The following is a 56,332-nucleotide window of genomic DNA, read 5'->3' on the forward strand; positions in this document are numbered from 1 at the left end:
TCACCACGTCCCCGTAGGCGTCCAGGAGCAGCCGGATGTCCTGCGTCTTCACGCCACTGCGGCCCGTCTCGATCCGGCTGACCTTCGACTGGTGCCAACCCACGATGCGGGCCACCTCGCCGCTCGTGAGGCCGGTGCGGTCGCGCAGTGCGCGCAGTTCCTCGCCGAGCTTGCGCCGGCGCACCGCGGGACCGTGCTGCATACCCGCTCTCCTTCCACCGGCGCGGATCGCACCAGTCTGCCGTCCAAATACGCTCTTCCGTAGCAGAGTTCACCGCATTGGGCGACAGATATATGCATATCTTGGGGGAACGCAGGAAACGGCGGGACGATGGATGGCACTCTGGCGCTCAGCGCAGAACCGGGGCGGCTCCGTCCCGGTGGGAAAGGGACGTCGCCATGGCAGATCAGCTGGAAGCATCCGTCACCCTGCCGAGCGACCCGGTCTCGGTGGCCGCCGCCCGCCGCTACGCCGCGCAGGTCCTGAGCGACTGGGGACTCCCCGAGGACGCCGACACCGCCGACACCGTGCGCCTGGTCGTCTCCGAGCTCGCGACCAACTCGGTCCAGCACACCTTCGGGCAGTCGCCCACCTTCACCGTCGACCTGCGCCTGGAGCGCGAGGAGTGGCTGCGCGTCGGTGTGACCGACAGCCATCCGCGCTGGCCCCGGCGGCTCCCCGCGGCCGTCCAGCAGGACAACGGCCGGGGCATGGTCATCATCCGCTGGCTGGCGGCGGAGGCGGGCGGCCGGCTGTCGGTCAGCCCCACCGAGGACGGCGGCAAGACCGTCTGGATCTCCCTGCCGTGGCCGGCCGGCGCGCCCGCCGGCGCGGCGCCCGGCCGCTGAGCCGCAGGGGTCCGGCGGCCGTATACGAAGACGGGGGCGCGGCCCCCGAAGGGATGAACCGGGCGCCTGCCGGAAACGTGGGTTAACCCGGCGGAAAAGTACCGGCTCTAGGGTGTGGCCGCGGGCTTGCGCCAATGGCCTCCCATGCGCCGGTAAAGCACCGGTGATCGGGACGGAAAGCCTCGCTCTGCGTTGGGCAAGACATGCTTGGCATGGATATGCGCAGGTCAACAAAGTGTTGACGGCAGATACCGTCGCCACGGCGCGATGACGATCATGTCCCGGAAGCTTGGTGATACAGGTGCAGTTGACACCACACGAACAAGAGAGACTGCTGATCCACGTGGCCGCCGACGTGGCCGAGAAGCGCAGGGCGCGCGGGGTCCTGCTCAACCACCCCGAGGCCATCGCCCTGATCACCGTGCACCTCCTCGAAGGCGCCCGGGACGGCCGGACCGTCGCCGAGCTCATGAAGTCCGGCCGCGAGGTGCTCACCCGGGCGGAGGTCATGGAGGGGATCCCCGAGATGATCCACGACGTCCAGGTCGAGGCGACCTTCCCCGACGGAACCAAGCTCGTCACCGTCCACGACCCGATCATCTGAAGGGGACGAACCTCATGATCCCCGGCGAAATCGCCTACGGGGACGGTCCCGTGCGCCTCAACGAGGGCCGTCCCGTCACCCGCCTCACCGTGCTCAACGCCGCCGACCGGCCCGTCCAGGTCGGCTCCCACTACCACTTCGCCGAAGCCAACCCCGGCCTCGACTTCGACCGGCGGGCCGCCCACGGCCTGCGCCTGAACATCGCCGCCGGCACCGCCGTCCGCTTCGAGCCGGGCATCCCGGTCGCGGTGGAACTCGTACCGCTCGGCGGACTGCGCACCGTGCCCGGGCTGCGCGGGGAGACCGGAGGACCCCTCGATGGCTGAGATCTCGCGCCAGGCCTACGCCGACCTGTTCGGCCCCACCGCGGGCGACCGGATCCGGCTCGCCGACACCGACCTCTTCGTCGAGATCGAGCAGGACCTCAGCGGGGGACCCGGCAACTCCGGCGACGAGGCCGTCTTCGGCGGCGGCAAGGTCATCCGCGAGTCCATGGGGCAGGCCCGCACCACCCGTGCCGAGGGCGCCCCCGACACGGTGATCACCGGCGTGGTCGTCCTCGACCACTGGGGCATCGTCAAGGCCGACGTCGGCATCCGCGACGGCCGCATCTGCGGCATCGGCAAGGCCGGCAACCCCGACACCATGGACGGTGTGGACCCCGCCCTGGTCATCGGGCCCGAGACCGAGATCATCGCCGGCAACGGGAAGATCGTCACTGCCGGCGCCATCGACACCCACATCCACTTCATCGCGCCGACCGTCGTCGACGAGGCCCTCGCCTCCGGCATCACCACCCTCGTCGGCGGCGGCACCGGACCCGCCGAGGGCTCCAAGGCCACCACCGTCACCCCCGGCCCCTGGCACCTGGCCCGGATGTTCGCCGCGCTGGAGGCCTACCCCGTCAACATCGGCCTGCTCGGCAAGGGCAACACCATGTCCCGCGAGGGCATGTACTCCCAGCTGCGCGGCGGCGCCCTCGGCTTCAAGATCCACGAGGACTGGGGGGCCACCCCCGCCGTCATCGACGCCTGCCTGGGCGTCGCGGACGAGACCGGCACCCAGGTCGCCATCCACACCGACACCCTCAACGAGGCCGGTTTCGTGGGCGACACCCTCGCGGCCATCGCCGGACGGACCATCCACTCGTACCACACCGAGGGCGCGGGCGGCGGCCACGCCCCCGACATCATCACCGTGGTCTCCGAGCCGAACATCCTGCCCAGCTCCACCAACCCCACGCGGCCGCACACCGTCAACACCGTCGAGGAGCACCTCGACATGCTGATGGTCTGCCACCACCTCAACCCGGCCGTCCCCGAGGACCTCGCCTTCGCCGAGTCCCGGATCCGGCCCTCCACCATCGCCGCGGAGGACGTCCTCCACGACCTCGGCGCCATCTCCATCATCTCCTCCGACTCCCAGGCCATGGGCCGGGTCGGCGAGGTCGTGCTGCGCACCTGGCAGACCGCCCACGTGATGAAGAAGCGGCGCGGCTTCCTCCCCGGTGACGGCCCCGCCGACAACCACCGGGCCCGCCGCTACGTCGCCAAGTACACGATCAACCCCGCCGTGGCCCAGGGCCTCGCCCGCGAGATCGGCTCGGTCGAGGTGGGCAAGCTCGCCGACCTGGTGCTGTGGAACCCGGCCTTCTTCGGCGTCAAGCCCGAGGTCGTCGTCAAGGGCGGTCAGATCGCGTACGCGCAGATGGGCGACGCCAACGCCTCCATCCCCACCCCCCAGCCCGTCCTGCCCCGGCCCATGTACGGAGCCGTCGGACGCGCACCCGGCCTGAACTCGCTCAACTTCACCTCACAGGCCGCCCTCGACGACCACCTGCCCGAACGGCTCGGCCTCGCCAAGCAGTTCACGGCCATCGAGAGCACCCGAAGCACGCGCAAGACGGACATGCGCAACAACGACGCCATGCCGAGGGTCGAGGTCGACGCCGACACCTTCACGGTCAGCATCGACGGCGAGGTCGTGGAACCGGCCCCCGCCGCGGAGCTGCCCATGGCACAGCGCTACTTCCTCTTCTGATGGAGGGCCGCTCCCGATGAGCCTCGCCGCGCTGCTCGTCCTCGCGGACGGCCGCTTCCCCGCCGGAGGGCACGCCCACTCCGGCGGGGCGGAGGCCGCCTGCAAGGCGGGCCGGATCCACGACGCCGCCACCCTGGCACAGTTCTGCCGGGGCCGGCTGCACACCGCCGGGCTGACCGCCGCCGCCCTCGCCGCGGCGGCCGCCCTCGGCCTCGACCCGGCGGACCTCGACGCCGCCGCCGACGCCCGCACCCCCTCGCCCGCACTGCGCGCCGCCGCCCGCCGGCTCGGACGGCAGCTCCTGCGGGCCGCCCGCGCCACCTGGCCCGCCGTCGAACTCGACGCGCTGGCCGCCGCCTTCCCGCGCGGGGCGCACCAGCCCGTGGTGCTCGGCGTCACCGCCCGGGCCGCGGGGCTCGGCGCCCTGGACGCCGCGCACGTGGCGGCGTACGAGAGCGTCAGCGGGCCCGCCACGGCCACCGTGCGGCTGCTGGGACTCGACCCCTTCGAGGCGAGCGCCGTCCTGGCCGGCCTGGCTTCCGAGCTCGACGCCGTGGCCGCCCGGGCCGCCGAGGCGGCACTGCTCGCGCGCACCGAGGGAGCGGACGTGCTGCCCGCGGCCTCCTCGCCGCTGCTGGAGATCGCAGCGGAGGCCCATGCCGACTGGGCGGTACGCCTCTTCGCCTCCTGAGCGCAGGCACCCCCACCCCCCCCGGACCATCCCCAAGGAGACCTGCCGTGCACCTCGACCACGACGTGACCTATCCCCACCGGCACACCCACAGCGCCGCACCCCTGCGCGCCGACGGCAGCCGCCGCGCCCTGCGCATCGGACTGGGCGGACCCGTCGGATCCGGGAAGACCGCGACCGTCGCCGCGCTCTGCCGGGCCCTGCGCGCCGAACTGTCCATGGCCGTCGTCACCAACGACATCTACACCCGGGAGGACGCCGAGTTCCTGCTCCGCGAGGCGGTCCTGCCCCCCGAGCGGATCAGCGCGGTCGAGACCGGAGCCTGCCCGCACACCGCCATCCGCGACGACATCTCCGCCAACCTGGAGGCCGTGGAGGAACTGGAGGAGGCCCACCTGGGGACCGCCCCCCTCGACCTGATCCTCGTCGAGTCCGGCGGCGACAACCTGACCGCCACCTTCTCCCGGGGCCTGGTCGACGCCCAGATCTTCGTCATCGACGTGGCCGGGGGCGACGACATCCCGCGCAAGGGCGGCCCCGGGGTGACCACCGCCGACCTGCTCGTCGTCAACAAGACCGACCTCGCCCCCTACGTCGGCTCCGACCTGGAGCGGATGGCGCGCGACGCCGCCGAACAGCGCGGGGACCTGCCCGTCGCCTTCCAGTCGCTGCGCGGGGACGAGGGCGTGGCCCCGGTGGCCGGCTGGGTGCGCGAGCGGCTCGCCGCCTGGGCCGTACGGTGACCGCCGCACCCCTCACCGCCGCGCCCCCGGCCGTCACGCCCCCCGCCGCCCCGCCGCCGGCCGGGCTGCGGGCCACCGCCCGCGTCGCCGCGGCCGCCGACGGGCGCGGCGGCACCGCCCTGCCCGTGCTGGCCGGGGAAGGGCCGCTCGCCCTGCGCCGGGTCCGGGGCGAGGGCGCCGAGGCGGGGGTGATGCTGGTCGGCGCGATGAGCGCGCCCCTCGGCGGCGACCACCTCACGGTGGAGGCGGACGCGGGACCGGGAGCCCGGCTGGCCCTGCGCTCGGCGGCCGCCACCCTGGCCCTGCCCGGCCGGAGCGGCGAGAGCGCGCGGTACGACGTACGGCTGGCGCTGGCCGAGGAGTCGCGGGTGCGCTGGCTGCCGGAGCCGCTCGTCTCGGTGCGCGGCAGCGACCTGCGGGTCACCACCCGCGCCGAACTGGCCCCCTCCGCCCGGCTGGTGCTGCGCGAGGAACAGGTGCTGGGACGCGCCGGGGAGGCCCCCGGCCTGCTGCGCAGCCGCCTCACGGTGACCCGGGGCGGCCGCCCGCTGCTGGACCAGGAGCTGTGCTGCGGGCCCGGCGCCCCGGCCGGCTGGGACGGCCCGGCCGGGATCGCCGGGCACCGGGCGCTCGGCCAGCTCCTCGTCGTGGACCCGCGGTTCGAGCAGGACCCGCCGCGGGCCGCGGTGCTGGGGGAGTTCGCGGCGGCCACCCCGCTGGCCGGCCCGGCCGTGCTGGTGACGGCCCTGGCCCCGGACGCGCTGCGGCTGCGCGAGCTGCTGGAGGAGGCGGCCCGGACGTACGGCTGGTGAGGGCCGTACCGGCGGCGGGTGTCCGGTGGGTGACGGGCGGGCGGATCCAGGGCGAATGGGACACCGCTCAGCGGTACACCCGTTTCCGGTTATCGGGTTGGCAAAGAACTCGACCTCGGTCTGTTGCCGGGTACCTGTCAGACGAAAGGATCCCCCTGACCCAACCCGGCCGCTTCACGCGGCACATGACCAGGGGGATCAACCACGTGATACGCAACGCGACGCTGGGGAGCGCCGCCACTCTCATCACCGGCGCACTGGCCGCGGGCCTGCTGCTCGCGCCGTCCGCCTCGGCCGCCTCGGCCGGCAAGGACAACGGCGCCGCGGAGGCGGTCGGCGCCCAGATCGCCGCCGCCCGCGCCGCGCGCACCGGCATCGACTGGAAGGACTGCCCGGCCGACTGGGGCTTCGAGAAGCCCATCCAGTGCGGCTGGGTGAAGGTCCCGCTCGACTACACGAAGCCCTTCGGCAAGACCATCGACATCGCGGTCGACCGCGCGGTCAGCACGGGCACCAAGGAGGAGCGCCAGGGCGCCCTCGTCTACAACCCGGGCGGCCCGGGCGGTTCCGGCATGCGCTTCCCGCGCCGGGTCACCACCAAGAGCCCGCTGTGGGTCAACACCTCCAAGGCGTACGACTTCGTGGGCTTCGACCCCCGCGGCGTCGGCCACTCCGCGCCGATCTCCTGCATCGACCCGCAGGAGTTCGTCAAGGCCCCCAAGGCCGACCCGGTCCCCTCGGGCGAGGCCGACAAGCGCGCCCAGCGCAAGCTCGCCGCCGAGTACGCGGACGGCTGCAAGGAGCGCAGCGGCGAGATGCTGCCGCACATGACCACCACCAACACCGCGCGCGACCTGGACGTCATCCGGGCCGCCCTCGGCGAGAAGAAGCTGAACTACCTCGGCGTCTCCTACGGCACCTACCTGGGCGGGGTCTACGCGACCCTGTTCCCGGGCCACGTGCGCCGCATGATCGTCGACTCCGTGGTCAACCCGGACACGGACAACATCTGGTACCAGGCCAACCTGGAGCAGGACGTCGCCTTCCAGATGCGCTGGAACGACTGGCAGGACTGGGTCGCCAAGTACGACTCCACCTTCCACCTCGGCGACACCCGCGCCAAGGTCGAGGCCAAGTACCAGGAGCTGCGCGCCCAGGCCAAGGCCCACCCGCTCGGCGGGGTCGTCGGTCCGGCCGAGCTCATCGGCTTCTTCCAGGGCGCCCCGTACTACGACTCCTCGTGGGTCCCGGTCGCGCAGGCCTTCAGCGCCTGGGCCGCCGGCGACGAGAAGCCGCTGATCGACGCCATCGCCCCGGACATGACGGACACCAAGGGCAACGCCGCGTCCGAGAACAGCAACGCCGTCTACACCGCGGTGGAGTGCGCCGACGCCAAGTGGCCGACCAGCTGGGCCAAGTGGGACCGGGACAACAGCGAGCTGCACAAGAAGTACCCGTTCCTGACCTGGTCGAACGCCTGGATGAACCTGCCCTGCGCGACCTGGAAGTCCAAGCAGAGCACCCCGATCGAGGTCGGCGCGAAGAACATCGCCCCGGTGCTGATCGTCCAGTCCGAGCGTGACGCCGCCACCCCGTACCAGGGCGGTGTCGAGCTGCACCGCCGCCTGGCGGGCTCGCGCCTGATCACCGAGCAGAACGCCGGTTCGCACGGCGTCACCAGCCTGGTGAACCCCTGCATCAACACGCGGGTGGAGTCCTACCTGCTGACCGGCAAGGTCGACGCCAAGGACGTGAAGTGCGGCCCGCACGCCACTCCGGTGCCGCCGGCCCCGGCCGCCGCGAAGTCGCTCGCCCAGGCCCCGGCCTCGGAGCTCGCGAAGCGCGAGGAGCTCCCGGCCGTCCGCTAGGACCCCGGGAACCCCGGTGAGCGGGAGGAGGCTCAGCGCTTCGTGCGCCGGGCCTTCTTCCGCTCCTCCTCTTCCTCCGCCTTGACCTCGGCCGCGTACCGGTCGACGTATTCCTGGCCGGAGAGGTTCAGGATCGCGTACATGATCTCGTCGGTGACCGCGCGCAGCACGGCCCGCTCGCCCTCCATCCCCGCGTACCGGGAGAACTCCAGCGGGGCGCCGAAGCGGATCGTCACCCGCCGGATCTTCGGGAGGGTCTGGCCGGGCGGCTGGATCTCGAAGGTGCCGAGCATCGCGCACGGGACGACGGGCACCCCGGCCCCCAGCGCCATCGCCGCCACCCCGACCTTGCCCTTGTAGAGCCGCCCGTCGTGCGAGCGGGTCCCCTCCGGGTAGATGCCCAGCAGCTCGCCCTTCGCCAGCACCCCGAGCCCCTCGCGCAGCGCCGCCTGCCCGGCGTCCTTGCCGGAGCGGTCCACCGGGATCTGCCCGGCGCTGCGGAAGAAGGCCGCGGTCAGCCGGCCCTTGAGCCCCGGGCCGGTGAAGTACTCGGCCTTCGCCAGGAAGGTGATCCGGCGCCGCAGGATCGCGGGCATCAGGAAGTGGTCGGAGAAGGACAGGTGGTTGCCCGCGACGATCGCGGCACCCTCCGCGGGGATGTTCTCCAGCCCCTCGATCCGCGGCCGGAACAGCAGCCGCAGCAGCGGCCCGAGCAGGACGTGCTTGAGCAGGTGGTAGAACACCCGGCGCTTCCCTTCACCCGACGGTCGGACCACGGACGGATCAGCCATGCGGTGGCGAGGAGCGGGCCGTGCGGGCCCGGGCCGGTCTCAGGTGCTGCGGGAGGCGGCCAGGGCGAGGGTCAGCAGCCCCAGCACCACCCAGCCGAACCACAGCCAGCCGTTGCTGCCGAGGGCCACGGAGTACGTGGAGACGGCCACCAGGGCGGCGAGGGTCGTGACGGCCATCGCCTTAACGGATCCGTTCATGCCCCATGGTGGCGCGCCGACGGGCTCCGGCGCTACTGGCCGCGCCCTCGGAGCGAGGCGAGATAGGCGTTGTACTCCGCCAGCTCCTTGTCGCCGTCGCGGTCCGCGGCCCGGTCCGAGCGCCTCGCCGCGCGCTGCTCCGAGTGGTACCACTGGTAGACCAGCGCGATCAGCACCAGCACGGACGGGATCTCGCTGAAGGCCCAGGCGATGCCGCCGCCCCAGTGCTGGTCGTCCAGCGCGTCGATGCCCAGGGAGGCGGCGGGGTTCGCGTACGTCTTGATCATCGGCTCGCTGGCCATCATCAGGGCGATGCCGAAGAACGCGTGGAAGGGCATGCCCGCGAAGAGCTCCAGCATCCGCATCACGTAGCCGGGGCGGTGCGGCCCCGGGTCCACGCCCATGATCGGCCAGAAGAAGATCAGGCCGACGGCCAGGAAGTGGACCATCATGCCGATGTGCCCGGCCCTGCTCTGCATCAGGAAGTCGAAGAGCGGGGTGAAGTACAGGGCGTAGAGGCTGGCGATGAACATCGGGATGGTGAAGGCCGGGTGCGTGATGATCCGCATGTACCGGCTGTGGAGCAGCATCAGGAGCAGCTCGCGCGGGCCCTTGCTGCCGCGGGCCGCCGGCGGCAGGGCGCGCAGGGCCAGGGTCACCGGAGCCCCGAGGAGCAGCAGGATCGGGGTGACCATGCTGATCACCATGTGCTGGACCATGTGCACGCTGAACATGACCATGCCGTAGTCGTTCAGCTTGGTGCACATCACCAGCACCACCGTCAGCACACCGGCCGCGAAGGAGAGGGTCCGGCCCGGCGGCCAGGCGTCCCCGCGCCGGCGCAGCCGCAGCACGCCCCATCCGTACAGGGCGAGCCCGATCAGGGAGCCGAACAGGAAGAAGCCGTCGAAGGAGAACTCCAGGCCGCGCCCGAGGGTGAACGGCGGCAGGTCCATGTTCATGTCCATATCCATGTTCATGTCCATGCCGTGACCGCTGTGGTCCATCTGTTCACTCCCTTGACTGTGGCGCCCCACCACAGTAGTGCCGCCCCCGGACGCGAACGCGTCCGGGGGCGGCACCAGGGGTCAGAACGGGTGGAACATCACAGAACCGTCTGCGCCTCGTCGTACCGCGCGTCCGGGACGGTCTTGAGGGTCGAGGTGGCCTCGGCGAGCGGGACCATCACGATGTCGGTGCCGCGCAGGGCCGTCAGCATGCCGAACTCGCCCCGGTGCGCCGCCTCGACCGCGTGCCAGCCGAAGCGGGTGGCCAGGACCCGGTCGTAGGCGGTGGGCGTGCCGCCGCGCTGGACGTGGCCCAGGATGACCGGACGGGCCTCCTTGCCCAGGCGCCGCTCCAGCTCCACGGCGAGGATGTTGCCGATGCCGGCGAAGCGCTCGTGGCCGTACTGGTCGGTGCCGCCCTGCTGGTAGTCCATCGAGCCGGGACGCGGCTTGGCTCCCTCGGCGACCACGACGATGGCGAACCGCTTGCCGGCCGAGAAGCGCTCGCCGACGATGGCCGTCAGCTCCTCGATGTCGAAGGGGCGCTCCGGCACCACGATGGCGTGCGCGCCGGCCGCCATGCCCGAGTGCAGGGCGATCCAGCCGGTGTGGCGGCCCATGACCTCGACGACCATCACGCGCTGGTGGGACTCGGCGGTGGTCTTCAGCCGGTCCAGGGCCTCCGTGGCCACTCCGACGGCGGTGTCGAAGCCGAAGGTCACGTCGGTGGAGGAGATGTCGTTGTCGATCGTCTTCGGTACGCCGACGATCGGCAGGCCGCCCTGCGCGAGCAGGTTGGCGGCCTTCAGCGTGCCCTCGCCGCCGATCGGGATGATGGCGTCCAGGCCGAGGTCCGCCACGTGGCCCCGGGCCCGCTCCACGCCGTCGCGCAGGTGGGCGGGCTGGACGCGGGACGAGCCGAGGATGGTGCCGCCGCGGGCCAGGATGCCGGCCACCGAGTCCAGGTCGAGCTTGCGGTAGTCGCACTCCAGCAGGCCGCGCCAGCCGTCGTGGAAGCCGATGACCTCGTCCCCGTGGTCGACGACGGCGCGGTGCACGACGGAGCGGATGACGGCATTGAGGCCGGGGCAGTCGCCACCGGAAGTGAGCACACCAATGCGCATGGCACAGAGAACCTTTGCAACGTGGGCCGACGACCGGACCACGTCGTCCGGTTGGAACTAACCGTCACCCTACAAGCGGATTCCCACCGGACTGAACCATCGTCCACATCGAGGACCTACGAAACGGAAGATCGTACGAAAGCACGTCGGCCCGGACCCCCGAGGGGGTCCGGGCCTCATGCCGTACGGCTCGGAGCCGCCGCGCGCTACGCGGGCTGCGTGGCCGCCGCGATGCGCTCCTCGCGCAGCGCCTCGTACCAGCGGTCGTCTATGGCCGGCAGCGCGTTCACGTCGAGGGCCAGCTTCAGCAGCAGGTCCGCGATCAGCGGGTTGCGGGCCATCACGGGACCGTGCATGTACGTACCGAAGACGGTGTCGTTGTACGCGCCCTCGGTGCCGTCGCCGGTGCCGTTGCCCCGGCCCAGCCGGGTGCGGGCGAACGGCTTGGCCGTCGGGCCCAGGTGCGTGACGCCCTGGTGGTTCTCGAAGCCCGTCAGCGGGGGCAGGTTCAGCCGCGGGTCGATGTCGGCGAGCACGTCGCCGACGCACCGCTCGCCCTCGCCGCGCACGGTCACGACGTCCAGCAGGCCCAGCCCCTCCTGGCGCTGGCCCATGTCGTTGACGAACTCCTTGCCGAGGATCTGGTACCCGGCGCAGACGGAGAAGACGATCGCCCCGTTCGAGACGGCGCGCTCCAGGCCGCCGTCGCGCAGCAGGCGCTCCGCGGCCAGCCGCTGCGGCCGGTCCTCACCGCCGCCGATCAGGTAGATGTCGCCCGAGGTGGGGATCGGCTGGTCGCTGCGCACGTCCACGCGCTGCACGTCCAGGCCGCGCTGGCGCGCCCGGCGCTCCACCACGAGGGCGTTGCCCTGGTCTCCGTACGTGCTGAGCAGGTCGGGGTAGACCCACACCAGACGCAGGCTGTTGTCGCTCATGCTCTTGTCCTCTATGGGTGACTAGTTGCCGACGCGGCGGCGCACGTCCTGGAAGGCGGTGTAGTTGGCGATCAGCTCGATCTGCCCGGGCGGCGCCAGCTGCACGGCCTCGTCGAGCGTCTCGCAGACCCGGAAGTCCAGGCCGGCGACCTCCAGGCGGACGGCCAGGTCCAGCTTGCGGTCGCCGATCACGAAGATCGGGTGGCCGGCGAGCCGCGGGTAGTCCACGTCCCACAGCCACGAGGTGTCGGTGCCGTCCGCGCCGCGGGCGTTCACGGACAGGATCACCGGCGCCGGCGGGCCGTCGATCAGCGAAAACGTTTCGAGCCAGCCGGCCGGGTTCTTCGCGAGCAGCAGACGCAGCTCGCGGCCCTGGAAGCTGACCACGTCGTAGCGGCCGGCGACCGCCTGGACCTGGTACATGCGCTCCAGCGCGACCTGCGGGGGCACGCCGAACACGGCGGCCACGGCGGCCGAGGTGGCGGCGTTCGCCTTGTTGGCTCGGCCCGGCAGCTGGAGGTGGATCGGCCAGGCGCTGCCGTGCGGGTCCAGCACGTGGTCGCCGGAGAGCACCCAGGTCGGGGTCGGGCGGCGGAAACCGCACTCGCCGCAGAACCAGTCGTCGCCCGGGCGCTGCATGACGCCGCCGCAGGAGGGGCACGACCAGGCGTCGTCCTTCCACTCCTGGCCGGCCGCGACCCACACGACGGTCTGCGACGAGGACGCCGACCAGACGATCAGGGGGTCGTCGCAGTTCGCGACGATGACCGCCTTGGAGCCCTGGAGCCCCTCGCGCCACTTCTCGGCGAGCATGCGGGTCTCCGCCGCGCGGTCCAGCTGGTCGCGGGAGAGGTTCAGCAGGGCGATCACCTTCGGGGTGACGTCCCGGGCCACCCCGGCCAGGTACTTCTCGTCCACCTCGATGACGCCGTACTTGGCGTCCGAGCCGCCGGCCAGGGCGGAGGTGATGCCCGCCGGCATGTTCGCGCCCAGCGCGTTCGAGACGACCGGACCGCTGGCCCGCAGGGCCTCCGCGATCAGGCGGGTCGTCGTGGTCTTGCCGTTCGTCGCGGAGACGAGGACGACATCGAGATGCTGCGCCAGCGCGCCGAGGAGATCGGGGTCCAGCCTGAGTGCGACCTTGCCACCGATCACCGATCCGCTTCCGCGTCCCGCGGCCCGCGACACCGCCGCCGCGGCCTTGCCCGCCGTCACGGCCAGCTTGGCCCGCGGCGAAAGCGGCTCCGTGTTGCCTGCCATCGTCCTTTGTCCTCCTAGCGTCGGTCGCCCCAGCCTATCCAGTACCGGCCGGAGCCTTGACCGCGGCGCCCCCGGTCAGCCGCGGATCTCCTCATATATTCGTCCGTCGTACCCTTACGGCCATGCGACAGCGCCCCATCCCCGGTACCACCGGACTCGTCCGCACCATGAGCCTGCTGGGTGATCCGGTGCTCCACTCCGCCTGCGCCGAGGTCACCGACTTCGGCCCCGAACTCGACCGCCTCATCGAGGACATGTTCGCCACGATGTACGCCGCCCAGGGCGTCGGACTCGCCGCCAACCAGATCGGGACCGGGCAGCGCGTCTTCGTCTACGACTGCCCGGACGACGACGACGTCCGCCATGTGGGACACGTCGTCAACCCCCGCCTGGTCGAGGCGGACGGGGACGAGTTCGTCGGCCCCGAGGGCTGTCTGTCGCTGCCCGGCCTGGAGGCGGGCACCGCCCGCTTCGACCGCGCGGTCGTCGAGGGGGTCGCCTCCGACGGGACGCCGGTGCGGATCGAGGGCACCGGGTTCTTCGCCCGCTGCCTCCAGCACGAGTGCGACCACCTCGACGGCACCGTCTACGCGGACCGGGTGACCGGTCTGCGCGCCCGCCTGCTGCGCCGGGCCATCCGCAAGACGTCCTGGGGGCGGGCGGCCGGGCAGAAGTAGCCCGGCCGGCCGCCGGCGCGCCCGGCCCGGTCAGAAGCCCGGGCCGTCCTCGCGGTTGCCGGCGGTGGCCAGGCGGCCCCAGAGCAGGTCGGTGAGCCCCGCCACCAGGTCGGCCCGGGTGCACGGGCGTTCGCCGAGCCACCAGTCGCCGGCGGCGTGCATCATGCCGACGATGCCGTGCCCCCAGATCCGCGCGAGCTGTTCGCCGCCCGGGCCGAGGTCGACGCGCTCGCCCACCACCTTCGCCAGCTCCTCGCCGAGCCGGCGCAGCAGCGGGGCGGAGTGCAGGCCGACGTCGAAGCCGCGCTCGGAGCTCTGCGAGTCCTCGGCGGGGTGCATCAGGAACCGGTACACCTGGGGGCGGGCCTCGATGGCGGCGAGGTAGGTGTCGAGGGTGGCCTCCACCCGGCTGCGCCGCTCGGCCGGGGCGTCGAGCGCGGCCCGCAGCGAGTCGAGCAGGGCGTCGGTGTGCCGGACGGCCAGGGCCTGGTAGAGCCCCGCCTTGTCGCCGAAGTGCCGGTAGAGGATGGGCTTGGTGATGCCCGCCTCCGCCGCGATGGCGTTCATGGAGGCCTTGGGGCCGTCCCTGAGGACGACGCGGTCCGCCGCCTCGAGCAGCTCGCGCCGGCGGCGCTCGCCGGCTCCCGGCTCCCCGGCTCCGGCCTCCTGGGTGGTCTGCATGACGTGTTTCTCTCCCCGCCCTTGCGATGTGCGTGACGCCCACGCAACGTAACACCCCGCACACCCTGGCGATCGAACCGGCGGCGCTTGACAGTGCTTACCGGCCGGTAACAGACTGTGGCCATCGTTCAGGTTACCGGCAGTAACCCGCGGGGCGGGACTGCCGGGCGGGGCCGTGAGGCCGTGTGCATCAGCTGGAGGGGACATGGCGGAGTTCACCATGGAGCTCAACGACGACCAGAAGCAGGTCCGCGACTGGATCCACGGCTTCGCCGCCGACGTGATCCGCCCCGCGGCGGCGGAGTGGGACGAGCGCGAGGAAACCCCCTGGCCCGTCATCCAGGAGGCCGCCAAGGTCGGCATCTACTCGCTGGACTTCTACGCCCAGCAGTTCTTCGACCCGACCGGCCTGGGCGTGCCGATGGCCATGGAGGAGCTCTTCTGGGGCGACGCCGGCATCGCCCTGTCGATCGTGGGGACCGGGCTCGCGGCCATCGGCGTCCTCGCCAACGGCACCGAGGAGCAGATCGGCACCTGGATCCCGCAGATGTACGGCACCCCCGACGACGTGAAGGTCGCCGCCTTCTGCTCCTCGGAGCCGGACGCCGGATCCGACGTCGGCGCGATGCGCACCCGGGCCGTCTACGACCAGGCCGCGGACGAGTGGGTGCTCAACGGCACCAAGACCTGGGCCACCAACGGCGGCATCGCCAACGTCCACATCGTCGTCGCCGTGGTCGACCCCGAACTCGGCACCAAGGGCCACGCCTCCTTCATCGTCCCGCCGGGCACCCCGGGCCTCTCGCAGGGCCAGAAGTTCAAGAAGCACGGCATCCGCGCCTCCCACACGGCCGAGGTGGTCCTGGAGGACGTGCGCGTCCCCGGCTCCTGCCTGCTCGGCGGCAAGGAGAAGCTCGACGAGCGGCTCGCGCGGGCCCGCGAGAAGGCGAAGGCGGGCGGCGAGCGGGTGAAGAACGCCGCCATGGCCACCTTCGAGGCCTCGCGGCCCGCGGTCGGCGCGATGGCCGTCGGCACGGCCCGCGCCGCGTACGAGGTCGCCCTCGACTACGCGAAGACCCGCACCCAGTTCGGCCGGCCCATCATCGACAACCAAGGCGTGGCCTTCCAGCTCGCGGACATGCGCACGCAGATCGACGCGGCCCGGCTGCTGGTGTGGCGGGCCTCGTGGATGGCGATCGCGGGGAAGCCCTTCACCGCGGCGGAGGGCTCCATGTCGAAGCTCTACGCGAGCGAGGTGGCCAAGAAGGTCACCGCCCAGGCGGTGCAGATACTCGGCGGCAACGGCTTCACCCGGGAGTACCCGGTGGAGCGGATGCACCGCGACGCGGCCATCTACACGATCTTCGAAGGGACGAGCGAGATCCAGCGCCTGGTGATCGCCCGCACCCTCTCCGGGATGCCGATCCGCTAGCCGCGGGAGGGGTGGGGGCCGGGGGTGCGGGAACCGCGTCCGGCCCCTCCGGAGGGACCGGACGAGAGGCCTGCGGCCCGTGTGATCCTGGCCACTCCCGGGGCTCCGGGGGCGGATGCGTTGCGGTGATCGTCCTGTTTTGCCGGGGGCGCGCGCCGCGGGATTGCGGGGCGGCGGGCTCCGTGTGCGCCGAGAAGATCCCGACGGCCGGCATGAGCGCATGGTGAGCGGGCATACACACCCTGAACTCGACCTCGAAAACGGGTTCCGTCCGGGGGCGGCGATCGGCAATACTCGCCGCCACCGTGGATCGCGGAATCGACCGGGTGACCACCGGCCCTCCCGCCCCACACTGCGAGGAGGTGCGCCATGTGCTCCCACCAGCCCCCCTGCCCGCCCGCCGACAGCGCCGACCGTGACGCTGCCCGCACCGTGGCCTTCCATCCCGAACAGGGCTGGAGCCTGCTCTGCAACGGCGTGGTGGTCTTCGACGACACCGGGGAACTGCTCCCCGAAGGCCGGACGGTGGAACCCCGTCGCCCGGCCCTGGTCTGAGCGAGGAGGCAGCATGCGCCAGCAGCTGATCCGCAAGCCCGTCCCCAAGCCCGCCCCCCGAGACCTGGACCTGCGCACACCGTCGGGCAGACCCCTCCCGTACTGACGGGAGCCCTCGCCTTACGACGTCCACCGGCCGCCCCTCAGCCGGTGGACGCCGCCGCACCGCCCCGGAACGCGGTCTCGTACGCCGCGTCACCGATCGCCGCCCTGGCCTGCCGCTCGCCCTGGTCCCGCAGGGCCGTCAGGGAGGGCGAGCCCATCTGCGGCCGCCCCACCGTGCGCCACCAGGCGTGTCCGGTGCCCAGCAGCCGCGCGGCCAGTTCCCCGTCGCCCAGGGCCGCCACCGCCGCCGCGAGCATGTCGAGGCCGATCGCGATGCCGAAGCGGTCGTTCAGCAGCCGCTTGCCCGAGAGCATCGCCCGCACGTGCCGGGCGGCCTCGCCGTGCTGGCCGAGCCCGAGCGCCGCGAAGGCCAGCACGTAGTCCGCGTACGCCCGCAGCCAGCGCTCGCCGAGCTCCACGCACGCCTCGCGCAGCCCCCGGGCCTCCTCGGCGGCCTCCTCGAAGCGCCCCAGGTCGCACAGGGCGTACGAGCTCACCAGCTGGCACAGCAGCCGCCCCGCCCCGCGCCCGCTCCCGCCGTGGCCCGTGCGCGCCCGGGGTCCCGCCAGCGCGAGCGCCCGAGCCGGGTCGCCCGGCATCAGGAGGGAGGCCGAGCGCAGGTAGGCGGCGCGCTGGCGCCCCTCCGGATCGCCGAGCCCGTCCGCGGCCCGCACGCACGCGAGGCCCGTCAGCCGGGCCGCCCCCAGGTCGCCCTGGAGCAGCATCGTCAGCCCGAGCGCCCACAGCGCCTGGGCGTGCGCGGCCCCCGTCGGCGGGACCTGGGCCAGGGCCCGCTCCAGGAAGCCCCGGCCCTCCTGGAGGTGGCCGCAGGAGAACCAGAAGAACCACAGGGCCCCGGCCATCTCCAGGGCCGCTTCCGGGTCCGTCCCCAGGAGGTGCTCCAGTGCGGTGCGCAGCTGTGCGTGCTCGGAGCTCATCCTGCGGTACCAGTCCACCTGCCCCGGCCCCATCCACCCCTGCTCGGCGGCCCGGGCGAGGGCGGCGTACCAGTGGGCGTGGCGGTCGGCGACGGCCCCCACCTCGTCCAGCTCCTCCAGCCAGTCGTGGCCGAACTCGCGGATGGTGTCCAGCATCCGGTAGCGGGCCCCCGCCCCCCGCTCCCGGGACCGGCGCACGACGGACTTCGCGACCAGCCCCTCCAGCAGCCGTTCCACCCGTGCCGCGGGCAGCGGTCCGCCGGCGCACACCGTCCGGGCGGCGGCCGCGTCGAAGTCCCCGGCGAACACTGACAGCCGGGCCCACAGCAGCCGTTCCAGCGGCTCGCACAGTTCGTGGCTCCAGCCGATCGCGGTCCGCAGGGTCCGGTGCCGGGCCGGCAGGGCGGCGCCGGTGATGTCCGAGAGCACCTCGAAGCGCGCGCCCAGCAGCTGGGCCATGCGCTCCAGCGTCCACAGCCGCAGCCGGGCCCCGGCCAGCTCCAGCGCGAGCGGGATGCCGTCCAGGCGGCGGCAGACCTCGGCCGCGAGGGCCGCACGGGCGGGGTCGGCGAGGGCGGCGGCGGCCTGCGGCGCGGCGGCCAGGGCGCGGGCCCGGAAGAGGGCGAGTGCGTCGCTGTCGGGGCCCTCGCAGGGCAGCGGGCGGACCTCCAGGACGGTCTCGCCGGGGGAGCCCAGCCGCTCGCGGGAGGTGACCAGCACCGTCAGTCCGGGTGCGGACTGCAGGAGTTCGCCCACCAGGTGCCGGACCGGGGTGACCAGGTGCTCGCAGGTGTCGAGGACGATGAGCAGCGTCTTGTCGGCCATCCACGTGCACAGCTCCTCGTCGAGGGACTGCGCGGCGTGGGGCGCGGCGCCGATGGCCAGGCCGAGGGCGTGGGCGAGGGTGGTGGCCAGGAGCCCGGGGTCGCGCAGCGGGGAGAGCTCCACCCACCAGACCCCGTCGGGCCGGGACCGGCCGGGGCGGGCGGCGGCCCGCAGGGCGAGCCGGGACTTGCCGACTCCGCCGACCCCGGTCAGGGTGATCAGTCTTCGCTGGTCCAGCAGGCCGTCGAGGCGGTCGAGTTCGGCCTCGCGGCCGAAGAAGCTCGCCGTTTCCGGCGGTAGGTTTCCCGGCACGGCGCCAGATTCTGACGTATGACCGCCGTCGGCGGCACCTGCCTGACCGTGGTTGACCGAGTACTCACCGAACACGGACGTATTGTGCGCGATCTTCTTCCCGGGCCGTGCCGTTCGGCCCGGATCGCTCCTGCGGGCCGGCCCGCGGCCGTCAGCCGGGGAGGGTGATCCGGCGCTCCTCGGAGAAGGCCCCCCAGTTGCCGTCGGGCAGGCGGGCGCGCAGTTTCAGGGTCCAGACGGTCCCGGCCGCCTCGGTGGTGGTGAGCCGGTAGGAGGCCCGGCCCTTCGGTACGGCGCCGGCACCGAACTGGATGACCGTGACGGGCCGGTCGTTGACGTAGAGCTGGTACTCGGCCGTCTCCCGGCCGGTGTCCGGGGCGCTCCAGCCCAGGTCGACGGCGGCGGGGGAGGCGGTCGCCGTGAACCCGCCGGGCGCGGTGCCGGGCCCCTGGGCGGGGTCGTCGGGGGTGGTCACGGCCACCGCCGGCCCGTCGGGGGAGCTGTTGTCGGAGCCGTCGCGGGCCCGGACGGTGAAGGAGTAGGCGGTGCCCGGCTGGAGACCGGTGAGGGTGGTGGAGGCCTCGGCGGCGCCGGCCGTGTGGATCCGGATCCCGCCCTGGTAGACGTCGTACGCCGTCACGCCCGTGTCGTCGGTCGCCGGGCTCCACTCCAGGCGGACCGCCCGGGGGCCCTCGGCGCGGCCGGCGGTGGTGGGCGGCGCGGTCGGCGGCAGGTGGTCCTCGGCCCGGGCCGCGGGGGTGGTGACCTGCGCGGCGGCGCTCGGGGAGGAGCGGTTCCCGGCGGCGTCCCTGGCCCGGACCGTGAACGCGTAGGCGGTCTGCGGGGCGAGGCCGGTGACGTCCACCATGGTCTTCTCGGCGGGGAGTTCCCGGACGAGCCGGCCGCTCTGGAAGACCTGGTAGCCGGTGACCCCGTCGGCGGGCGGGGCCGCCTCCCACATCACGTGGACCGAAGTGGCACTGCCCGCCCGGGCGGTGAGGCCGCCGGGGGCGGGCGGGGGACGGGTGTCCCCGCCGGCGCCGCAGGCCGTCAGCGCGGCGGTCAGGCAGAGGGCGAGGCCGGCGCGGGCCGCCCCGGCGCGGCGCGGGGCCGTGATGGGTCGCACGGGGTGCCTTCCTCGTACGGGCTCTCGTAAAGGTCTAGACATATATGGCACGGGTGGGGGCGGCCGGACAAGCCCCCGGTGGCCGGGAATCGGCGTCCGTATGACCGGGTTCGTCGCATTCCGATCTCGTCTGGCATGGAGGAGACCGTCCGGGAACCCACCGGCATCCGCTCCCGGCGCGGGGTCGCCGAGGCCGCCGCCGCCCGGACCGCCTCCCCCGCCGACCACCTCGACCGCCACCCCCACCAGCTCTCCGGCGGCCTCGCCCAGCGGGCCGCCACCGCCCTCGCCCTCGTCGGGGACGCCCCCTGCTGCACGATCCGGTGCTGCTCGGCCGCTGGTGCGACCGCACGGCGGACCGGAGCGACATCGCGCGCGGCCGGCCGACTGTTGCGCCTTCATGAATCATCCCCTCCCTCCATGGACTCCTCGGGCGGTGCGATCTAGCGTCTGGCGGCGGCGCGATGTCAGACGCAATGTCAACAGCACTCCACGAGAAGGAGGTCGCCCGGATGTTCCGAAGAGCGCTGAACTGCGCCGCGGTCCCGGCCGTCGCCGCCCTGACGGTACTCGCGGGACTCGCCTCGCCGGCCCGCGCCGAGGAGATCCCGCAGGCCCCCGGCCACCGCCTGGTCCGCCACTACGAGGGCGCCCCGGCGACCGCCGCGCCGCTGCCGGACGGGGCCCCGCCGCAGCACCCCTTCCTCGCACCCAACGGCCGCAGCGGCATGCACGCGGACGCGGGCGGAAGCGCCACCTCCCCCTGGTCCGGACCGCTGGGCCGCGACCCGCAGGTCACCAGCGAGAGGATCGCCGCACTCGGCGGGGAGTGCGCCACCGCCACCTTCGACGCGGGCGGCCGCCTCGTCACCGTCTGCGGCACCTTCTCCGGCTTCAAGGTCAAGCTCCTGGAGCCCCGCACCCTCGCCACGCTCGCGGAACACCAGCTCCCGCAGCGCTCCTCGACGGTCGAGGCGATCACCTCGCTCGACTTCTCGAAGATCTTCAAGGACACCTCGGGCGGTGCCTACTTCTACCTCGACGACGAGGACCGCGCGGTGCTGGCCGACTCCCGCCAGCACGTCCTGCGCCTGGCCCACTCCCAGAACCCCGACGGCAGCTGGAAGTTCACCGTCGAGGACGACTGGGACCTCACCGGCCAGGTGCCGCACGACTGCGTCGGCTGGACCAACCTGTGGCCCACCGGCACCTGCGACCCCGTCACCTCGGTCATGCCCGACTGGAACGGCCTCATCTGGTGGGTCACCCGCCAGGGCCGCGTCGGCACGGTGGACCCGCAGACCTCGCGGATCCGCTCCGTCCGGCTGACCGGCGAGGAGGTCCAGAACTCCTTCTCGGTCGCCGAGGACGGCGTCTCCATCGTCTCCGACCACGCCCTCTACAGCTTCCGCGCCACCGCCGACGGCACCCCCGAGGTCCAGTGGCGCCAGACGTACGACCGCGGGACCGGGACCAAGCCCGGCTCCGTGAACCAGGGTTCGGGCACCACCCCGGACCTCTTCGGCGACGGCTACGTCGCCATCACCGACAACGCCGACGACCGGATGAACGTCCTCGTCTACCGGCGGGGCACCGACGTCCCCGCCGACCGGCGGCTGGTCTGCAAGGTGCCCGTCTTCGGCTCCGGCGCCTCGACCACCGACAACTCCCTGATCACCTGGGGCAACAGCATCGTCGTCGAGAACAACTACGGCTACGAGAACGTCACCTCGCTGCTGCTGGGCAAGTCGGTCGTCGGCGGAGTCAGCCGCATCGACGTCCGCGCGGACGGCAGCGGCTGCGACACGGTCTGGGAGAGCGCGATCCGCTCGCCCTCCGTCGTCCCCAAGCTCTCCACCGGCAACGGGCTGCTCTACTTCTACGAGAAGGAGCCCAACGCCTGGGGCGTCGACGCCTGGTACCTCACCGCCGTGGACTTCCGCACCGGTGAGCGCCGCTGGCGGCAGCTGACGGGCACCGGCCCGCTGTACGACAACAACTGGGCGCCGATCACCCTCGGGCCCGACGGAACGGCGTACGTCGGCGTGTTCAACGGCATCGTCGCGGTCCGCGACGGCGGCTGAACCGGCCGCCGGCGGAGGTCCCCGCCCGCGGGACGGGCGGGGACCTCCGCCGGGGAGCTACACGGCGGACTCCAGCTGACGCTCCCGCTCCTTCGGCTCCCGCGGCCCGGGCGCGGCCGGGGGCGCCGACCGGACCAGGTCGAGGCTGGCCTCCAGGTCGTCCAGGGCGAGACGCGCCGCGGTGATCCGCTCGCGGACCTCGTCGGCGGCGTCCCTGTCCCTCGTCGCCCGCTCCCGGGCCCGGGCGTCGGCCTCCTCCATCTCCCGGGCCTCGTCGAGGGAGTTCAGCACCACCCCGATCAGGACGTTGACCAGGACGAACGAGGCGAGGAGCGCGTAAGAGGCGTAGTAGAGGATGCTGAACCGGGAGATCTCCAGGCCCGCCCGGACGGCGTCCGTCAGCCCATCCAGGGTGGTGAGCAGGAACAGGGTGAGCGCCGCCCGGCCGATCGAGCCGTAGTGCTGCGGGTCGGAGCGCGCGAAGCAGACCCAGCCGACCATCGCGTACACGTACACCACCAGCGCGCCGACGAACAGGAAGCTCGCCGTGCCCGGCAGGCTGCGCCCCACCGCGAGCAGCAGGATGCGCAGATGGGGCAGGAAACGGGCGGTGCGCAGCACGCGGGCCAGGCGCAGCAGCCGCAGCACGGTGGTGTTCGAGCGCAGGAACGGCAGGAAGGCCGAGGCCACGATCAGCAGGTCGAAGATGTTCCACGGGTCCCGGAAGAATGCTTTCGGCCGGTCCGCGTAGGAGCCCAGGCGCAGTACCATCTCCAGGGTGAACAGGACCAGGCAGCCGTCCTCCGCCAGCTGCAGGATCCGGCCCTGGGACGCGGCCAGGCCGCTGTACGTCTCCGCCCCCATCAGGCCCGCGTTGATCAGGATCACAACGAAGACGCCCATGCCGAACGAGGGGGCCTCGGTGATCCGCCGGCAGTGGGCCGCAAGTCTCCCGCGGCCGGACCGGGCCCGCACGGTGTCCGTGTCCGTCATGTGTCTCCTCGTACTCGTAGGGCTCGTCGCGAGTGCCGGCGCACGCACCGGTCCGTACGTCTAACGCCCCGCCGCCGAACGGGTTTCAGCGGACCCCGCGGGTGCGCGACCCCGCCCCGGGGCGTAAGCCCGCGGGCCGATGCCCCCGCCGAGTGCGGTGATTACTGTCGCGGCATGAACACAACAGCGCTACGAGCGCCTTTCGGCACGGACGAGGGAGGGCGGGTGCGCACCGCGCTCCTCGACACGGGCGCGGCCCTCCTCTACCTCCTCGCCGCCGGCCTGCTCCTCGCCGCCGGCCCCCAGAACACCGGTCCGGTGGCGGCGGCCGTGCTGCTGCTCGCGCTGAGCCTGCTGGCCGGGATGCTCCGGCGCCGGCCGTCGGCGGCACTGGCCCTGACCCTCGTCGCCGCCACGCTGGCCGCCTTCGGGTCGATGGGGCCGCACGGCCCCATCCGGCTGCTCGGCTACCTCCCGGTGGACCTCGTCCTCGGCCTCGTCGTGGCCGTGCGCCCCCGCCGGCAGGCGATCGCCGCCGGTGCCGCCGTCGCGGTGGTGGAGGTCCTGGCCGTCGGCCTGCTCGCGCCCGGTGCCGTCCTCGTCGCGGCGCTGCTGATCTCGGTCCTGGCCCTGGGCACCTGCTGCATGGCCGGGCTGCTGGTGCGTCAGCGGCGCGTCCACGCCGTGGAGCTGCGCGCCCAGGCCGTGTCCGAGGCGGTGACCGCCGAACGGCTGCGCATCGCACGGGAGCTGCACGACATGGTGGCCCACAGCATCGGGGTCGTCGCCATCCAGGCGGGGGTGGGGAGGCGGGTCATCGCCGCCCGGCCCGAGGAGGCGCGCAGCGCGCTGGAGGCCATCGAGAACACCAGCCGGGAGACCCTCGCCGGGCTGCGCCGGACCCTGGTCGCCCTGCGCCGGGCCGAACCCGGCGGGGACGGCCGCGCCGCCCCGACGGGGCCCGCGCCGGGACTCGCCGACCTCGACGCGCTGGCCGCTTCGCTCGCGGGTTCGGGCGTCGGCGTGGAGGTCCGCTGGACCGGCGAGCCGCGTCCGCTGCCCGCGGACATCGACCTGTCCGTCTACCGGATCGTGCAGGAGGCCCTCACCAACGTCGTCCGGCATGCCGGCGGCTCCGCCCGGGCCCGGGTGACCGTGGAGTTCCGGGAGGAGGAGCTGCGGGTGGAGGTGGCCGACGACGGCAGGGGCGCGGCGGTGCGCCCCGGGAAGCCGGGCTTCGGCATCACGGGCATGTACGAGCGGGTCGGGCTGCTCGGGGGCCGCTTAAGCGCCGGACCGCGCCCCGAGGGCGGCTTCCGGGTGGCGGCGGAGATCCCGCTGCCCGCCGGTGAGCCGGCGGTGCGGCGATGAGCGGGGGGCCGGTCCGGGTGATGCTCGTCGACGACCAGCCGCTGGTGCGGTCGGGGCTGCGGGTGCTCATCGGTGAGACCGCCGACCTGGAGGTGGTGGCCGAGGCCGGCACGGGCGCGGAGGCCGTCGAGCGGGCCGCCGCGCACGGACCCGACGTGGTGGTGATGGACATCCGGATGCCCGGCATGGACGGCATCGAGGCCACCCGCCGGATCACCGGCGGACCGGCCGCGCCCCGGGTGCTGGTGCTGACCACCTTCGACGAGGACGAACACGTCTACGGGGCGCTGCGCGCGGGCGCGAGCGGCTTCGCGGTCAAGGACATGGCCCTGGAGGACATCCTCGCGGCGATCCGCGTGGTCGCCGCCGGGGACGCGCTGATCGCCCCGGGCGTCACCCGCCGCCTGATCGCGGACTTCGTCCGCGGCCCCGGCCCCGGCCCGGGCGCGGAGCGCGCGCCTGGGCGGGCCCCGCGCCCGGGGGCGGGCATCACCGACCGGGAGCGCGAGGTCCTCACGCTGGTCGGCCGGGGCCGCTCGAACCAGGAGATCGCCGAGGAGCTGTTCATCTCCGTGGCCACCGCCAAGGCCCACGTGGCGCGGCTGTTCGGCAAGCTGGGCGCCCGCGACCGCGTCCAGCTGGTGATCACGGCGTACGAGATGGGCCTGGTCTCCCCGGCCGGCTGAGCGGGCCCTCGCCGCAGGCGGCGGGCTCAGGGCGTGGAGCCGCCGGCGCGGCCGGCCTCCCGGGCCGCCCGCTCCACCCGGCCGACGGAGTCGAGGTCCAGCGGCCCGATCGTCCGGACGGGCCCCGCGGACGCGAAGACGGCCGGGCCGGGTCCCGAGGGACCCGGCCCGGCCGTCCTGGCGTGCGGGGAGGCGGTCAGGAGCGCTTCTGCGCGTCCTTCTCCGCCTTCTCCGCCCGCTTCTCCTTGATGCGCACGGCCTCCTTGCGGACCTCGGCCTGGGTGGCGCGCTCCTTCTGCAGCCACTCCGGGTTGTCCTGCTTCAGGGCCTCGATCTGCTCGGTGGTGAGCGCCTCGGTGACCCCGCCGCGCGCGAGGCCGGCGATGGAGACGCCCAGCTTCGAGGCGACCACCGGGCGCGGGTGCGGTCCGTTGCGCCGCAGCTCCACCAGCCAGGCGGGCGGCTCGGCCTGGAGTGCGTTCAGCTCGGTGCGCGAGACCACGCCCTCCTGGAACTCTGCGGGGGTGGCCTCGAGGTACACACCCAGCTTCTTCGCCGCGGTCGCGGGCTTCATCGTCTGGGTGCTCTGGTGCGACGTCATGCTCCAAGGGTATCGAGCATGTGCGCGGGCTCCGACCACGCCCGGTAACCTTGCGGGGTGACAGGCTCGGATGCATCCCCTTCGTTCCGGCTCGCCTACGTCCCGGGGGTCACACCCACCAAGTGGGTGCGGATCTGGAACGAGCGGCTGCCCGACATCCCGCTGACCCTGGTCGGCGTGACCGCCGGCGAGGCGTTCGCCGCGCTGCGCGGCGGTGACGCCGACGCCGGGTTCGTCCGGCTGCCCGTGGACGGTACGGACCTCAGCGCGATCCCGCTCTACACCGAGACCACCGTGGTCGTGGTCCCCAAGGACCACGTGGTGGCCGCCGTGGACGAGGTGTCCACCGAGGACCTGGCCGACGAGATCGTCCTGCACCCCCTGGACGACGTCCTGGGCTGGGAGACCCCGCCCGGCAAGCCCGCCTTCGAACGGCCCGCCACCACGGCGGACGCGATCGAGCTGGTGGCGGCCGGCATCGGCGTGCTCGTCGTCCCGCAGTCCCTCGCACGCCTGCACCACCGCAAGGACCTCACCTACCGGACGGTGACGGACGCCCCCGCCTCCCGGGTCGCGCTGTCCTGGCCGGAGGAGAAGACCACCGACATGGTCGAGGACTTCATCGGGATCGTCCGGGGCCGGACGGTGAACAGCTCGCGCGGCCGTCAGGCCACGTCCCCGCAGCCCAAGCAGGAGCGCAAGGCCGCCCCGGCGAAGAAGACGGGCGGCAAGCCCCGGACGGCCGGGAAGCCGGCGGCGAAGTCCGGCGGCAAGAACGCCCGCGGCGGTGCGGCCGCCCCCAAGCGCGGCAAGCCGCGGCGCCGCCCGTAGCCCCCGCCCCGCGCGGCCGGACACGCCGGTCCGGGTACGCCGGGCCGGGTACGCCCGTCCGGTCGCGGCCGGCCCGCACCCGGGTCGTCCGTCCGCCCGCGTCGTGAGTCCGCTCGGACCGGCCCGTCCCGCGGCCGGCCCGCACCCGGGTCGTGCGTCCACCCGGGTCGTGCGTCCGCTCGGGTCGTGCGTCCGCTCGGGTCGTGCGTCCGCTCGGACCGGCCCGTCCCGGGGCCGGCCCGCACCCGTCGTGCGTCCACCCGGGTCGTGCGTCCGCTCGGGTCGTGCGTCCGCCCGGGGCGTGAGTCCGCTCGGACCGGCCCGTCCCGGGGCCGGCGCGCACCCGGGTCGTCCGTCCTCTCGGGTGCTCCGTCCGCTCAGGACGGTCCGTCCGGCTTCGGCGATCGGTCCGGCCCGTCCGCCCGGGTCGGCCCGTCCGGCTCCGGCGGCCGGTCGGGTTCCCGGGGGGATGCCGGCTCGCGGAGGGTGACCAGCCGGTAGGCGGGGGCGCGCTTCGGCCGGCGCTCGCCGCCGCGCAGCCCCCGCGCCTGCCGGACGGCCGCGTCCACGAGCGCGGCCACCAGCGGGTTCGCCCGGCGCAGCCGCAGCAGCTGGTCGGAGCGCAGGCCGACGATCGCGGCGGCCGTTCCGGCGGGCGCGCCCCGGGCCACGGACTGCAGGAACAGCCGCAGGCCCAGCGCGCCGATCGGCCCCCGCGCCGGACCCCGGTGCGCCGCCGCCAGGGCCGTCGCCGCCGCGAGCGCGGCCTCGAAGGCGGGGTCCTGGGCCCGCCACCCGGCCAGCAGCGCCTCCGGGATCCCGGCCGCCGCGGCGCAGCCCGCCCGGCCCAGCCCCATCGCGGCAGCGTGCACGGCGCGGGCGCGGCGGTCGTCGTTCTCCGCCTGCAGATCGGGGTGCGGGTCGAGCGCGGCGGCCAGGGCCCGGTCGACCTCCTCGGCGGCGGTGAGGCCCGCCACCAGCTCCCGGGCCCACTCCCGGCGGCGCTCCGGCTCGTCCTGTGCCCGCTCGTCCACTGTCCGTGCGCCTCCCGCCCGGGTCCTGCGGGACTCCTGGTCCCATTGTGCGGCCGCCGCGGATCCCGTGCGGAGACGTCCCGGCAGGCGGCCGGTCCTCGCGTTGCGCGGCCGGGAGCGGGCGGGCAGGGTCGGTGGGGCGACTCCCCCGCAGGAAGGTCGGACCATGCCCATCGCCACCGTCAACCCCACCACAGGCCAGACCCTGCGCACCTTCGACGCGCTCGACTCCGACGGCATCGAGCGCTGCCTGGACGAGGCCGCGCGCACGGCCGCCTCCTACCGGCGGACCACCTTCGCCGAACGCTCCGCGCTGCTGAACCGCGCGGCCGGCCTCCTGGAGGCCGAGGCAGAGGACGTCGCCCGCACCATGACCATCGAGATGGGCAAGCCGCTGGCCGCCGCCCGAGCCGAGGCGGCCAAGTGCGTCAAGGCGATGCGCTGGTACGCCGCCCACGCCGAGGGCCTCCTCGCCGACGAGCACCCCGCCGACTCCGACGTCCGCGACGCGGGGGCCTCGGCCGTCCGGGTGCGCTACCGGCCCCTCGGGGTGGTGCTCGCCGTCATGCCGTGGAACTTCCCGCTCTGGCAGGTCGTGCGGTTCGCGGCGCCCGCCCTCATGGCCGGGAACGTGGGCCTGCTGAAGCACTCCTCCAACGTTCCCCAGACGGCCCTCTACCTGGGCGGCCTCTTCGAGCGGGCCGGCTTCCCGCAGGGCTGTTTCCAGACCCTGCTGATCGGCTCGGGCCCCGTCGAGGGCATCCTGCGCGACCCCCGGGTGGCCGCCGCCACGCTGACCGGCAGCGAACCGGCCGGGCGGGCGGTGGCCTCGGTCGCCGGGGACGAGGTCAAGAAGACCGTCCTGGAGCTCGGCGGCAGCGACCCGTACATCGTGATGCCCTCCGCCGACATCGCCCGCGCCGCGAAGACGGCCGTGACCGCGCGGGTGCAGAACAACGGCCAGTCCTGCATCGCCGCCAAGCGGTTCATCGTGCACACCGACGTCTACGAGGAGTTCGCCCGGCTCTTCACCGAGGGCATGGCGGGGCTGACCGTCGGCGACCCGATGCAGGAGTCCACGGACGTCGGCCCGCTGGCCACCGAGGGCGGCCGCGCGGACGTCGAGGAGCTGGTCGACGACGCCGTCCGGCACGGGGCCACGGTCCTGTGCGGGGGCCGGCGCCCGCCCGGGCACCCGGACGGCTGGTTCTACGAGCCCACCGTGCTGGCCGACGTCACCCCGGCGATGCGGATCGACCTGGAGGAGACCTTCGGACCCGTCGCCACGCTCTACCGGGTGGGCAGCCTCGACGAGGCCGTGGAGCGGGCCAACCACACGCCGTTCGGACTGAGTTCGAACGTCTGGACCCGGGACGACGCCGACCTGGAGCGGTTCGTCCACGAGCTGGAGGCCGGCGGCATCTTCGTCAACGGCATGACGGCCTCGCACCCCGCGCTGCCCTTCGGCGGCGTCAAGCGGTCCGGCTACGGGCGGGAGCTGTCCGGGCACGGCATCCGGGAGTTCTGCAACATCACCACCGTGTGGCAGGCGGCGGATCCGGCCTGAGCGTCACGCCTCCATGAGGCCCTGGACGTGGTCGGTGATCATGTCCAGGATCTCCGCGGCCGCCTTCTCGTCGCCGAGGACCAGCAGGGCGAGGGTCAGCCCGTCCGTCATCGCGGCCAGGTAGCTGGCGAGCACGCCGACCGGGACCCGGGGCCGCAGTCCGGTGTCGCGGCCGAGCTGCCGGATCAGTTCCTCGTACGTGTCGCGGTACAGGGCGTACTGGCGCCGCGCCAGGTGCTCGAACCCCGGCTGGCGCAGGGCGTACTGGGTGAGCTCGTACGTCAGCATGTGCTCGCCGGGCTGGGCGCACACGTGGTCCCAGTACGCCTGGAAGCCCGCCCGGACCGTCTCGCGCAGGGTGGGCTTCGGGCGGATCGCCTCCCTGACCACCGTGATGTAGTGGGCGGTGATCGTCTCGATGACGGCTTCGAGCAGGGCCTGCTTGGAGTCGAAGCAGTAGTGGAAGACGCTGAGCGACACCCCGGCCTCGGCGGCGATCGACCGGGTCGTGGTGCGGGCGACGCCGTCGCGGGTCATGGCGCGGATCGCGGCCTCGGTCAGCTGTGTCCGCCGCTCCGCCGAAGGCATCCGGGCCATGGGACCGGGAACCCCTCTCGTGTGACGAGGCCGGAGCGGGGGCCGGCCGGTCCGGCCGGTCCCCGCCGCCTCAGCTGCTGAAGACGCCGACCTCGTGCAGGGAGTAGCCCCACTGGGTGGCGCGCTGGACCCCCTGGACGCGGAGGTAGCGTGCCGTCACGCCGTCGAACCGGGCCGTGTCCAGGCCGCCGTCGCTGTCGGTCGTGGACCAGACCGTCTGCCAGTCCGAGCCGTCCGTGGACGCCTCGATCCGGTACGCCTTCCCGTACGCGCGCTCCCAGTCCAGGGTGACGCGCCCGATGCGGTGCGCGGAGCCGAGGTCGATGCGCAGCCACTGGTTGTCGTTCCACTCGCTGGCCCAGCGGGTGCCGGAGTCGCCGTCCACGGCCCGGGCGGGGGAGTAGTCGACGAAGGGGTTCCACCACTCCGAGGTGGACGCCGAGGCGGACGCGCCGGTGGCGAGGTTGACGCTGCCCTGGTGCTTCTCGGACGCGCCCCAGGTGGTGAGGTAGGACTCGGCGCCCTTGAACAGGTCGTCGACCACGTCCTGGCCGCCGACCAGCCGGATGTCCTCGATCCAGTCGGGCACCAGCCCGTAGTGGGCGGCGCCGTCGGTGTTGAGGTCCCAGGTGCGCTGCCCGGCGGTCTGCCGGTCGATGACCGAGCCGCCGTCGGTGCTGCGGAAGGGGTACTTCACCGGGTTCGGGGTGTTTGCACCCCGGGGGCCGGGCCAGCCGCCGACGCCGTTCATGTCGGTGCCGTAGCCGTAGCCGACGTGGTACTTCTCGCGGAGCGCGTCCGTGCGCTTGGCCTCCGCGCTGAACGCCTCGGAGCCGCTCATGTACTGGGCGGCGAAACCGCCGAGCTTGTAGAGGCGCTCGGTCCAGCCGAGGTCCATCCAGCTGTGCGAGGAGATCACGCCCGGGTACGACTCCGATTCCAGGATGTCGAAGGCGCGGCCCGCGGCCTTGACGCTCATGTGGTCGACCTCGAGCATCATCTTGCGCTTCATCATGCCGCGCACCGCGTACTCGCCGAGTTCGGTGAGGCCGCGGGTGTTGCACTGGGCGCCGGCGGCGTACGAGGGCACCGCCACGCCCGCCGGGAGCTCCTTCTGCGCCGCGGGCGCGGGGGCCAGGCCGATCGGGTTGTCCTTCTGCGGGCCGGTGCACTGCTCGGTCTTCCAGAAGGTTCCGGTCGACAGGAACTGGCCGACGTTGATCGCGGTGCCCAGGGCGCCCTCGTCGAACCGCACGCCGCACAGGGCGTTGTCGAACTTGTGGCACAGGAACATGCTGCGCACGCCCAGCTTGTACAGCTCGTCCAGGCCCCGGTCGATGTCCTCCTTGGAGCACTGCGCGACGTCGAGGATCTGCTTGCAGCCGAAGGGCTCGGAGGTCTCCACGCCCATGACGACGGCCAGCTTGCCCTGCTTGATCACCTCGCGGGCCTGGTCCGAGCTGGTGACGATGCGGAACCAGCCCTTTCCGGGGCCGCCGTACATCTTGTCGATGAACGCCTGCATGTCGTAGGTCTTCTGCGCCTCGAGGCGGATGGCGGTCATCTCGTCGCAGCCGCGGTCCTTGAAGAAGTAGACCGAGCAGATCACCCCGTTGGTGACGAGGTCGTTGACGAGGACCCGCTGGCCGCCGCGCCAGGCCCGCTCGACCCAGGCGTAGTAGTTCTGCTGGTGCGTCAGCGAGTCGTGGGCGGGCCAGTCCTTGAAGGTGGGCCAGCCGTTGGGGTCGTGCTTGCCGTCCCCGCCCTTGGTGATGAAGTCGAAGACGGCGAGGGTGCCGTCGGGGTAGTGCTCGGGGCAGTCCTTGAGGGCGTCGGCGACGCCCATCTCGGAGAAGGGCTTGCCGCAGATCAGCCGGCCGCCGAAGCCCTCGTTGGACATCAGGTGGTCGTGGGCGTCGACGAAGCCGCGGACCTTGCCCTGGGCGTCGGTGCCCTTGAAGGGCTCACCGGTCACGTTGATGTCGGAGTCCGGCTGAGGCCGGGCGGTGGGGTTCCACCAGCCGGGATCGGAGGCGGAGTCGGCGAGGGAGGCGGGCGCGGGCCCGAGCACCATCGCGAACGCGGCGATCAGGAGCGAGAGGAGCGCGAAGGGACGCCGGCGCCGGCGGCGCGGGCGTGGGGGAGGGTGAGGGGTCAAGGTGATCACTCATGCCTTCGGTCGGCGGAGAGCGCGGTCGAATCAAGGCATGAGTTGTCATGCCCCGCACAACAGAAGGCATGAGAATCGCTACTGGCGCGTAAGGAGTCAAGGGTCCGGGACGCTTGACCTGATGGAGCGTCGGATGGTCAGTTGATCGGTTCGTCGGCGTACTTGCCGCCGACGCAGGTCCACTGGCCGACCACCGAGTCGTACTCCACCGTGCCCCCGCCGGCCGTGCACTGGTCCCCGCTGACCCGGGGGACGGTGGCCGCCTGTGCGACCGGGCCCATGATGCCGAGCGCGGCCACCAGCGCGGCGGTGGCGAGACCGAAGAGACGTGTACGCATGGGAAGCTCCTCCTGGGACGAGCCGTGGGTCACGACCAGCATCCCGCGTCCGGCTCCGGGCCGCACGCCCTGCCGGGTCTCAGGGCGCGTGCGCTCCGATACGGCGGCAGACTGGTGTCATGACGAACGCACCTGCGGTCGTCGTGGGGCGACCGGAAGCTTTTGGCCTGCGGAAAGTCACGGTTGACGGCAAAACCATCGGCAAGGCGTGCTCCGCGGGGGACCTGCAGAGGATCCTGCGTCATGCGGGGCTGGCGTTCGAGAGTGAGATCCAGTGGATGGGCGGGGACTCTACCGTCTGGCCGGGCTGCGGGTGGAAACGGAGGGCCACCGCCCTGTTGATGGCGGGAGGCCTCCTCGCCACCGTCTTCCAGCTCGTCCGGATCGGCAGCGTGGACACCTTCGGCGCCCTGGACTACCTCGGACGGATCACCGGTTTCGTCTTCCTCGCGGCGGCCGTCGTCGTGGCAGCCGCCGTGCTGGCCACGTTCGACTACTGGCGCAAGCGGACGAAAAGCTACTCCGGAATAGTCGTCTTCATCGGAGTCCTGTTCTCCTTCGCCGTCAATGCGCTGCTGCTCTGCATGCACATCAACGCCTGGGTCTTCACTCCGTACCTGCCGTTCCGGGTGGTGTTGCTCGTCTGGGCCGGGTGGGCCCTGTGGGTGCTCTTCCGGGAGCGGGCGTGGAAGGGGATCCGCAACCCCAAACGGGTCGTCGTCGGTGCCATCGTGCCCGTGTTCCTGGCGGCCGCCAACATGGCGTACACGCAGGTCTACCTTCCCTCCGTCACCTATTCGCTGGTGGACACGTCAGCCGAACTCGGGGAGGCGACCTGGGACAGCAGCCGGAAGGTCATGGCCTTGACGGTCCACCTCCGTGTGAAGAACAACGGTCAGGTGCCCGTCTATATTCTCGGCAGTATCTACTGGATCAACGGAATGGCCCTGCCCAACACGCCACCCCGGCAGGATCACGGAACGTACAAGTTGATTGACAACGGTGAGTTCATCAAGCCGCCGGGAATGTCCCTGAATCCGGGTGAGGAGCACTCCGAGGACGAATACGTCGAGATCCCGCAGCCCGAGCGGTTCAAGTCGGTGATGGCCTCGACGGAGCTGTACCTGGTCAGGAAGGACAGGGCCATCATCAGCCCGACGTACGAGAACTCCGGATTGGGGCGCGGGAAACTCAGGAAGGAGGGGAAGGATCAGGACCCCCCGGGGCCGTTGGTGGACTACACCCGTTACCAGGCCGACCTCTCGAACAGCAACGAACTCCTCGACGAAGTCCGTGGACGGCCCCGGGTGACCCTGTGGTGGGTGCGTCAGAACAGATTCCCGTTCATGGCGGTGTCCGTGACGCAACACGGAGAGAACAAGCCCTTCTCCGTCAATTTCCTCTACGCGAACGACAAGGCCATCGAGCGCTACGGGCTCCAGAGAATACGTGGATCGATGACGCAGAAGCCCTACACGGAGCTCGTGCAGGAAGCCACGGGAAAGCACCCCGCGATGAGCGACGTGCCGGCGGCGCCGACTGATTCGGGCCGCCTGGGATGACGCGACGCGGCGGGGGCGTGGCCGGAATGCGGCCGGTCTTCACGCGTCCGCTCCTAGAGTCGGCGCATGAGCGAATCGAACGACAGCGGGGGTTCCGGAGTGCGGTCTCGGCGCGGGGTGTTGAAGGCGGCCGTCGTGGGGGCGGGGGCGGTGGCCGGCGTCGGGGGTGGCGGGGGCGTCGGGCAGGCCGACGAGCGGCGGTGCGCGGCGCCCGTGTTCGTCCTCGTGCACGGGGCCGGCAGCAACTCCTACGCCTGGTCCCACGTCCTCGCCGAGCTGGGTCTGCGCGGGCACAAGGCGGTCGCCGTCGACCTGCCCGGGCACGGGCGCGGGGCGCACTACCCCGCCTCCTACCAGACGCCGCAGGACCTGGAGGCGCTGCGCACCGAGCCCTCGCCCCTCGGGAAGGTGACCCTGGACGACTTCGCCGCGCACGTCGTGGACGTCGTGCGGCGCGCCTCCCGCCTCGGGTCGGTGGTCCTGGTCGGCCAGAGCATGGGCGGGGCGACCCTCAACGCGGTCGCCAACCGGGTCCCCGAGCTGATCTCCCACCTGGTGTACGCCTCCGCGTTCTGCGCGACCCGGCACACCTCCGTCACGGACCTGATGTCCACCCCCGAGGCCTCCACCAGCGCCCTGTTCCGGCTGGAGCCCGTCAAGACCCCGCCCGAGCTGGGGGTCAACCGGATGAACTGGCGTTCCGGCGACCCCGCCTTCTTCGCGGCGGCCAAGGACGCGCTCGCCGCCGACCGGCCCGACGACGCCGTACGGGCGCTGATCGCCACCCTGGAGCCGGACGAGTCGACGGCGATCGGGAACGCCGACTCACGGGGGCTCCCGGAGACGTGGGGGCGGGTGCCGCGCACGTTCCTGCGGTTCACCCGGGACCACTCGATCCCGCTCGCGCTCCAGGACCTGATGATCCGTGAGGCGGACGGGACCACCCCGCGCAACCGCTTCCGAGTCCGCTCCCTGGCCGCGCCGCACGCCGGACCGCAGGACGCGGCGGTGTGGGCGGACGAGCTGGAGCTGGCGGCCGGCGCCTGCCGCTGACCCGGCCCCGGCGCGGGCGCGCGGGGCGCGGCCGGTCCGCCTATCGTCGAGGTATGAGCGAGACCGTGGTCGTGTACGAGTACGACCGGCCGGGCGCAGAGGGAGACGTCCTGCGCGTGCACGCGGCGCCCGCCGCCCCGGGCCGCAGCTCCGTACGCGGCCCCCGGACGCTCTGCGGCCGGGACACCTTCGCCATGGAGACGGCCCCCCGGCAGCCGTCCGGGGACCCCGGCGCGCCCTGGTACCCGCAGGAGTACGCGGACCGGGTCTGTCCCGCGTGCGCGGACGCCGCCGGGTAGGGCGGGCGCGGGGCGGGCCGAAGGGTCAGCGGCCGGGGGCCATGTCGTACGTGACCCACATGGTGCGGGTGGCCACCTGGTCGTACTTGGACCGGGCCCGGTGGTTGTCGTCGGCGGTGATCCACCGGACGACGCTCCAGCCGCGCTCCGCCGCGAGCTCGCGCAGGGCGCCGAGCAGCAGGTCGGCCGCCCCGCGGCCGCGGTGTTCGGGGGCGACGAACAGGTCGTCCAGGAAGCAGCCGGTCGTCGCGGACAGCGGGCGGGCGAAGGGGCGGTAGTGGGCGAGGCCGACCAGCCGGCCCCCGGTGTCCTCGGCCACCAGGGCGCCGACCTCGTGCGCGGGGTCGTCGATCCAGGCCCAGACGGTCCCCGCGGCCTCCTCGGTCTGCTCCACCCCGTAGAAGTCGGCGTAGCCGCGGTACAGGGCGCGCCACTGGGCGAAGTCCCCGGGCTGGGCGGCGCGGACCAAGATGTCGGACATGTCTGGGATCTCCTGGGATCGGGACTCGGGGAACCGATCATGCCGGAGCGCCCCGCGGCCCGGGATGCGCCGCCGTGTCCAAAGCCGGGCCGCCGTCCTGACGCCGTGGACAGGGGCGGGTGCGGCGGAGCCCGGTCCGGCGGGTCGCCGGACCGGGCCCCTGGAGGGTGCCGCGCGGTCGGTCAGCTCACCCGGAGGGTGACGTCGTCGACCACGAAGGAGGTCTGGAGGGACTGGTCCTCCACCCCCTGGAACTGCAGGGTGACGGTCTGCCCGGTGAACTGGGAGACGTCGTAGCTCTTGAGCACGTAGCCGGATCCCGCGTCCGCGTTGGACAGGGTCTCCAGGGTCCGGCCGCCCACCGAGACGGTGAACGTGTCGTAGACGGTGTTCTCGGTCTCGTCGGTGTCGATGTGGAGGTAGAAGGCGAGGCGGGCCGAGGAGCAGCCGGCCGGGAGGGTCAGCGACTGCGAGGCGCTGTCGGTGCGCGGGGAGCCCCAGCCGTTGAGCCACGCCATGTAGGCGCCGCCGTGCGGGGTCTCGCCGGCCTGGTCGGTGATGACGCCGGAGGTGCTGCTCCAGGGGGCGGCGCCGTTCTCGAAGCCGCCGTTGGCCACGACCTCGGCCGGGGTGCAGCTGCCGCCGCCCCCGCCGATGGTCAGCGTGTAGGTGGTGCTGTGGGTGGTGGAGCCGGTGCCGGTCACGGTCAGGGTCGCCGTGCCGGGGGCGGTGCCGGCGGCCACCTGGACGGTGAGGGTGGAGGACTGGCCGGACTGCACGGAGGACGGGCTGAGGGTGGCGGTGACCCCGGCCGGGGCGCCCGAGACCGTCAGGGTGACGTTCTGCGGGCTGCCGCTGACGGTGGCGGTGTTCACCGTCGAGGTGACGCTGCCGCCCGGCGAGGCGGTACCCGCGGCGGGGGAGGTGGAGAGGGAGAAGTCGGAGGCCGGGGCGGTACCGCCGACGGCCTGCTTCCAGATGGCGTAGGCGACCCCGTCGGCGCTGCGGTCCAGGACCGTGGCGTTGATGTTGCTCGGGGTGTCGCAGGAGCTGTGGTAGCAGGAGTCGTACGCGGCGTTCGCGGTGCCGCCCCACTTCGCGGCCTGCGCGGAGGTCTTGCGGGCGCTGGCGCCGGCCGCGTACCCGGAGGTGGGGATGCCGGCCTGCTGGAAGGAGTAGTCGTCACTGCGGCCCTGGCCCTCGGTGTTCTCCTCGGGGGCGAGGTTCAGCGAGGTCCAGTACGCCTTGAGGGGGGCGGCCGTGGTGGAGTCGACGTTGTTGATGAAGTAGCCGCCGTTGGGCGAGCCGACCATGTCGAAGTTGTAGTAGCCCTTGATGGCGGCGCGCTGGGCGCTGCTCAGCCGGCCCACGTAGAACTTCGAGCCGTTGAGGCCCTGCTCCTCGTCGGTCCACCAGGCGAAGCGCACGTGCTTGGTCATGGTGGGGTTCTTCTGGGCCAGGACCAGCGCGTTCTCCAGCAGGGTGGCCGAGCCGGAGCCGTTGTCGTTGATGCCCGGGCCGGCGGAGACGCCGTCGAGGTGGGCGCCGAACATCACGGTCTGGTCGTCGGGGCCGCCCGGCCAGTCGGCGATCAGGTTGTTCGACGGGTAGGTGCAGGAGGTGCAGCTCTGCTCGGCGACGGTGTAGCCGGCGGCCTGGAGCTTGCCCTTGATGTAGGCGAGGGACTGGGTGTGGCCGCCGCTGCCGGCGCGGCGGTTGCCGCCGTTCTGCGTGGCGATGGTGCCCAGCTGGTTCAGGTGGGCCTGGACGTTGGCCGCGCTGATGTCCGGCGGGGTGGCGGGGTCGGGCTGGCCGCCGCCGACGGTCAGGGCGTAGTCGGCGGTGTGCGCGAGGGAGGCGCCCTGGCCCTTGACGGTGACCGTGGCCGGCCCGGGGGCCGTGGTGGAGCTCGCGGACAGGGTCAGGGTGGAGGACTGGCCGGACTGCACGGTGGCCGGGTTGAAGGAGGCGGTGACCCCGGCGGGCAGGCCGCTCGCGGTGAGGGTGACCTGCTGGGCCTGGCCGGTGGTGGTGCTGGTGGCCACGGTGGTGGTCACCGAGGCGCCCTGCTGCACGCTGCCCGACGCGGGGCTGAGGGTGAGCGAGAAGTCGCCCTGGCCGCTGGGGGTGCAGGTCGGGTCGCCGGACTGGGCGGGCACGCTGATGGCGTCCCAGGCGGCCTTGGTCCTGGTGAACAGGTCGCAGGAGGCGTCGAGGGTCTTGGCGGAACTCAGCGTCGCCGTCCGGTACTTCTTGTAGGACATGCTGCTGGTCTTGAGCAGCATGCCGCCGTAGAAGATCTTGCCGGCGTTCTGCACGCCCACGCCGGTGACCGTGGACTGGTTGCAGGTGCTGCTGCTCGGCTTGCCGCCGCCGGGGTTGCTGCCCTCGGCCAGCAGGTAGAACCAGTGGTTCAGGGGGCCCGCGGCCGCGTGCACCTCGGTGCCCGGTATCGCGGAGCTGTAGCAGGACGGGTCGTTGTTGACCGCCGAGGGGTTGTACATGTTCCGGATCGGGCCCCGGCCCTGGAGGTTGATCATCTCGCCGACCGTGTAGTCGGGGGTGTCGTAGGGGGCGGGCTCGTTGGCGTACGCCTCGGTCAGCGCGCCGAAGATGTCGCCGGTGCCCTCGCCGAGCCCGGCCTCCTGGCCGCTGGTGCCGCCCGGGGTGTTGGTGTCGATGGCGTGCCCGTACTCGTGGCCCACCACGTCGATGCCGGCGATCCACTCGTTGGCGCTGTTGTGGCCGATGGTGACGGAGCTGCCGTCCCAGTACGCGTTGAGGTCGCCCAGGCCGACCTTGCCCGGGAAGCTGCGGCCGTTGCCGTCGACGCCGTTGCGGCCGAGCCACTGGCGCAGCATGTCCCACTGCTTCTGCGCCGCGAACACGAGGTCCGTGCACCCGGTCTCCTTGGAGGTCGGGTTGCCGGTGCCCCAGGAGTCCGAGGACTTCGAGAAGACGGAGCCGCTGCTGTAGTCCGCGCAGCTCAGGCCCGGGCGGTTCGGGTCGCGCAGGGAGTAGGTGCCGCCGGAGGCGGTGGTGTCGATCGTCAGCGGGTTGGGACCGTTCCACTTGCTGCTGCCGCTGCCCGCGACGACCTCGTCCCAGCGGTCGACGACCCTGCCGGTACGGGCGTCCACGAAGACGTGCAGCCGGCTGGGCGCCGACTTCGTCGACCCGGTCAGGACCGTCTCCCAGGCCAGCACCGGCTTGTCGTCCTTGAGCCGGACGACCAGCCGGCTGCTCTCCACCCGGTCCACCCGGGCCAGTTCGGCCCGGGACGAGGACTCGGCCGCCTTGGCGGTGACGGTCGGGGTGGTCGCGACGTCGATCACGGTCGAGGAGGCCGACTGGAGGGCGCGGACCTTGCCCTCCCCGTCCGCGAGGACGACCGCGTCGCCGCCGACGACCGGCAGGCCGCGGTAGCTGCGCTCGTACGCGACGGAGAACAGGTCCTGCACCCAGGGGGTGACCTGGCGGCGGTCGTACTGCTGCTGCGGCTGGTTGACCAGGCTGTCGAGGCCGCTGCGGACGGCCGCGTCCGCGGCGGCCACGGCCCGGTCGGCCCGCGAGGGCCGGGGCGGTACGGGATCCGGCTGCTGCGCGGCCGACGCGGTGCCGGCCAGCGCTCCGGCGAGGCTCGCGGTCAGCGCGAAGGCCGCCACGGACGCCGTCCATCTGGTGGGCTGCACGAGTCCACTCCGATCGTGTGTGTGGGGGGTGTCTGGCTTGCGCCGTCGCCGAGTATGAGCGTGGACATGGCGAGATTGGGACATCCCTGCGGGCATAAGGCCCGGGTTATGGTGCGGCGCGGTGACGCTTCGTAAGCTGCCGGGATGCAGCTGGAGTTGAGGCACCTGCAAGCCGTCTGCCGGATAGCGGAAGCAGGAAGTCTGGGCGCGGCCGCGCGCCGGCTCGGAGTCTCCCAGCCGGCGCTCTCCGCCCAGTTGCGCAGGATCGAGCGCGTCACGGGCGGCGAGCTCTTCGTCCGCGGCCGCAGCGGGGTGGAGCCCACCCCGCTGGGCCACTTCGTCCTCGCCAAGGCCCGCCGGGTGCTCGGCGAGATGGACGCCCTGGGGGCCGAGGCCCGCGCCCTGTCGGCGGACGCGCCCCTGCGGCTCGGCTGCATCCTGCTCGTCCTCCTGGACGGCCTGCTCGCCCGCACCGACCTGGCCCTGTCCGGGCGGGAGGTGGCGGTGGACCTGGAGACCTCGGTGACGGCCCTCGTGCGGATGCTCGGCGCCGGCCGGTACGACGCCATCGTCTACGGCGAGGTCAACGACTACGAGGTCCCGCTGCCCGGCGGGGTCCAGGCCCGCACCGTCGTGCCCCGGGAGCCGTTCTGCATCCGGATGTCCGCGCGCCACCCCCTGGCCGGCCGCGCCCGGCTCGACCTGGCCGACCTGGCCGGCGAGCAGTGGATGACCCTCGTCCAGGACGACGACGGCGGCCCCGAGGCCCTGATCGAGGCCTGCGCCAGGGCGGGGTTCACCCCCTCGCTGCGCTACCGGATCACCGACCGCAAGATGCAGCACGACCTGATCGCGGCGGGCCGGGCGGTCTCGCTGAGCCAGCCCACCGCCCCCGCCGTACCGGGCACGGTCATGCGGCCCCTGGCCGGCACCCCGGTCACCGGCCGGATCCGGCTGGCCTGGAACCGGTCGTCGGTCTCCGCGCACCAGGCGGAGCTGCTCCACCGGGCGGCCGTGGAGGCGTACCTGGCGAACGTGGACAACAACGCCTTCCACCGGACATGGTGGGACGCCCACCCGGAAGCCCACCCGACCCTCGGCTGACCCCCCTGGCCGCCCGGCCCCCGCGCCCCCGCCGCGCGCTCACGCGCTGTGCGCCCCTGGTCGCGGGCGGTTTCCCCGCCACCCCCGCAGAGGATGCCGGGCGCGGTCGGGTTAGCATATGAGCGCCGCCTAGCTCGAAAGATAACTCTGTGACTGTCAACGAGGACTCGTTCAGCAACTGGAAGACCCGCGAGGAGATCGCGGAGTCGATGATCCCGATCATCGGGAAGCTGCACCGCGAGCGGGATGTAACGATCCTGCTGCACAGCCGCTCCCTGGTGAACAAGTCGGTGGTCAGCATCCTCAAGACCCACCGGTTCGCCCGGCAGATCGACGGCGAGGAGCTCTCGGTCACCGAGACCATGCCGTTCCTGCAGGCCCTCGCCGCGCTCGATCTCGGTCCGTCGCAGATCGACATCGGCATGCTCGCCGCGAACTACAACAGCGACGACCGCGGCCTGTCCGTGGCCGACTTCACCGCCGAGGCCGTCGCCGGCGCCACCGGCGAGAACAAGCTGGAGGGCTCCTCCGGCCGCGACGTCGTCCTCTACGGCTTCGGCCGCATCGGCCGCCTCGTCGCCCGCCTGCTCATCGAGAAGGCCGGCTCCGGCAACGGCCTGCGCCTGCGCGCCATCGTCGTCCGCGGTGGCGGCGAGGCCGACCTGGTCAAGCGCGCCTCGCTGCTGCGCCGCGACTCGATCCACGGCCAGTTCCAGGGCACGATCACGGTCGACGAGGCGAACAGCACGATCATCGCCAACGGCAACGCGATCCGCGTGATCTACGCGAACGACCCCTCCGAGGTCGACTACACGGCGTACGGCATCAAGGACGCCATCCTCATCGACAACACCGGCAAGTGGCGCGACCGCGAGGGCCTCTCCAAGCACCTGCGCCCCGGTATCGACAAGGTCGTCCTGACCGCCCCGGGCAAGGGCGACGTCCCGAACATCGTGCACGGCGTCAACCACGACACGATCAAGCCGGACGAGCAGATCCTCTCCTGCGCCTCCTGCACCACCAACGCGATCGTCCCGCCGCTCAAGGCCATGGACGACGAGTACGGCGTGCTGCGCGGCCACGTGGAGACCGTCCACTCGTTCACCAACGACCAGAACCTCCTGGACAACTACCACAAGGCCGACCGCCGCGGCCGCTCCGCGCCGCTGAACATGGTCATCACCGAGACCGGCGCCGCCTCCGCCGTCGCGAAGGCGCTGCCCGACCTCAAGGCGCCGATCACCGGCAGCTCGATCCGCGTCCCCGTCCCGGACGTCTCGATCGCCATCCTCAGCCTGCGCCTGGGCCGCGAGACCACCCGCGACGAGGTCCTCGAGTACCTCCGCGGCGTCTCCCTGCACTCGCCGCTGAAGCGCCAGATCGACTTCACCACCGCCCCCGACGCGGTCTCCATGGACTTCGTCGGCTCGCGCCACGCCTCGATCGTGGACGCCGGCGCCACCAAGGTCGACGGCGACAACGCGATTCTGTACCTCTGGTACGACAACGAGTTCGGCTACTCCTGCCAGGTCATCCGTGTGGTCCAGCACGTGTCCGGCGTCGAGTACCCGACCTACCCGGTCCCGGTCGCCTGACCGTCCCCCGGGAGAGCGAGCGCTCCGGTGCCCCGTCGACTTCGGTCGGCGGGGCACCGCTCCGTTTCCGGGCCCGGAGGCCGGGGCCACCCGACCGGTTCGGCTCCGTGCGTGAAGTCCGGCGTGCTGGGGAAAGGCTGATTTCCGACTGACATCCCGCTCACTTCCGCCCCCGTCCACCCCCGGTGGACGGGGGCGTTTTCGTACCCGGACCGGCCATGGGCGGAAGGAATCGGGCCGCCGTGGCCTGATGACGCGCAACGGTGTCCCGAAGGTGCGGGGTTTCCGGCGTGTTCCAGCCGCACCCCCCACCGCTTCGGCAGTGCGGCCGGATCTCGGCTCTAGCGGCCCTTCGCGCCCCTGGGTGATCCTGAGGACCGGGTCGGCCGCACCAGTGGCCGGATGTGATCGATATCCGGCCGGACCGAAACCCGAGGAAATCCGGCATTCCCTTCCGCCGCCCGCGCCGTCGCGCAGGCCTGCGGAATTCCGCCCCGTGCACCTTTCGGCTTTCGCTTCCAACCGAGGGAGACACCCATGTCCGACACCACGCGCACCCCCGCATTCGGCTTCGAGGACCTCGACCTGGACCTCGGCGACCTGACCGTCACCGCCATGCGCGACACGATCGCGCTCCCCGAGGGCGGCGCCTCGTCGGGTTCCTGCTCCTGCCAGGCCTCCTCGTCCTGCAACAAGCCGCCGGTCATGGACTCGCCGTTCACCGGCTGACGACCCGCACCGCAGGCACCCGGAGCATCGGCCTTCCACCAGAGGAGTCATCCATGACGTCCGACAACCACACCCCCGCATTCGGCTTCGAGGACCTCGACCTGGACCTCGGCGACCTGACCGTCACCGCCATGCGCGACACGGTCGCGCTCCCCGAGGGCGGCGCGTCCTGGGGATCGTGCTCGTGCCAGGGCTCGTCGTCCTGTGCACAGCCGACCCACCCGACCCCCGTGTAACCACGGCCGCCCACGACGCAGACCCGCTTCCCGCCGCGCCCCGAGCGCGGCGGGAAGCCCGCGCCACCACCCACAGGACGGGGACCAGCATGCAGCAGCCGCACGGCACGCCGGCCGAGGCCGGAGCCGACGCCCACCGGGTGTGGTCCGCGCCGTACGCGCTGGTCCGCGCCACCGTGCTGACCCATCCCGCCCAGACGGCCGAAGCAGCCGGCTTCCGCGCCCTGCTCGAGCGGCTCCACCGGATCGACCGGCAGCTGATGCGGACCGCCGCACCGCTCTGCGACGACCTGTACGCCAGCCGAGGCGGCCACCCCGACACGCTCCACCGCGACGTGGTCCTCCCACTGCGCCGCGCCCTGCACAACGGACGCGAACCCCGCCCCGCCCTGCTGGAGCGCCTCGGCGACCTCCCGGAGCGCCTTCCCCGGCTCGCCTCCTGGCTCGACCTGCGCACCCGTCGCACCGCCCTCCTCGCCCTCCTCGCACCCGCCGCCGAACGGGCCCTGGCCGCCGAACGCGGCGCCCTGGCCGCCCTGTGCCGAGAGCCGGCCCTCGCCAAGGCCGTCGCCCTCACCAGCGCCGACCTGCTGCGGGCCGTGCAGCGGGCGGGCACCGGCGCCCAGGACCGCAGGGCCCGCAAGGAGGAGCCCGCCGTCCTGCGCTACGCCCTGCGGGCCAGCACCAAGACCAGCCCGCTCTCCTGGTTCACCGCGGTCGGCTGGGGCCCCCTGCCCCAGGCCCCCGGCCGCACCGTCCCCGCCTGGGGCCGGGAGCCCCTGTTCGAGGGCCCCCTGCGCGCGGTCGTACAGCCCAGCCGCACCCTGACCACCGCCCTCACCCTCGCCCTCCTCGACGCCCCGCACCGCAGGGCCGCCCTGCCCCACCGCATCACCAGCACCGCCCGGAGCGCCGGCGGGCGGGCGGCCTACTCCCGCGACCGGACCTCCTTCGCCGGGGGCCGCTACCTCGTGGCCGGCGAGGACGAGGCCGAGCTGCCCGCCAACGGCCCGCTGGGCCTGGTCACCGACCGGGCCGGGCAGCCCGTACCGCTGGAGGAGCTGACCGGGCTGCTGGCCGCCGCCCTGACGGGCGGGGGCGGCGACGGCCGGGCCGCCGCGGCCCGCTTCCTCGGCCGGCTCACGGAGGCCGGCCTGCTGGTGCCCGTCGACCCGGTCCCGCCCCAGGACCCCGACCCGTTGGGCCGCCTCGCCCGGTGGCTGCGCTCCCTCGACGGCGCCACCCCCGGCGAGCGGGCCGAGGACGCCGCCCAGGCCCACCGGCTCGCCGAGCTCGCCCGGACGACCGCCTCCTTCGCCGACACCCCCGCCTCGGACCGGCCCGCCCTGCTGGCCGGCCTGTCCCGCCGCTGGAGCGAGGCGCTGGCCGCCGCCGGACGCCCCGTCCCGAGCGTCTCCGCACCCCTCGACGCGCTCTCCGAGGACGTCGTCGCCCCCCGGCCCCTCGCCCTCGACGGCTTCCTCGACGCCGGCGACCACGAGACGCTCGGCGAGGTCACCGCGCTGGCGGAGCTCTTCGACCTCGGCCACCTCGTGCGCCGGGTCGTCCGCGACCGCTTCGTCGCCCGCTACGGTCCCGGCGGCCGCTGCCCGCACCCGTGGGAGTTCGGCGCCGACATCGCCGATGCCTGGGAGACCGCCGGACGCCTCGCCGCCCTCGACCCCGCCGAACCCCTCCCCGCGGGGACGGACGCACTCGCGCGCCTGCGCTCCGAGGCCGTGGCCGCCGTCCGGGACGCCCTGGACGCGCAGCCCGCGGGAGCCGAGGAGGCCGTCCTGCCCCCGGAGCTCCTCAAGGGCCTCGGCGACCGGCTGCCCGACTGGGCCCTCGCCCGCCCCCTCAGCTACGCCTACTTCCTCCAGTGCGACCCCCGCACCGGCCGGCTGTGCGTCAACCACGTCTACGGCGGCTGGGGCCGCTTCACCAGCCGGTTCCTGGACAGCCTGGACCCGGACGCCACCGCCGCGGTGTCCCGGCAGATCCGGCGCGCCCTGGGCCCCGGCGCCCGCGCCGCACAGATCCGCCCCGTCGGCGGGTTCAACGCCAACCTCCACCCCCTCCTCGTCCCGGACGAGATCGGCCCCGACCGCCGCTGGGCCTCCCTCGGCGAGGCCGACCTGGAACTCGTCCACGACGAGGCCGACGACCAGGTCCGCATCCGGCTGCGGAGCACCGGCGAACTCCTCGACGTGCTCTACCCCGGCTTCCTCTCGCCCGTCCTGCTGCCGCGCCGCCTCGGCGCCCACCTCGCCGACCAGCCCCACGGCGTGGTCGACCTCCGCCCGCTCGTCCCCCGCGGCGCCCTCCCCGCGCCGGGCGGCGGCCGGGTCACCCACACGCCCAGGCTGCGCCACCGCGACGTGGTGCTCCGCCGCCGCCGCTGGCTGCTGCCGCCCGACGTGCTGGAGCGGCTGCGCACCGACCTCGCCGCCGGCGGCGAGGTCCCGGCGGAGGCCGCCGCCCGCTGGCGAGCCGCCCTGGACCTCCCCGAACAGGTCTTCCTGCACCCGGCCGCCGCCGCCCCCACCGGGCGGTCCGCCGAGGACTTCCTGACCCGCCTCGCCCGCCCCAAACCGCACCTCCTTGACCTGGGCAACGCCCTGCACCTGCGCTGCCTGCCCAAATGGCTCTCCCGCCACGGCGGCGGCGCCGTCCTGGAGGAGGCCCTGCCCGCCCCCGGCGGCCAGGACGCCGCGGCCCGCGCGGTCGAACTCGTCCTGGAGGTCTACCGGACCGGACGGCGGTGACGAGGCGATGAAACGACCCCGGACGACGAAGGAAGGGAGTACGGAGCGGATGCGTCCCGACGACCACGCCCTCGACATGGTGGCCCGCTACCACCACCCCGACAAGGCCCCCCTGCTGCGCGGGGCGCTGCTGCCCCTGGCCGAGGAGGCCGCCGCCGGCGGACTGGCCGCCCACGTGGAACGGCACTGGCTGCACGGCCCCCACCTGCGGCTGCGGCTGCAGGGCCCGGCCCGGCAGGTGGAGGAGGCGGCGGGATCCGCCGCGGCCGCACTCCGCGACTGGCTGCGCGAGCACCCCTCGCACGGCGACCTCACCGAGGCACAGCTGCTGGAGCGGGCCGCCGAGGCCGGGCGCGCCGAACTCGTGCCCCCGCCGTACGGGCCCATCGAGCCCGACAACACCGTCCGGATCGAGTCCGTCGACCGCTCCTCCGTGCGCGGCCTGCTCGGAGCGGACGGCACCGCACTGCGCGAGGACCTGCTGCGGGCCGGCCTCGGCGCGCTGCGGGCCGGCGCCGGCTTCCTCGGCGAACACGGCGACGGTGCGCAGGCCCGGATCCGGCTCGCGGTGACCGCCCTCGCCGCGCACGCGGCCGCCCACCCCGGCGGCCTCGCCGGAGGCCACTGGTCGTACGTCTCCCACCTGGAGGACTTCCTCGTCCACGAGGACCCGGACGGCCGGCTGCGGGAGCGCTTCGAACGCCACGGCGAACGTGCGGACGGGGCGGTGACCGCCCTCGTCGGGCGAATCGCCGACGGCGGGGCACTGGGCTGGGAGCGGGCCTGGGCGGAGTTCTCCGCAGGAGCCCGGCGGCTGGCGCGCGCCCGCTTCGACGCGGGCGCCGACCTGCACGGAGCCGCCCCCGCCTACAGGGCGCGGGCCCTGGCCACCGGCGACCCCGGCACGGTGCAGCGCTACGACCACGACCGCCGCACCCGGTACAGCGAGTTCCACCGGCTGCTCAGCCGCGCCGACCCGCAGGGGGCGATGTTCCACGACCCCGAGTACCTGGTTTACCGGGCCTGCACCAACGCCCTGTACCGGCTCCTCGCCATCTGCGACGTCCGCCCGCTGGAGCGCTACCTGGCGGCGCACCTGGTCGTCCGCACCGTGCCGGGCCTGACCGGCAGCGACTGGCGCGCGGAGATCGGCGCGGCCGTCGACGCGGTGGAGGGACGGTCATGACCGCCCTCGCGCGCCAGGCGGCCGTCCGCAGGCTCCGCCCCGGGGTGGCCGTGACCCCCCTGCGGGCCGGCCTGCACCTGCGGGGCCGCGGCGGCAGCGTCACCCTGGAGGGCAGCGCGGCGCTCCCCGCCCTCTGGAAGCTGCTGGAGCAGCCGCTGCGCGGCGGCGGACTGGAAGCCCTGCTCGACGGCATGGAGCCCGGGTCGGCGGTGCGCGGGGCGGTGGACGTCCTCCTCGGCCGGCTGGAGGAGCACGGCCTGCTCGTGACGGAGGACCGGCCCCCGCACCCGGAGCCTGCGGACCCGGACCGGGAACCCGTCGCCCGGTGGCTCGGGGAGAGCTCCGGACGCCCCGCCGCAGCGGCGGCCGCGCTCGCCGCCGCCCGCGCCGAGGTGCTGGCCGGGGACCCCGGCGCGCCCCTGGCCCGCGCCGCCGGCCGGGCCCTGGCGCGGGGCGGACTGCCCGTCGCGTACTCCGCGGACCCGGACCTCCCTGCGGGCCGGGTCCTGCTCCGCCTCCACGGCGCCGGACCGGACCGGGCGGTCGCGGCCGGACGCTCCGGCGGGGGCGGCTACGCCACCGCACCCGGGAGTCCGGCCCAGGCCCGGTCCGACGCACGGGCCCTGGAGGACCGCCTCGGCCCGGCCGGGGACGACGGCCCCGCCGCGCTCCTCCCACTGCTGGCCGGCACGGCGGCGCACCGGCTGCTGTGCGCGGCCGCCGGGCTGCCGGACCCGGCGGCCGAGGGCGGGGACGAGCGCCTGCTGACCGGTCTGCCCGCCGTGCTCCTCGCCGACGCCCGCCCGCTGCGCGCCGACTACCGCACCTGGCTCGGCCCCGACCGGCTCGACGCGGACCGGCACACCGGCCTCGTCCCCGCGCGGACCCTCGACGAGGCGCTGCGCCGGCTGGACGCCCTCGGCGACGGGCGCTGCGGAGTCCTGCCCGGGCCGGAGCCGGCCGGTCTGAGCCAGCTGCCCGTGCCGCTCGCCTCCTGCGCCCTCCCGGGCGGGCTGCTCACCGGGGGTGCGCCCCGGCTGGACCTGGCCCGCCTGGAGCTGTTCTGCCGGGCCGCCGAACTGCTGCTGGGCGACGGGGGGCCCACCGTCGGGGCGAACCCCGGGCACGCCCGGGGGCGGGCCCTGCGCGCGGCGGCCGCCCGCCTCGCCGCGGGGCCGGCCGTCCCGGAGGGGGAGTGGTCGGGGCATCCGCAGGCCCGCCACTGGTGGACGACGCTGACCGGCCGCCTCGGCGTGGCGGCCCGCCCGGAGGTCCGGCGCGCCGCCCCGGGCGGGGAGGCGTACCACGCGGTCGTCCGCCGGGCCGGAACTCCCGGATCCGCGCCGCTCGGTGAGGCCGTGGAGGCGACCCCGGGCGATGCGGCGGCCTTCGCCGCGCTGGCCGCCGTCTGCGCGGCCTCCGCCGGCCCGGCCGGGACGGACGCCCTGCGCGTCCCGCCCTCGGGCGGGGCCGTCGCCCCCCTGGCCACCGCCGGAGCGCGGATCGCCGCCTGGGAGGACCCCGGCTGGACCAACGGCTGGATGGCGGACGTGGCCCGGCGCGAGGAGCGGCTCCAGAGCGCGCTGCACCGGCTGACCGGCGCCGCCCTCACGGCCGACGCCCCCGCGTCCGCCTCCGCCCCCGCGTCCGCCTCCGCCCCCGCGCTCGCCACCCGTCTGCGGGCCTTCGGCTTCACCGTGCTGCACGCCGCCCCCGAGGAGGCCCGATGAACGCGCCCGGCCCCCTGGGCTCCCTGCCCGTACCGGTGCTCGACCCCGAGGCCGCACTGGCCACCACGGCCGGCGGGGCGGTGGTCCTGATGACCCGGTGGACCCTGGGGCTCGCCGAGGAACTGAGCCGGCACGCCCTCTCCCACCCCGTCGCCCTGGTCCCCGTACGCTTCGACGGCCCGCTGGCCGTGGTCGGGCCGCTGCTGGCACCGGGCGCGGCGGCCTGCCTGTGCTGCACCGAACGGCAGCGGCTGGCCACGGCGGGCGGCCGGGTGCCGTGGCAGAGCCCGGCGCTCGAACTGGCCGGCGTCCCCTCCCCGGCCCTGGCCGCCTCGCTCGGCGCCCTGGTGCGGGACCTGCTGGACGCAGGGGCCGCGGACGGGACCGAGGACGCGGGGGCGGCCGTCGTCCACGTCGTCCACCAGGGGCGCGGCACCTGGTCCACCCACCGCCCGCGCCCCTTCGGCGGCTGCGCCGTCTGCCGCCCCCTGCCCGCCGACTCCGCCACCGCGCCGGCCCCGCTGCCCTCCGCCCCCCGCCCGCTGCCCGACCCGTACGTCCTGCGCCTGCCCAACCCCCGCACCGCCGGCCCCGAGCGCCTGCGGCGGGCGCTGTACGACGAGCGGTTCGGGCCGGTGCGCAGCCTCTACCGCTCCGAGGACTCCGCCTTCTCCCTGACCAGCGCACTCGTCACCGACGGCCGGCCCGTCGACGACGGCGGGTACGGCCGCGCCCGCGACTTCGCCGACAGCGAGCGCATCGCCCTCTTCGAGGCCGTCGAGCGGTACGCGGGCATGCGGCCCACCGGCCGGCGCACCGACCTGCGCGCCCCCTTCGCCGCCCTCGGCCCCGACCGCGCCCTGGACCCCGAGCGGCTCGGCCTGCCCGACCCCGCCCACCACGGGCACCCGGCCTCGCCCACCGTCCCCTACACACCGGACCTGGAACTGGACTGGGTGCGCGGCTGGTCGCTGACCCGGCGGCGCCCGGTCCTCGTCCCCGAACACGCCGCCTACTGGGACGTGCCCGGCGCCGGGCGGCCGCGCGTGGTCTACGAGTCCTCCAACGGCTGCGGACTGGGCAACAGCCCCGAAGAGGCGGCGCTCTACGGCCTGTTCGAGATCGCGGAACGCGACGCCTTCCTGATGGCCTGGTACGCCGCCACCCCGCTGCGCCGCGTCGAAGCACCCCCGGACGACCCGGACACCGCCCTGCTCGCGGACCGCGCCGCCGTGGCCGGCTACCGGCTCCGGCTGCTCGACGCGACCAACGACTTCGGGATCCCGGCGGTCGTGGCCGTCTGCCGCTACGAGGGCTCCCACCCCGACGCGCCCCGGATGTTCCTCGCGGCGGGCGCCCACCACGATCCGCGCGCCGCGATCCGCTCCGCCGTGGCGGAGGTGGTCACCAACGTGCTGGAGTCGCCCGGGCGCTCGTTCGCCGAGGACGGTCCGCGCGACCCGGAGCGGCTGCGGCCGATGCTGGACCGGCCGGAGCTGGTGGTGGGCCTGGACGACCACGTGGGGCTCAACTCCCTTCCCGAGGCGGGCCCGCGCCTGGAGTTCCTCTTCGCCGACACCCCGTGCCTCCCGGCCGCGCGGGTCTGGCCCGGGGCGCCGGAACCCGTCGCGGACCTCGGCGACCTGCTCGCCGCCACCGTCGGCCGGCTGGAGCGCGCCGGCCTGGAGGTCGTCACCGTCGACCAGAGCGAGCCGGGACTGCGCGACCGGCTCGGCCTGCACTGCGTGAAGGTGATCGTCCCCGGTTCGCTGCCCATGACGTTCGGGCACGTCAACCGCCGTACCCGCGGCCTGCCCCGGCTGCTGGAGGTGCCCCACCTGCTGGGCCGCGCCCCCCGGCCGCTGCGCCACGAGGACCTCGCGCTCCACCCCCACCCCTTCCCGTGACCCGCCGCCCCTCCTCTCCCCTCTAGGACCGCAGATGACCACGACCGACCTCTGGCACAGCCACCACGTCTTCCTGCACTCCGGAACCGAGGACACCGACGCCTTCCTGCTCCACGGGGCGGCCCCGCTCCTCGACGGCCTGGTGGCGGCCGGGGAGGCCGACCGCTGGTTCTTCATCCGGTACGCGGAGGACGGCCCCCAGGTGCGCGTCCGGGTGCGCGGACTGAGCGGGCCCGCCGCCGGGCGGCTCCCGGGCGAACTGGCCCGTGCGGCGCGGAAGGTGCCCTCCGTGCCCGGCCCCTGGCCCTCCCGCCACGGCGAGGTCCGCGCCGTCCCGTACGTGCCCGAGACCGGCCGGTACGGCGGCCCGCGGGCGCTTCCCGTCGCCGAGGAGGTCTTCGCGGACTCCTCGCGGGCGGTACTCGGGGCCCTGCGGGAGCTCGCCGCCGGAGGCGGGGCGTCGGCGCGCCTGGCGCTCGCGGCGGACCTGGTCCACACGACGGTGCACGCGCTCGGCATGGACCGGCTCACCGCGGCCCGATGGCTGCGCGGGCACGCGGCGGGCTGGCGCTGGGTCACCGAGGTGCCGCTGCTGCCCGGCGCCTCCGTGCACGCCCGCGTCAACTCCGTCTACGCCGCCCAGCGTTCCGGCCTGGAGCGGCGGGCGCACGCCCTGCGGGAGCGGCTCGCGCAGGGCACCGCGGCGCCCTGGCTGGCGGCGTGGGAGCAGCGGGTCCGCGAGGCCGACGGCCTGCTCCGCGCGGGGCAGGGGCGGGAGGCGGCGCCGGACGCCACGGCATGGATCTGGGGCTCGCAGCTCCACATGCTGCTCAACCGGCTCGGGGTGACCCCCGACGAGGAGCGGGCGGTGTGCCGGCTGGCCGCCCGCACCCTGCTGGAGACCGGAGCACCGGCGGACTACTTCGCGCCCGGCCACACCGCCCCCGACGTCCAGTACCTGGAGCGCAGCAAGTTCCAGATCGGCCGGGGCGAGGACACGGCCCTGCGCACCCTGCCGCCCGGGACGCCCCGGGACGTCCCGGCCGCGCCCGAGGTCCCGCTGCCCGCCGGCCCGCTGCCCGAGCTGCCGCTGGGCGCCGCCCTCGCCGCACGGGCCTCTGCGCGCGGGGCGCTCGGCGGGCCGCTGGACGCCGCCGGCCTGGGCGCGCTGCTGTGGCACGCGATGGCCGGCCGTGACGGACACGGGCGGCCGCTGCCCGAGGGCTCGGCCGAGACCCCGGCCCGCCGCGCCTACCCGAGCGCGGGCGCCCTGTACACGGCCCGGGTGCGGCTGCTGGTGCTCGACGTCGAGGGCGTCCCGGCGGGCACCTACGACTGCGTGCCCGAGCGCCGGACGCTTCGGCCCGTCGGCCCGGCCCCGGCCACCGAGGAGATCGCCGCGCTGTCGACCTACCTGTCGCGGCCCCCGACCGACCCGCACTGGATCGGCATCGACGGCGCGCCGGTGGTCCTCGCCCTGTACGCGGACCTGGGCCTGCTGCGCCGCCGCTACGGCCTGCGCGCCCTGCGCCTGGCCCTGCTGGAGACGGGCCACCTGGCGCAGACCCTGCTGCTCACCGGCACGGCCCTGGGCCTGGCGGGGACTCCGCTGGGCGGCTTCCAGGACGACCTGGCCCACGAACTGCTCGGCCTGGACGACCTGGAGCAGCCCCTGCAGTACCTGCTGCCGCTCGGGCGCCGCCGCGCCGGGTGACGGGTTGGTGCGAAGGAACGGACCGGCCGGGGCTTTCCGGGGGAATCTCAGGGTTTCGGCCAGTAGGTCTCCCCGGTCCCGCCCCGATAGCTTCGCCACGACCGGAACGCGGTGGAGGGGGTCGTGATGGGAGCGGTGGCGTCCGTACTGGCGGCGGCGGTGCTGTGGGGGACGGTGGGGCCCGCCCAGATCTGGGCGGACACGGGGGTGCACCCCGTGGCCCTCGGGGCCTGCCGGATGCTGCTGGGCGGTCTGGTGCTCAGCCTGCTGACGGTGCGTCCGGCCGGGCTGCGCACGCTGCGCCGGCCCGGGGTGGGGCGGTGGCTCGGGGTGGGCGTGCTGGTCACGGCGGCCTTCCAGGTGTGCTTCCTCCAGGCCGTCGAGCGCGGCGGGGCGGCCCTCGCGACGGCCGTCACCTTCGGGACGGTGCCCGTGGCCGGCGGCCTGTGCGCCCGGGTGCTCTCCGGTGAGCGGCCGACCCCCCGCGGGCTGTGGGGGAGCGGCTGCGCCGTGGCCGGGGTCGGGCTGATGCTGCTGCCCGGCAGCGGGGGCGCCGCGGACCTGCCGGGGGTGCTCTTCGGCGTGGTGGCGGGGGCGAGTTTCGGCGTGTACATCGCCGCCACGAAGGAACTGGGGGCGCGCGGCGCGGACCTCGGCGCCGCGGCCCCCGTGAGCGTGCTGTGCGCGGGGCTGCTGGTCTCCCCGTACCTGCTGGTGGCGCCGGAGGGCCTGGCCACCGCCCGCTCGGCGGCCCTGATCGGCTGGCTCGGACTGGGCACCACCGCCCTGGGCTACCTGCTGTTCACCCGGGGCGTCGGGCGGCTCGCCGCCGCCACGACCGGGACGCTGAGCCTGACCGAGCCGCTGGTCGCCACGGTGCTCGGGGTGGCGGTGCTGGGCGAGCGGCCGGGGCCGTCCGCGGCCGCCGGCGCGGCGCTGCTGCTGCTCGGGCTGGTGCTCGTCTCCCTGCCGCAGGGCCGCCGGCCGCGGCCCGGGCCCGGCACGCGCACCGTGCCGGAGCCGGAGCCCGAGCCCGAGCCGGAGCCGGAGCCGGAGCCGGAGCCCCGGACCGTCTAGCGGTCCTGATAGGTGCGCATGTTCGCGTGCACGCGGTCCGAGAAGAACATCGGACCCACGGCGTCGGCCCACGCCATGCCCTCCGGGGTCAGCGCCAGCGCCCCGTCCCGCTCCCGCAGCCAGCGCCGCTCCAGCAGGGCGTCCAGCTGCGGGCCGAAGTCGTCCTCGAAGCGGGTGGCGAACAGCCGCTCGTACGCCGCGGGGCGCAGGCCCGTGGACTCCAGCAGGTGCTGGAGCACGTACATCCGGCGGCGCTCGCCCTCGTCCATCCGGAACGCCCACTGCGCCCGGCGGAACCGCTCGGTCGGGGTGGCGATGTAGTCGTCGATGATGCGCCGCACCTCCGGTACCGCCACCGCGTAGTCGGTGGTGTAGTGCAGTCCGGTGGTGAACGAGCGGGCGCCGACGCCCAGTCCGACCATGCCGGCCTGCTGGTTGTACTCGCTGATGCTGCTGCCGTCGGCGTCGTCCACGGCGGCCGTGCCGATCCGCCGGAAGACCCGCATCGAGGTCTGCTCGTAGCCGGAGGAGAGGAGGCGGTCGCGGCCGTAGCGGTAGAGCCGCAGCCGCTGGTCGTCCCACGCGTCGGGGGTCTTGGCGTGCCGGGTGCTCAGCCCCGTGAGCGGGCGGACGTACAGCGGGTACAGGTAGACCTCCTCGGGCTCCCAGGCGAGGGCGGCGTCCAGGGAGACCTTGAAGGTGCGTTCGGTCTGGCCGTCTATGCCGTAGATGAGGTCGATGTTGAGGGCGGGGAAGTCCGCCGCCTTGAGGCGGGCGAGCGAGGCCTCGACCTCCTCGCGCTTCTGCGGGCGCACCGCCGCCCGCGCCTCCTCGTCGATGAAGCTCTGCACCCCGATGCTCACCCGGGTCGCCCCGCGCTCGGAGAGGACGGCGATCCGGTCGGCCGTGGCGGTGGCGGGCGAGGTCTCCACCGACCAGGAGGCCGCCTTCAGGTCGGCGCCCATGACCTTCTCGCCGATGTCGCACAGGCGGGTGAGCTCGTCCGCCGTCAGGTAGGTCGGGGTGCCGCCGCCGAAGGCGGCGAGGGTGAAGCGGACGGGCTCGCCCTTGGCCTCCAGCGCCTCCCGGGTGACGCGGGCCTGCCGCTCCAGGGTGTCGAGGAAGGCGCCGGTGACCTCCTCGGGGGCACCGGTGCGGGTGAAGAGGTTGCAGAACCCGCAGCGCATCTCGCAGAAGGGGACGTGCACGTAGAGGGAGAGGGCGTCGAGGCGCTCCCGGGCCCACAGCTCGTCGAGCAACGGACCGTCCTCCAGCAGGCGGTACGCCTTCTGGTGCGGGTAGGCGTACACGTACTGCTCGTACGGGGTGCCCGGCCCGCCGGAGGCGGCGGGAACCGCGGGGACGGTGGGCATGGGCAGCGGAACAGGTCTGGTCATGACAGGAATTGACTTTCTTTCAAGAACCGGCCACATCACTGTTCGTGACAGTTCGTCACCCTAGGGTCGGCCCGGGCTCATTTCTGTAGTGCAATTCCCATAAAATGGGTTTCAGTATGTAGAGCTTCATATGTACTTTTTGGTGGAGCGGTGCATTCCGTGCCTGGCTGCGGTTCCGTTCCCGGTATGAAGAGACTTCTCATCGCCGCCGGCGGCGGGGGCGACCCGATCACGGCGGCCCTGCTCCACGCCGCCCTGTACGGCGCGGACGCCCCGGCCCTCGTCCTGACCTACGCCTGGGAGCGCCTGGTCGTCGACCCCGTACCGGGCCCCCGCCGCGCCACCGACTTCACCGGTACCGAACCGGTCGCGCCCGGCGTCGCCCTGGTCACCCCGGCCACCGCCCCGGTCGCCCCGGCCGGCTCCCTGCTCCCGCGGCTGGCCCGCGACCTGCGGCCGCGCCTGGGCCTGCTCGACCCGTACGGGGGCACGCGCGGCCTGGCCCGCCAGATCGAGGCCGCCGCCCGCTGGTGCCGGGCCGACCGGATCGACCTCGTGGACGTGGGCGGCGACATCGTCGCCCGCGGGGACGAGCCCACCCTGCGCAGCCCGCTCGGCGACGCCCTCGCCGCCGCCGCCTGCGCCGCCACGGGCCTGCCCACCACGGTCCACGTCGCCGGCCCCGGCCTCGACAACGAGGTGCCCCTGCCCGACCTGCTGCCCCGGCTCGGCGAGCCCGCCTTCGCCCTCGACGCCGCGCACACGGAGACCGTCTCCGGCGTCTTCGACTGGCACCCCTCCGAGGCCGGCGCCCTGCTGGTCGCGGCCGCCCGCGGGGTGCGCGGGGTCTGCGGCACCCGGGACGCGCCCCGGCCCGTCCTCCTCGACGACGCGGCCCGCCAGGTCCACCGGCTCACCCTGGACCGCGTCCTCGCGCTCAGCCCGCTCGCCCGGGCCCTCGCCGGCTGCGCCTCCCTGGAGGAGGCCGAGGACGCCTCCCGCGCGGTGTGCGGCTTTTCGGAGATCGCCCGCGAACGCCACCGCGCCGCCCACCCGGAGCGGCCCCCCGGGCCCCGGCCCGCCCCGCACCGCCCGGCCCCGGACGCCGCCTCCCTCACGGACCGCTTCGCCGCCTGGGAGCGGGACGCCCTCGCGCAGGGGATCGCGTACGCCACCACCCGCCGGATCACCGAGGACCTGGACCTGACCGGCCCGCAGGCCCGGATCCTGCTGGCCGGACTGCGCACGGCCGGTCCGGTGCGCCACGTCCCCCCGCTGTGGCGGCTGGCCGCGCCCTGACCGGTTCGTGGTGCCGAGGGGCGGGAGGAGGGTGATGCTGGGGGGATGGGTGGTGTGCCCGGACGGTGGCTCCCGGCGGCCTACGAGGCCTCCGGGGTGCGGGCGGTGCGGGTGGCTCTGGTCAGTGCCGCCGGGTTCTACCTGTTCCTCTACGGCTTCGGCTCGTCCGTGGCCGCCACGTACGCGCTGTTCTCCGCGGTGGCCCTCGCCGGGCTCTCGCGCATCCCCGGCACGGGGCCGCAGCGGGCCGCCACGGTGCTGCGGCTGGTCCCGGTGTGCTGGCTGCTGGTCGTGGTGGGCACCTTCCTGTCGGTGCGCACCTGGAGCGCGGTCGCCGGGATGCTCGTCATCGGCTTCGCGCTGACCTTCGCCGCCGTGGGCGGACCGCGGCCGGCCGGCGCCGGGCCCGGGCTGCAACTGCTGTACATCCTCCCGTCCTTCCCGCCCTACGATCCGGACTCGCTCGGGCTGCGGCTGATCGGCACCACCGCCGGGCTCGCGCTGCTCGTCCTCGCCGAGCGGTACCTCTTCCCCGAGCCGGCGGCCCCGTCCTACCGGGAGCTGGCGGCCCGCGCCGCCGACACCGCCGCGCTGTGCGCGCGGGAGCTGGCCGGCCCGCAGCACGCGCTCTCCAGCGCCGCGGCCCGGCGGGCCCGCG

50 protein-coding genes and 1 pseudogene (2 of these 51 cut by a window edge) are annotated in these 56,332 nt (G+C 74.0%); 32 read left to right on the forward strand and 19 right to left on the reverse strand.

Translation table 11 applies throughout. The features are described from left to right. Nucleotides 1-202, reverse strand: the 5' portion of a protein-coding gene (locus tag AB0469_RS28095) for a helix-turn-helix transcriptional regulator (RefSeq protein ID WP_366454242.1). 683 nt of this gene lie to the left of the window's left edge; only the first 202 of its 885 coding nucleotides appear in the window; it begins with the start codon at nt 200-202; its stop codon lies beyond the left edge, outside the window. Between the two features lie 197 nt (nt 203-399). On the opposite strand from AB0469_RS28095, the gene AB0469_RS28100 reads away from it, so the two are divergent. The 8 genes from AB0469_RS28100 (at nt 400) to AB0469_RS28135 (ending at nt 7,607) form a co-directional block, all read left to right on the forward strand. Then, nucleotides 400-849 (forward strand): ATP-binding protein, encoded by a 450-nt coding sequence (locus AB0469_RS28100; RefSeq protein WP_366454243.1) that lies wholly within the window; start codon nt 400-402, stop codon nt 847-849. 301 nt (nt 850-1,150) lie between these two features. Further along, a complete protein-coding gene (locus AB0469_RS28105) occupies nt 1,151-1,453 on the forward strand; it encodes an urease subunit gamma (RefSeq protein WP_042809357.1) in 303 nt (100 codons plus the stop codon). 14 nt (nt 1,454-1,467) lie between these two features. Next, on the forward strand, nt 1,468-1,779 hold the full coding sequence (locus AB0469_RS28110) for an urease subunit beta (protein ID WP_042809350.1): 312 nt from the start codon (nt 1,468-1,470) through the stop codon (nt 1,777-1,779). Then, complete coding sequence (locus AB0469_RS28115; protein WP_366454245.1) at nt 1,772-3,493, forward strand: urease subunit alpha; 1,722 nt, start codon at nt 1,772-1,774, stop codon at nt 3,491-3,493. Before AB0469_RS28110 ends, AB0469_RS28115 begins: the two co-directional genes overlap by 8 nt. 16 nt (nt 3,494-3,509) lie before the next feature. After that, on the forward strand, nt 3,510-4,184 hold the full coding sequence (locus tag AB0469_RS28120) for an urease accessory UreF family protein (protein WP_366454246.1): 675 nt from the start codon (nt 3,510-3,512) through the stop codon (nt 4,182-4,184). Nucleotides 4,185-4,231: 47 nt separating this feature from the next. Continuing rightward, the gene (ureG, locus tag AB0469_RS28125; protein ID WP_366454247.1) at nt 4,232-4,927 is read left to right on the forward strand and encodes an urease accessory protein UreG; all 696 of its coding nucleotides are present in this window, start codon (nt 4,232-4,234) and stop codon (nt 4,925-4,927) included. Nucleotides 4,928-4,992: 65 nt separating this feature from the next. Next, nucleotides 4,993-5,739 (forward strand): urease accessory protein UreD, encoded by a 747-nt coding sequence (locus AB0469_RS28130; RefSeq protein WP_366454298.1) that lies wholly within the window; start codon nt 4,993-4,995, stop codon nt 5,737-5,739. A gap of 185 nt (nt 5,740-5,924) precedes the next feature. After that, nucleotides 5,925-7,607, forward strand: coding sequence for an alpha/beta hydrolase (locus AB0469_RS28135; protein WP_366454248.1), 1,683 nt, complete (start codon nt 5,925-5,927; stop codon nt 7,605-7,607). A gap of 32 nt (nt 7,608-7,639) precedes the next feature. Here AB0469_RS28135 and AB0469_RS28140 read toward each other — a convergent pair whose 3' ends face one another. From AB0469_RS28140 to AB0469_RS28165, 6 genes are all read right to left on the reverse strand, one after another. Further along, nucleotides 7,640-8,350, reverse strand: coding sequence for a lysophospholipid acyltransferase family protein (locus tag AB0469_RS28140; RefSeq protein WP_366454249.1), 711 nt, complete (start codon nt 8,348-8,350; stop codon nt 7,640-7,642). Nucleotides 8,351-8,437: 87 nt separating this feature from the next. After that, nucleotides 8,438-8,596, reverse strand: a complete 159-nt coding sequence (locus AB0469_RS28145) for a hypothetical protein (protein ID WP_042814717.1) — start codon at nt 8,594-8,596, stop codon at nt 8,438-8,440. Nucleotides 8,597-8,628: 32 nt separating this feature from the next. Next, entirely contained in the window at nt 8,629-9,603 is a 975-nt protein-coding gene (locus tag AB0469_RS28150; protein ID WP_366454250.1) for a cytochrome c oxidase assembly protein, read from the reverse strand. A 98-nt stretch (nt 9,604-9,701) separates the two neighbouring features. Further along, nucleotides 9,702-10,727: a 6-phosphofructokinase gene (locus tag AB0469_RS28155; protein WP_042809885.1), complete on the reverse strand. Its 1,026-nt coding sequence runs from the start codon at nt 10,725-10,727 to the stop codon at nt 9,702-9,704. Between the two features lie 206 nt (nt 10,728-10,933). Continuing rightward, the gene (locus AB0469_RS28160; protein WP_042809884.1) at nt 10,934-11,662 is read right to left on the reverse strand and encodes a type 1 glutamine amidotransferase; all 729 of its coding nucleotides are present in this window, start codon (nt 11,660-11,662) and stop codon (nt 10,934-10,936) included. Nucleotides 11,663-11,683: 21 nt separating this feature from the next. Next, entirely contained in the window at nt 11,684-12,922 is a 1,239-nt protein-coding gene (locus tag AB0469_RS28165; RefSeq protein WP_366454251.1) for a MurT ligase domain-containing protein, read from the reverse strand. Between the two features lie 122 nt (nt 12,923-13,044). On the opposite strand from AB0469_RS28165, the gene def reads away from it, so the two are divergent. After that, nucleotides 13,045-13,599 (forward strand): peptide deformylase, encoded by a 555-nt coding sequence (gene def / locus AB0469_RS28170; protein WP_366454252.1) that lies wholly within the window; start codon nt 13,045-13,047, stop codon nt 13,597-13,599. 30 nt (nt 13,600-13,629) lie between these two features. Here the strand turns inward: def and AB0469_RS28175 are convergent, their stop codons facing one another. After that, complete coding sequence (locus AB0469_RS28175; RefSeq protein WP_366454253.1) at nt 13,630-14,280, reverse strand: TetR family transcriptional regulator; 651 nt, start codon at nt 14,278-14,280, stop codon at nt 13,630-13,632. A gap of 205 nt (nt 14,281-14,485) precedes the next feature. Here AB0469_RS28175 and AB0469_RS28180 point away from each other — a divergent pair, with 205 nt between their 5' ends. Continuing rightward, the gene (locus AB0469_RS28180) at nt 14,486-15,712 is read left to right on the forward strand and encodes an acyl-CoA dehydrogenase family protein (RefSeq protein ID WP_366454254.1); all 1,227 of its coding nucleotides are present in this window, start codon (nt 14,486-14,488) and stop codon (nt 15,710-15,712) included. Between the two features lie 369 nt (nt 15,713-16,081). After that, on the forward strand, nt 16,082-16,267 hold the full coding sequence (locus tag AB0469_RS28185) for a DUF5999 family protein (protein ID WP_042809879.1): 186 nt from the start codon (nt 16,082-16,084) through the stop codon (nt 16,265-16,267). A gap of 143 nt (nt 16,268-16,410) precedes the next feature. Here AB0469_RS28185 and AB0469_RS28190 read toward each other — a convergent pair whose 3' ends face one another. Both AB0469_RS28190 and AB0469_RS28195 read right to left on the reverse strand, forming a co-directional pair. Further along, on the reverse strand, nt 16,411-18,447 hold the full coding sequence (locus tag AB0469_RS28190; protein ID WP_366454255.1) for an NB-ARC domain-containing protein: 2,037 nt from the start codon (nt 18,445-18,447) through the stop codon (nt 16,411-16,413). A gap of 151 nt (nt 18,448-18,598) precedes the next feature. After that, entirely contained in the window at nt 18,599-19,573 is a 975-nt protein-coding gene (locus AB0469_RS28195; protein ID WP_366454256.1) for a fibronectin type III domain-containing protein, read from the reverse strand. Between the two features lie 129 nt (nt 19,574-19,702). On the opposite strand from AB0469_RS28195, the pseudogene AB0469_RS28200 reads away from it, so the two are divergent. Further along, nucleotides 19,703-19,882, forward strand: a pseudogene (locus tag AB0469_RS28200) (ABC transporter ATP-binding protein); the annotation flags it as partial. Nucleotides 19,883-20,085: 203 nt separating this feature from the next. After that, complete coding sequence (locus tag AB0469_RS28205; RefSeq protein WP_366454299.1) at nt 20,086-21,657, forward strand: hypothetical protein; 1,572 nt, start codon at nt 20,086-20,088, stop codon at nt 21,655-21,657. A 57-nt stretch (nt 21,658-21,714) separates the two neighbouring features. Here the strand turns inward: AB0469_RS28205 and AB0469_RS28210 are convergent, their stop codons facing one another. Beyond that, nucleotides 21,715-22,650, reverse strand: a complete 936-nt coding sequence (locus AB0469_RS28210) for an ion transporter (protein ID WP_366454257.1) — start codon at nt 22,648-22,650, stop codon at nt 21,715-21,717. A gap of 174 nt (nt 22,651-22,824) precedes the next feature. On the opposite strand from AB0469_RS28210, the gene AB0469_RS28215 reads away from it, so the two are divergent. Together AB0469_RS28215 and AB0469_RS28220 are read left to right on the forward strand one after the other, a co-directional pair. Further along, nucleotides 22,825-24,021, forward strand: a complete 1,197-nt coding sequence (locus tag AB0469_RS28215; protein ID WP_366454258.1) for a sensor histidine kinase — start codon at nt 22,825-22,827, stop codon at nt 24,019-24,021. Then, nucleotides 24,018-24,707: a response regulator transcription factor gene (locus tag AB0469_RS28220; RefSeq protein ID WP_366454259.1), complete on the forward strand. Its 690-nt coding sequence runs from the start codon at nt 24,018-24,020 to the stop codon at nt 24,705-24,707. Before AB0469_RS28215 ends, AB0469_RS28220 begins: the two co-directional genes overlap by 4 nt. A 196-nt stretch (nt 24,708-24,903) precedes the next feature. On the opposite strand, the gene AB0469_RS28225 is transcribed toward AB0469_RS28220, so the two are convergent. Then, nucleotides 24,904-25,308, reverse strand: coding sequence for a DUF5997 family protein (locus AB0469_RS28225; protein ID WP_366454260.1), 405 nt, complete (start codon nt 25,306-25,308; stop codon nt 24,904-24,906). Nucleotides 25,309-25,365: 57 nt separating this feature from the next. Here AB0469_RS28225 and AB0469_RS28230 point away from each other — a divergent pair, with 57 nt between their 5' ends. Continuing rightward, nucleotides 25,366-26,139: a LysR substrate-binding domain-containing protein gene (locus AB0469_RS28230; protein ID WP_366454261.1), complete on the forward strand. Its 774-nt coding sequence runs from the start codon at nt 25,366-25,368 to the stop codon at nt 26,137-26,139. 377 nt (nt 26,140-26,516) lie between these two features. Here the strand turns inward: AB0469_RS28230 and AB0469_RS28235 are convergent, their stop codons facing one another. Continuing rightward, entirely contained in the window at nt 26,517-27,173 is a 657-nt protein-coding gene (locus AB0469_RS28235) for a hypothetical protein (protein ID WP_366454262.1), read from the reverse strand. 166 nt (nt 27,174-27,339) lie between these two features. Between AB0469_RS28235 and AB0469_RS28240 the strand changes: the two genes are divergently transcribed. Continuing rightward, a complete protein-coding gene (locus AB0469_RS28240) occupies nt 27,340-28,740 on the forward strand; it encodes an NADP-dependent succinic semialdehyde dehydrogenase (RefSeq protein ID WP_366454263.1) in 1,401 nt (466 codons plus the stop codon). A gap of 3 nt (nt 28,741-28,743) precedes the next feature. Here the strand turns inward: AB0469_RS28240 and AB0469_RS28245 are convergent, their stop codons facing one another. The 3 genes from AB0469_RS28245 to AB0469_RS28255 all read right to left on the reverse strand — a co-directional run bounded on the left by AB0469_RS28245 (nt 28,744) and on the right by AB0469_RS28255 (nt 31,845). Next, nucleotides 28,744-29,337 carry a TetR/AcrR family transcriptional regulator gene (locus AB0469_RS28245; RefSeq protein ID WP_366454264.1) on the reverse strand — a complete coding sequence of 198 codons (594 nt, stop codon included), beginning with the start codon at nt 29,335-29,337 and terminating at the stop codon, nt 28,744-28,746. Between the two features lie 70 nt (nt 29,338-29,407). Then, a complete protein-coding gene (locus AB0469_RS28250) occupies nt 29,408-31,411 on the reverse strand; it encodes a discoidin domain-containing protein (RefSeq protein WP_366454300.1) in 2,004 nt (667 codons plus the stop codon). Between the two features lie 233 nt (nt 31,412-31,644). Continuing rightward, the gene (locus tag AB0469_RS28255) at nt 31,645-31,845 is read right to left on the reverse strand and encodes a hypothetical protein (protein WP_366454265.1); all 201 of its coding nucleotides are present in this window, start codon (nt 31,843-31,845) and stop codon (nt 31,645-31,647) included. A gap of 119 nt (nt 31,846-31,964) precedes the next feature. Here AB0469_RS28255 and AB0469_RS28260 point away from each other — a divergent pair, with 119 nt between their 5' ends. The 3 genes from AB0469_RS28260 (at nt 31,965) to AB0469_RS28270 (ending at nt 34,759) form a co-directional block, all read left to right on the forward strand. Next, complete coding sequence (locus tag AB0469_RS28260; protein ID WP_366454266.1) at nt 31,965-33,407, forward strand: hypothetical protein; 1,443 nt, start codon at nt 31,965-31,967, stop codon at nt 33,405-33,407. 66 nt (nt 33,408-33,473) lie between these two features. After that, nucleotides 33,474-34,460 carry an alpha/beta hydrolase gene (locus AB0469_RS28265; RefSeq protein WP_366454267.1) on the forward strand — a complete coding sequence of 329 codons (987 nt, stop codon included), beginning with the start codon at nt 33,474-33,476 and terminating at the stop codon, nt 34,458-34,460. A gap of 53 nt (nt 34,461-34,513) precedes the next feature. After that, entirely contained in the window at nt 34,514-34,759 is a 246-nt protein-coding gene (locus AB0469_RS28270) for a hypothetical protein (RefSeq protein WP_366454268.1), read from the forward strand. A gap of 25 nt (nt 34,760-34,784) precedes the next feature. On the opposite strand, the gene AB0469_RS28275 is transcribed toward AB0469_RS28270, so the two are convergent. Further along, nucleotides 34,785-35,240 carry a GNAT family N-acetyltransferase gene (locus AB0469_RS28275; RefSeq protein ID WP_366454269.1) on the reverse strand — a complete coding sequence of 152 codons (456 nt, stop codon included), beginning with the start codon at nt 35,238-35,240 and terminating at the stop codon, nt 34,785-34,787. A gap of 182 nt (nt 35,241-35,422) precedes the next feature. Continuing rightward, nucleotides 35,423-38,932, reverse strand: coding sequence for a M28 family peptidase (locus AB0469_RS28280; RefSeq protein ID WP_366454271.1), 3,510 nt, complete (start codon nt 38,930-38,932; stop codon nt 35,423-35,425). 144 nt (nt 38,933-39,076) lie between these two features. Between AB0469_RS28280 and AB0469_RS28285 the strand changes: the two genes are divergently transcribed. From AB0469_RS28285 to AB0469_RS28330, 10 genes are all read left to right on the forward strand, one after another. Beyond that, nucleotides 39,077-40,036 (forward strand): LysR family transcriptional regulator, encoded by a 960-nt coding sequence (locus tag AB0469_RS28285; RefSeq protein ID WP_366454272.1) that lies wholly within the window; start codon nt 39,077-39,079, stop codon nt 40,034-40,036. Nucleotides 40,037-40,185: 149 nt separating this feature from the next. Then, nucleotides 40,186-41,631, forward strand: a complete 1,446-nt coding sequence (locus AB0469_RS28290) for a glyceraldehyde-3-phosphate dehydrogenase (RefSeq protein WP_042817582.1) — start codon at nt 40,186-40,188, stop codon at nt 41,629-41,631. A 537-nt stretch (nt 41,632-42,168) separates the two neighbouring features. Continuing rightward, nucleotides 42,169-42,360: a thiazolylpeptide-type bacteriocin gene (locus tag AB0469_RS28295; RefSeq protein WP_366454273.1), complete on the forward strand. Its 192-nt coding sequence runs from the start codon at nt 42,169-42,171 to the stop codon at nt 42,358-42,360. Between the two features lie 53 nt (nt 42,361-42,413). Next, nucleotides 42,414-42,596 (forward strand): thiazolylpeptide-type bacteriocin, encoded by a 183-nt coding sequence (locus AB0469_RS28300; protein ID WP_366454275.1) that lies wholly within the window; start codon nt 42,414-42,416, stop codon nt 42,594-42,596. An 89-nt stretch (nt 42,597-42,685) separates the two neighbouring features. Next, nucleotides 42,686-45,364: a lantibiotic dehydratase gene (locus AB0469_RS28305; RefSeq protein WP_366454276.1), complete on the forward strand. Its 2,679-nt coding sequence runs from the start codon at nt 42,686-42,688 to the stop codon at nt 45,362-45,364. 49 nt (nt 45,365-45,413) lie between these two features. After that, a complete protein-coding gene (locus tag AB0469_RS28310) occupies nt 45,414-46,550 on the forward strand; it encodes a lantibiotic dehydratase C-terminal domain-containing protein (RefSeq protein ID WP_366454277.1) in 1,137 nt (378 codons plus the stop codon). Then, nucleotides 46,547-48,280: a hypothetical protein gene (locus tag AB0469_RS28315; protein ID WP_366454278.1), complete on the forward strand. Its 1,734-nt coding sequence runs from the start codon at nt 46,547-46,549 to the stop codon at nt 48,278-48,280. Before AB0469_RS28310 ends, AB0469_RS28315 begins: the two co-directional genes overlap by 4 nt. Continuing rightward, the gene (locus tag AB0469_RS28320) at nt 48,277-50,187 is read left to right on the forward strand and encodes a TOMM precursor leader peptide-binding protein (RefSeq protein WP_366454279.1); all 1,911 of its coding nucleotides are present in this window, start codon (nt 48,277-48,279) and stop codon (nt 50,185-50,187) included. Before AB0469_RS28315 ends, AB0469_RS28320 begins: the two co-directional genes overlap by 4 nt. 34 nt (nt 50,188-50,221) lie before the next feature. Then, nucleotides 50,222-51,901, forward strand: coding sequence for a thiopeptide-type bacteriocin biosynthesis protein (locus tag AB0469_RS28325; protein WP_366454280.1), 1,680 nt, complete (start codon nt 50,222-50,224; stop codon nt 51,899-51,901). A 126-nt stretch (nt 51,902-52,027) separates the two neighbouring features. Then, nucleotides 52,028-52,978, forward strand: a complete 951-nt coding sequence (locus AB0469_RS28330; protein ID WP_366454301.1) for a DMT family transporter — start codon at nt 52,028-52,030, stop codon at nt 52,976-52,978. On the opposite strand, the gene AB0469_RS28335 is transcribed toward AB0469_RS28330, so the two are convergent. Continuing rightward, nucleotides 52,975-54,351, reverse strand: a complete 1,377-nt coding sequence (locus AB0469_RS28335; protein WP_366454302.1) for an STM4012 family radical SAM protein — start codon at nt 54,349-54,351, stop codon at nt 52,975-52,977. The two genes, AB0469_RS28330 and AB0469_RS28335, sit on opposite strands and share 4 nt — an antisense overlap. 210 nt (nt 54,352-54,561) lie before the next feature. Between AB0469_RS28335 and AB0469_RS28340 the strand changes: the two genes are divergently transcribed. Next, complete coding sequence (locus AB0469_RS28340; RefSeq protein WP_366454281.1) at nt 54,562-55,674, forward strand: DUF1152 domain-containing protein; 1,113 nt, start codon at nt 54,562-54,564, stop codon at nt 55,672-55,674. Nucleotides 55,675-55,719: 45 nt separating this feature from the next. Continuing rightward, nucleotides 55,720-56,332: the start of an FUSC family protein gene (locus tag AB0469_RS28345; RefSeq protein WP_366454282.1), read on the forward strand. It continues 1,529 nt past the right edge of the window; the window shows 613 of its 2,142 coding nt (coding positions 1-613); the start codon lies at nt 55,720-55,722; its stop codon lies off the right edge, out of view.

It is taken from the genome of Streptomyces sp. NPDC093801 (genome assembly GCF_040701585.1).
GTDB lineage: Bacteria > Actinomycetota > Actinomycetes > Streptomycetales > Streptomycetaceae > Streptomyces.

Bases quoted from the DNA above. Each gene is read 5' to 3' on its own strand.
- def (WP_366454252.1), top strand. From the start codon at position 13,045: ATGCGACAGCGCCCCATCCCCGGTACCACCGGACTCGTCCGCACCATG.
- AB0469_RS28320 (WP_366454279.1), top strand. From the start codon at position 48,277: ATGAACGCGCCCGGCCCCCTGGGCTCCCTGCCCGTACCGGTGCTCGAC.
- AB0469_RS28325 (WP_366454280.1), top strand. From the start codon at position 50,222: ATGACCACGACCGACCTCTGGCACAGCCACCACGTCTTCCTGCACTCC.
- AB0469_RS28150 (WP_366454250.1), bottom strand. From the start codon at position 9,603: ATGGACCACAGCGGTCACGGCATGGACATGAACATGGATATGGACATG.
- AB0469_RS28315 (WP_366454278.1), top strand. From the start codon at position 46,547: ATGACCGCCCTCGCGCGCCAGGCGGCCGTCCGCAGGCTCCGCCCCGGG.
- AB0469_RS28285 (WP_366454272.1), top strand. From the start codon at position 39,077: ATGCAGCTGGAGTTGAGGCACCTGCAAGCCGTCTGCCGGATAGCGGAA.
- AB0469_RS28275 (WP_366454269.1), bottom strand. From the start codon at position 35,240: ATGTCCGACATCTTGGTCCGCGCCGCCCAGCCCGGGGACTTCGCCCAG.
- AB0469_RS28210 (WP_366454257.1), bottom strand. From the start codon at position 22,650: ATGACGGACACGGACACCGTGCGGGCCCGGTCCGGCCGCGGGAGACTT.
- AB0469_RS28110 (WP_042809350.1), top strand. From the start codon at position 1,468: ATGATCCCCGGCGAAATCGCCTACGGGGACGGTCCCGTGCGCCTCAAC.
- AB0469_RS28265 (WP_366454267.1), top strand. From the start codon at position 33,474: ATGAGCGAATCGAACGACAGCGGGGGTTCCGGAGTGCGGTCTCGGCGC.
- AB0469_RS28115 (WP_366454245.1), top strand. From the start codon at position 1,772: ATGGCTGAGATCTCGCGCCAGGCCTACGCCGACCTGTTCGGCCCCACC.
- AB0469_RS28300 (WP_366454275.1), top strand. From the start codon at position 42,414: ATGACGTCCGACAACCACACCCCCGCATTCGGCTTCGAGGACCTCGAC.
- AB0469_RS28135 (WP_366454248.1), top strand. From the start codon at position 5,925: ATGACCAGGGGGATCAACCACGTGATACGCAACGCGACGCTGGGGAGC.
- AB0469_RS28215 (WP_366454258.1), top strand. From the start codon at position 22,825: ATGAACACAACAGCGCTACGAGCGCCTTTCGGCACGGACGAGGGAGGG.
- AB0469_RS28180 (WP_366454254.1), top strand. From the start codon at position 14,486: ATGGCGGAGTTCACCATGGAGCTCAACGACGACCAGAAGCAGGTCCGC.
- AB0469_RS28310 (WP_366454277.1), top strand. From the start codon at position 45,414: ATGCGTCCCGACGACCACGCCCTCGACATGGTGGCCCGCTACCACCAC.
- AB0469_RS28205 (WP_366454299.1), top strand. From the start codon at position 20,086: ATGTTCCGAAGAGCGCTGAACTGCGCCGCGGTCCCGGCCGTCGCCGCC.
- AB0469_RS28175 (WP_366454253.1), bottom strand. From the start codon at position 14,280: ATGCAGACCACCCAGGAGGCCGGAGCCGGGGAGCCGGGAGCCGGCGAG.
- AB0469_RS28260 (WP_366454266.1), top strand. From the start codon at position 31,965: ATGACGAACGCACCTGCGGTCGTCGTGGGGCGACCGGAAGCTTTTGGC.
- AB0469_RS28240 (WP_366454263.1), top strand. From the start codon at position 27,340: ATGCCCATCGCCACCGTCAACCCCACCACAGGCCAGACCCTGCGCACC.
- AB0469_RS28305 (WP_366454276.1), top strand. From the start codon at position 42,686: ATGCAGCAGCCGCACGGCACGCCGGCCGAGGCCGGAGCCGACGCCCAC.
- AB0469_RS28100 (WP_366454243.1), top strand. From the start codon at position 400: ATGGCAGATCAGCTGGAAGCATCCGTCACCCTGCCGAGCGACCCGGTC.
- AB0469_RS28220 (WP_366454259.1), top strand. From the start codon at position 24,018: ATGAGCGGGGGGCCGGTCCGGGTGATGCTCGTCGACGACCAGCCGCTG.
- AB0469_RS28270 (WP_366454268.1), top strand. From the start codon at position 34,514: ATGAGCGAGACCGTGGTCGTGTACGAGTACGACCGGCCGGGCGCAGAG.
- AB0469_RS28335 (WP_366454302.1), bottom strand. From the start codon at position 54,351: ATGCCCACCGTCCCCGCGGTTCCCGCCGCCTCCGGCGGGCCGGGCACC.
- AB0469_RS28250 (WP_366454300.1), bottom strand. From the start codon at position 31,411: ATGGTGCTCGGGCCCGCGCCCGCCTCCCTCGCCGACTCCGCCTCCGAT.
- AB0469_RS28160 (WP_042809884.1), bottom strand. From the start codon at position 11,662: ATGAGCGACAACAGCCTGCGTCTGGTGTGGGTCTACCCCGACCTGCTC.
- AB0469_RS28120 (WP_366454246.1), top strand. From the start codon at position 3,510: ATGAGCCTCGCCGCGCTGCTCGTCCTCGCGGACGGCCGCTTCCCCGCC.
- AB0469_RS28295 (WP_366454273.1), top strand. From the start codon at position 42,169: ATGTCCGACACCACGCGCACCCCCGCATTCGGCTTCGAGGACCTCGAC.
- AB0469_RS28185 (WP_042809879.1), top strand. From the start codon at position 16,082: ATGTGCTCCCACCAGCCCCCCTGCCCGCCCGCCGACAGCGCCGACCGT.
- AB0469_RS28255 (WP_366454265.1), bottom strand. From the start codon at position 31,845: ATGCGTACACGTCTCTTCGGTCTCGCCACCGCCGCGCTGGTGGCCGCG.
- AB0469_RS28165 (WP_366454251.1), bottom strand. From the start codon at position 12,922: ATGGCAGGCAACACGGAGCCGCTTTCGCCGCGGGCCAAGCTGGCCGTG.
- AB0469_RS28225 (WP_366454260.1), bottom strand. From the start codon at position 25,308: ATGACGTCGCACCAGAGCACCCAGACGATGAAGCCCGCGACCGCGGCG.
- AB0469_RS28145 (WP_042814717.1), bottom strand. From the start codon at position 8,596: ATGAACGGATCCGTTAAGGCGATGGCCGTCACGACCCTCGCCGCCCTG.
- AB0469_RS28330 (WP_366454301.1), top strand. From the start codon at position 52,028: ATGGGAGCGGTGGCGTCCGTACTGGCGGCGGCGGTGCTGTGGGGGACG.
- AB0469_RS28155 (WP_042809885.1), bottom strand. From the start codon at position 10,727: ATGCGCATTGGTGTGCTCACTTCCGGTGGCGACTGCCCCGGCCTCAAT.
- AB0469_RS28245 (WP_366454264.1), bottom strand. From the start codon at position 29,337: ATGGCCCGGATGCCTTCGGCGGAGCGGCGGACACAGCTGACCGAGGCC.
- AB0469_RS28340 (WP_366454281.1), top strand. From the start codon at position 54,562: ATGAAGAGACTTCTCATCGCCGCCGGCGGCGGGGGCGACCCGATCACG.